Annotated in this window: 40 protein-coding genes and 1 pseudogene; 22 read left to right on the forward strand and 19 right to left on the reverse strand. The window is 42.0% G+C overall.

Going from position 1 to position 49,825, the window contains the following annotated elements; all coding sequences use genetic code 11:
* Positions 1 to 53: 53 nt before the first annotated feature.
* Both VB732_RS09455 and VB732_RS09460 read right to left on the reverse strand, forming a co-directional pair.
* Positions 54 to 389, reverse strand: coding sequence for a type II toxin-antitoxin system RelE/ParE family toxin (locus VB732_RS09455; RefSeq protein WP_323230571.1), 336 nt, complete (start codon positions 387 to 389; stop codon positions 54 to 56).
* Positions 373 to 663, reverse strand: a complete 291-nt coding sequence (locus VB732_RS09460; protein WP_323230572.1) for a type II toxin-antitoxin system Phd/YefM family antitoxin — start codon at positions 661 to 663, stop codon at positions 373 to 375. The genes VB732_RS09455 and VB732_RS09460 overlap by 17 nt, the downstream gene beginning before the upstream one ends.
* Positions 664 to 847: 184 nt before the next feature.
* Between VB732_RS09460 and VB732_RS09465 the strand changes: the two genes are divergently transcribed.
* The 3 genes and pseudogenes from VB732_RS09465 to VB732_RS09475 form a co-directional block, all read left to right on the forward strand.
* A complete protein-coding gene (locus VB732_RS09465) occupies positions 848 to 3,253 on the forward strand; it encodes a GH116 family glycosyl hydrolase (RefSeq protein ID WP_323230573.1) in 2,406 nt (801 codons plus the stop codon).
* A gap of 1,535 nt (positions 3,254 to 4,788) precedes the next feature.
* A complete protein-coding gene (locus tag VB732_RS09470) occupies positions 4,789 to 4,971 on the forward strand; it encodes a hypothetical protein (protein WP_323230574.1) in 183 nt (60 codons plus the stop codon).
* Positions 4,972 to 5,171: 200 nt separating this feature from the next.
* A pseudogene (locus VB732_RS09475) lies at positions 5,172 to 5,504 on the forward strand (HetP family heterocyst commitment protein); the annotation flags it as partial.
* An 861-nt stretch (positions 5,505 to 6,365) separates the two neighbouring features.
* On the opposite strand, the gene rpe reads toward VB732_RS09475, so the two are convergent.
* The gene (gene rpe / locus VB732_RS09480) at positions 6,366 to 7,073 is read right to left on the reverse strand and encodes a ribulose-phosphate 3-epimerase (protein WP_323230577.1); all 708 of its coding nucleotides are present in this window, start codon (positions 7,071 to 7,073) and stop codon (positions 6,366 to 6,368) included.
* Between the two features lie 159 nt (positions 7,074 to 7,232).
* On the opposite strand from rpe, the gene VB732_RS09485 reads away from it, so the two are divergent.
* Positions 7,233 to 8,828 carry a S8 family serine peptidase gene (locus VB732_RS09485; RefSeq protein ID WP_323230578.1) on the forward strand — a complete coding sequence of 532 codons (1,596 nt, stop codon included), beginning with the start codon at positions 7,233 to 7,235 and terminating at the stop codon, positions 8,826 to 8,828.
* Positions 8,829 to 9,467: 639 nt separating this feature from the next.
* Positions 9,468 to 10,799 (forward strand): serpin family protein, encoded by a 1,332-nt coding sequence (locus VB732_RS09490; protein ID WP_323230579.1) that lies wholly within the window; start codon positions 9,468 to 9,470, stop codon positions 10,797 to 10,799.
* Positions 10,800 to 10,823: 24 nt separating this feature from the next.
* Here the strand turns inward: VB732_RS09490 and VB732_RS09495 are convergent, their stop codons facing one another.
* On the reverse strand, positions 10,824 to 11,987 hold the full coding sequence (locus tag VB732_RS09495; RefSeq protein ID WP_323230580.1) for an AI-2E family transporter: 1,164 nt from the start codon (positions 11,985 to 11,987) through the stop codon (positions 10,824 to 10,826).
* 64 nt (positions 11,988 to 12,051) lie between these two features.
* Between VB732_RS09495 and VB732_RS09500 the strand changes: the two genes are divergently transcribed.
* Positions 12,052 to 12,537 carry a hypothetical protein gene (locus VB732_RS09500; RefSeq protein WP_323230581.1) on the forward strand — a complete coding sequence of 162 codons (486 nt, stop codon included), beginning with the start codon at positions 12,052 to 12,054 and terminating at the stop codon, positions 12,535 to 12,537.
* 290 nt (positions 12,538 to 12,827) lie between these two features.
* Complete coding sequence (locus VB732_RS09505) at positions 12,828 to 14,246, forward strand: LCP family protein (RefSeq protein ID WP_323230582.1); 1,419 nt, start codon at positions 12,828 to 12,830, stop codon at positions 14,244 to 14,246.
* A 32-nt stretch (positions 14,247 to 14,278) separates the two neighbouring features.
* Here the strand turns inward: VB732_RS09505 and VB732_RS09510 are convergent, their stop codons facing one another.
* Entirely contained in the window at positions 14,279 to 15,352 is a 1,074-nt protein-coding gene (locus tag VB732_RS09510; RefSeq protein WP_323230700.1) for an anthranilate phosphoribosyltransferase family protein, read from the reverse strand.
* Between the two features lie 57 nt (positions 15,353 to 15,409).
* Positions 15,410 to 16,357: a LysR family transcriptional regulator gene (locus tag VB732_RS09515; protein ID WP_323230583.1), complete on the reverse strand. Its 948-nt coding sequence runs from the start codon at positions 16,355 to 16,357 to the stop codon at positions 15,410 to 15,412.
* A 292-nt stretch (positions 16,358 to 16,649) separates the two neighbouring features.
* Between VB732_RS09515 and VB732_RS09520 the strand changes: the two genes are divergently transcribed.
* Both VB732_RS09520 and VB732_RS09525 read left to right on the forward strand, forming a co-directional pair.
* Entirely contained in the window at positions 16,650 to 16,901 is a 252-nt protein-coding gene (locus VB732_RS09520; protein WP_012408240.1) for a helix-turn-helix domain-containing protein, read from the forward strand.
* The gene (locus VB732_RS09525) at positions 16,879 to 17,628 is read left to right on the forward strand and encodes a hypothetical protein (RefSeq protein ID WP_323230584.1); all 750 of its coding nucleotides are present in this window, start codon (positions 16,879 to 16,881) and stop codon (positions 17,626 to 17,628) included. The genes VB732_RS09520 and VB732_RS09525 overlap by 23 nt, the downstream gene beginning before the upstream one ends.
* On the opposite strand, the gene VB732_RS09530 is transcribed toward VB732_RS09525, so the two are convergent.
* The 3 genes from VB732_RS09530 to VB732_RS09540 form a co-directional block, all read right to left on the reverse strand.
* A complete protein-coding gene (locus VB732_RS09530) occupies positions 17,591 to 18,748 on the reverse strand; it encodes a DNA cytosine methyltransferase (protein WP_323230585.1) in 1,158 nt (385 codons plus the stop codon). The genes VB732_RS09525 and VB732_RS09530 overlap by 38 nt on opposite strands.
* Positions 18,749 to 18,916: 168 nt before the next feature.
* Positions 18,917 to 20,215 (reverse strand): HEAT repeat domain-containing protein, encoded by a 1,299-nt coding sequence (locus VB732_RS09535; RefSeq protein WP_323230701.1) that lies wholly within the window; start codon positions 20,213 to 20,215, stop codon positions 18,917 to 18,919.
* A 17-nt stretch (positions 20,216 to 20,232) separates the two neighbouring features.
* Positions 20,233 to 20,643, reverse strand: coding sequence for a ubiquinol-cytochrome c reductase iron-sulfur subunit (locus VB732_RS09540; RefSeq protein ID WP_323230586.1), 411 nt, complete (start codon positions 20,641 to 20,643; stop codon positions 20,233 to 20,235).
* Between the two features lie 471 nt (positions 20,644 to 21,114).
* Between VB732_RS09540 and VB732_RS09545 the strand changes: the two genes are divergently transcribed.
* Positions 21,115 to 22,719 (forward strand): ferredoxin--nitrite reductase, encoded by a 1,605-nt coding sequence (locus VB732_RS09545; protein ID WP_323230587.1) that lies wholly within the window; start codon positions 21,115 to 21,117, stop codon positions 22,717 to 22,719.
* Between the two features lie 25 nt (positions 22,720 to 22,744).
* Here VB732_RS09545 and VB732_RS09550 read toward each other — a convergent pair whose 3' ends face one another.
* Entirely contained in the window at positions 22,745 to 22,993 is a 249-nt protein-coding gene (locus tag VB732_RS09550) for a hypothetical protein (protein WP_323230588.1), read from the reverse strand.
* Positions 22,994 to 23,038: 45 nt separating this feature from the next.
* Between VB732_RS09550 and VB732_RS09555 the strand changes: the two genes are divergently transcribed.
* The 6 genes from VB732_RS09555 (at position 23,039) to VB732_RS09580 (ending at position 31,053) form a co-directional block, all read left to right on the forward strand.
* Positions 23,039 to 24,595, forward strand: coding sequence for an MFS transporter (locus VB732_RS09555; protein WP_323230589.1), 1,557 nt, complete (start codon positions 23,039 to 23,041; stop codon positions 24,593 to 24,595).
* 271 nt (positions 24,596 to 24,866) lie between these two features.
* Positions 24,867 to 27,080: a nitrate reductase gene (locus VB732_RS09560; protein ID WP_323230591.1), complete on the forward strand. Its 2,214-nt coding sequence runs from the start codon at positions 24,867 to 24,869 to the stop codon at positions 27,078 to 27,080.
* Between the two features lie 279 nt (positions 27,081 to 27,359).
* Positions 27,360 to 27,818 (forward strand): phosphate-starvation-inducible PsiE family protein, encoded by a 459-nt coding sequence (locus VB732_RS09565; protein WP_323230592.1) that lies wholly within the window; start codon positions 27,360 to 27,362, stop codon positions 27,816 to 27,818.
* A gap of 154 nt (positions 27,819 to 27,972) precedes the next feature.
* Positions 27,973 to 28,425: a nitrate reductase associated protein gene (locus VB732_RS09570; RefSeq protein WP_323230593.1), complete on the forward strand. Its 453-nt coding sequence runs from the start codon at positions 27,973 to 27,975 to the stop codon at positions 28,423 to 28,425.
* 116 nt (positions 28,426 to 28,541) lie between these two features.
* A complete protein-coding gene (locus VB732_RS09575; protein WP_323230594.1) occupies positions 28,542 to 29,144 on the forward strand; it encodes a DJ-1/PfpI family protein in 603 nt (200 codons plus the stop codon).
* A 526-nt stretch (positions 29,145 to 29,670) separates the two neighbouring features.
* Positions 29,671 to 31,053 (forward strand): PrsW family glutamic-type intramembrane protease, encoded by a 1,383-nt coding sequence (locus VB732_RS09580; RefSeq protein ID WP_323230595.1) that lies wholly within the window; start codon positions 29,671 to 29,673, stop codon positions 31,051 to 31,053.
* Between the two features lie 218 nt (positions 31,054 to 31,271).
* Here VB732_RS09580 and VB732_RS09585 read toward each other — a convergent pair whose 3' ends face one another.
* The 4 genes from VB732_RS09585 to VB732_RS09600 all read right to left on the reverse strand — a co-directional run bounded on the left by VB732_RS09585 (position 31,272) and on the right by VB732_RS09600 (position 36,984).
* Positions 31,272 to 31,919: a hypothetical protein gene (locus VB732_RS09585; protein WP_323230596.1), complete on the reverse strand. Its 648-nt coding sequence runs from the start codon at positions 31,917 to 31,919 to the stop codon at positions 31,272 to 31,274.
* Positions 31,920 to 32,072: 153 nt separating this feature from the next.
* Positions 32,073 to 33,653 carry a CHAT domain-containing protein gene (locus tag VB732_RS09590; RefSeq protein ID WP_323230597.1) on the reverse strand — a complete coding sequence of 527 codons (1,581 nt, stop codon included), beginning with the start codon at positions 33,651 to 33,653 and terminating at the stop codon, positions 32,073 to 32,075.
* A 133-nt stretch (positions 33,654 to 33,786) separates the two neighbouring features.
* Complete coding sequence (locus tag VB732_RS09595; protein ID WP_323230598.1) at positions 33,787 to 36,075, reverse strand: protein phosphatase 2C domain-containing protein; 2,289 nt, start codon at positions 36,073 to 36,075, stop codon at positions 33,787 to 33,789.
* Positions 36,076 to 36,618: 543 nt separating this feature from the next.
* Positions 36,619 to 36,984 carry an NAD(P)H-quinone oxidoreductase subunit M gene (locus VB732_RS09600; protein ID WP_323230599.1) on the reverse strand — a complete coding sequence of 122 codons (366 nt, stop codon included), beginning with the start codon at positions 36,982 to 36,984 and terminating at the stop codon, positions 36,619 to 36,621.
* Positions 36,985 to 37,878: 894 nt separating this feature from the next.
* On the opposite strand from VB732_RS09600, the gene VB732_RS09605 reads away from it, so the two are divergent.
* Positions 37,879 to 38,163: an Npun_R1517 family heterocyst differentiation transcriptional regulator gene (locus tag VB732_RS09605; RefSeq protein ID WP_323230600.1), complete on the forward strand. Its 285-nt coding sequence runs from the start codon at positions 37,879 to 37,881 to the stop codon at positions 38,161 to 38,163.
* 543 nt (positions 38,164 to 38,706) lie between these two features.
* Here the strand turns inward: VB732_RS09605 and VB732_RS09610 are convergent.
* The 3 genes from VB732_RS09610 to VB732_RS09620 form a co-directional block, all read right to left on the reverse strand.
* Positions 38,707 to 39,402 carry a response regulator transcription factor gene (locus VB732_RS09610; RefSeq protein WP_323230601.1) on the reverse strand — a complete coding sequence of 232 codons (696 nt, stop codon included), beginning with the start codon at positions 39,400 to 39,402 and terminating at the stop codon, positions 38,707 to 38,709.
* A gap of 247 nt (positions 39,403 to 39,649) precedes the next feature.
* Positions 39,650 to 40,357 carry a phosphatidate cytidylyltransferase gene (locus tag VB732_RS09615; RefSeq protein WP_323230602.1) on the reverse strand — a complete coding sequence of 236 codons (708 nt, stop codon included), beginning with the start codon at positions 40,355 to 40,357 and terminating at the stop codon, positions 39,650 to 39,652.
* Between the two features lie 65 nt (positions 40,358 to 40,422).
* Positions 40,423 to 42,180 carry a DUF3685 domain-containing protein gene (locus tag VB732_RS09620; RefSeq protein WP_323230603.1) on the reverse strand — a complete coding sequence of 586 codons (1,758 nt, stop codon included), beginning with the start codon at positions 42,178 to 42,180 and terminating at the stop codon, positions 40,423 to 40,425.
* 143 nt (positions 42,181 to 42,323) lie between these two features.
* On the opposite strand from VB732_RS09620, the gene VB732_RS09625 reads away from it, so the two are divergent.
* Positions 42,324 to 45,359: a pentapeptide repeat-containing protein gene (locus tag VB732_RS09625; RefSeq protein ID WP_323230604.1), complete on the forward strand. Its 3,036-nt coding sequence runs from the start codon at positions 42,324 to 42,326 to the stop codon at positions 45,357 to 45,359.
* Positions 45,360 to 45,413: 54 nt separating this feature from the next.
* Here the strand turns inward: VB732_RS09625 and VB732_RS09630 are convergent, their stop codons facing one another.
* Positions 45,414 to 45,860 carry a Fur family transcriptional regulator gene (locus VB732_RS09630; RefSeq protein ID WP_323230605.1) on the reverse strand — a complete coding sequence of 149 codons (447 nt, stop codon included), beginning with the start codon at positions 45,858 to 45,860 and terminating at the stop codon, positions 45,414 to 45,416.
* Positions 45,861 to 46,162: 302 nt separating this feature from the next.
* On the opposite strand from VB732_RS09630, the gene VB732_RS09635 reads away from it, so the two are divergent.
* Positions 46,163 to 46,339: a hypothetical protein gene (locus tag VB732_RS09635; protein ID WP_323230606.1), complete on the forward strand. Its 177-nt coding sequence runs from the start codon at positions 46,163 to 46,165 to the stop codon at positions 46,337 to 46,339.
* Positions 46,340 to 46,659: 320 nt separating this feature from the next.
* The gene (locus tag VB732_RS09640) at positions 46,660 to 47,145 is read left to right on the forward strand and encodes a CRR6 family NdhI maturation factor (RefSeq protein WP_323230607.1); all 486 of its coding nucleotides are present in this window, start codon (positions 46,660 to 46,662) and stop codon (positions 47,143 to 47,145) included.
* A 225-nt stretch (positions 47,146 to 47,370) separates the two neighbouring features.
* On the opposite strand, the gene VB732_RS09645 is transcribed toward VB732_RS09640, so the two are convergent.
* Positions 47,371 to 48,330 (reverse strand): glycosyltransferase family 9 protein, encoded by a 960-nt coding sequence (locus tag VB732_RS09645; RefSeq protein WP_323230608.1) that lies wholly within the window; start codon positions 48,328 to 48,330, stop codon positions 47,371 to 47,373.
* Positions 48,331 to 48,399: 69 nt separating this feature from the next.
* Between VB732_RS09645 and ispD the strand changes: the two genes are divergently transcribed.
* Together ispD and scpB are read left to right on the forward strand one after the other, a co-directional pair.
* Positions 48,400 to 49,083 carry a 2-C-methyl-D-erythritol 4-phosphate cytidylyltransferase gene (ispD, locus tag VB732_RS09650; protein ID WP_323230609.1) on the forward strand — a complete coding sequence of 228 codons (684 nt, stop codon included), beginning with the start codon at positions 48,400 to 48,402 and terminating at the stop codon, positions 49,081 to 49,083.
* 137 nt (positions 49,084 to 49,220) lie between these two features.
* Entirely contained in the window at positions 49,221 to 49,757 is a 537-nt protein-coding gene (scpB, locus tag VB732_RS09655; RefSeq protein ID WP_323230610.1) for an SMC-Scp complex subunit ScpB, read from the forward strand.
* Positions 49,758 to 49,825: the final 68 nt, after the last annotated feature.

The following is a 49,825-nucleotide window of genomic DNA, read 5'->3' on the forward strand; positions in this document are numbered from 1 at the left end:
TCTAATAAAGATTACCAAGTTCAGAGAGTGAGCGATAGCCACCCTTTTAACAATCACAATCCTTCTTCTTCGTCAGCTTCCTCGCCTATCAGTGGAGCCTGCGAACTATGACGTACATGAAGCACAAAAACAGTATCTTCTCGAATAGCAAACAAAATTCGGTACTTATTTCTGGACTTACCATAAATAAGTTGACGGATTTCTTCAGAAAGTGCATCATTTTCTGTAGCTAAAGCGCAACGTAGAGGCTTTTCTTGCAGAGTCGCAATAGTATCCATCAACTCCCGAAACCATTTATCTGCATAAACTGGGTTACGCTGTCTCAACCAAGAGTAAGCAGTATCAATTTCAGCCTTTGCAGTCTGAGTTACCCTAACTTGAAATGCCATACTTTTGTTGCATTTCTTGCTCAAATTCGCTAAGGGTAGTGGTTCTACCAGCCTCTACATCTTCAAGTCCCTGTTTAATTCCGGCGATTGCTTCTAATCTTTCCAATGCATCCAGCAATTTTTGGTAAGATTCTGCATCTTGAACCACAAGTTCGGCTTTACCATTAACTGTCAGCACTACAGGTTTGCCTGTCTGCTTCATCTGCTGTAGGAATTCCAAGGTATTGCGCTTAAAACTAGAGAGTGAATGGATGTCTCGACTGATATTTAGCATAGATTTGATTATGCATTAAACTTGCACTCAATTTAATGCTATATCGAAAGCTTCCGTCCAGTAGAAATTTGTATTGCAGGATAACAACATTGTTTATTGTTACGCCCCTACTGCGTTTTACTTGAGAAAAATCGCACATCGCGCTAGTCTTCATGGACGTAACTGCACGCTGTAACATTAAGCGATGACAAATCAACTCTCTGTGAAAATTCCCTCTTGTACTTGGAGCCGTCCTATCGGTTTAGGCTGGGACAAACCTTATACCGTCCGCTACGCAAGTAATATCGATGATGGCCCTTGGCATGGTATGCCTTTAGGTGGCTTTGGTGCAGGTTGCATCGGTCGTTCTTCACGGGGCGATTTTAACTTGTGGCACATCGATGGCGGTGAGCATACCTTCAAAAACGTTCCCGCTTGTCAATTCAGTGTGTTTGAGTCCAATAGCATATCTTCCCAAGCCTACGCTTTATCTACCCAAGCGCCCGATGATGACACTCTCAAAGCGTGGCAGTGGTATCCGACAACTCTCGCCACAGAGGGAACGGGCAATTATCACGCGCTATATCCATGTAGCTGGTTTGTGTATGAAAATGTATTTCAAGCACAGTTGACTTGTGAGCAGTTTTCCCCGATTTGGGCAGGTAATTACCAAGAAACTAGCTATCCTGTGGCAATATTCCTCTGGAATGCCTACAACCCCACAGATGCACCGATTACTCTCAGCATCATGCTCACTTGGCAAAATATGGTGGGCTGGTTTACAAACGCTCTCAAATCTCCCGAAGTGCGGGTGCGCGATGATGGTAGTCCGGTTTACGAATACCAACCGCGCTGGGGCGAAAGTCAAGGAAACTATAACCAGATAGTTGAAACTACACAACAGTTTGGTTGTGTTTTAGGTCGGGTTGGTAGTGATGCTTTGCAAGAAGGTGATGGAACTTGGTGTATTGCTACAGTTAAGCATCCCCAGGTGGAAGTATTTCACCACACTCGCTGGAATCCTGAAGGTACGGGTGATGAGGTGTGGCAAAGCTTTGCAAAAGATGGTTCTTTGCCCAATTATATAGATGCAAATCCAGTAGGAGAAGGTGAACAATTAGGGGCTGCGATCGCAATCCGCTTTACTCTCCAACCAGGTGAAACTCTCGAAATCCCCTTTGTCCTCGCTTGGGATTTGCCAATCACAGAATTTGCCGCCGGGGTTAATTATTACCGCAGATATACAGACTTTTTTGGTAAAAATGGAAACAACGCCTGGGCGATCGCATCGACTGCGCTACAAGAATACCAAAGCTGGCGATCGCAAATTCAAACTTGGCAAAAACCGATTCTCGACCGGGAAGATTTACCCAACTGGTTTAAAATGGCTCTATTTAATGAGCTTTATGACCTCACTAGCGGCGGTACTCTCTGGAGTGCAGCATCAGAACTTGACCCCATCGGTCAGTTTGCGGTGCTGGAGTGCTTAGATTACCGTTGGTATGAAAGTCTAGATGTGCGATTATACGGCTCTTTTGCCCTACTGATGCTGTTTCCAGAACTGGAAAAGTCGGTAATGCGGGCATTTGCAAGGGCGATTCCTCAAGGTGATGATACACCTCGAATAATTGGCTATTACATGACAATTAAGGCAGAAAGCCCGATCGCAGTTCGCAAAGTCGCAGGTGCAACACCCCACGATTTAGGCGCACCAAATGAACACGTTTGGGAGAAAACCAACTACACCAGCTATCAAGACTGCAATTTGTGGAAAGATTTGGGTAGCGATTTTGTCTTGCAAGTATACCGTGATTTTCTGCTCACGGGTGCTGACGATGTAGAATTCCTGGCAGATTGCTGGAGTGCGATCGTTCAAACCCTCAACTACCTGAAAACCTTTGACATTGATGGCGATGGAATTCCCGAAAATTCTGGTGCGCCTGATCAAACCTTTGATGATTGGCGGTTACAGGGTGTCAGTGCCTATTGTGGTGGGTTGTGGTTAGCGGCGCTAGAGGCTGCGATCGCAATTAGCGATCTTTTATTAACTCACAAACTTGGCGACCTTGGCGGCTTGGCGGTTCAAAAATCCATCTATGAAGCTTGGTTAAAACAATCTCGCCCCATCTACAATGAAAAACTTTGGAATGGGCAATATTACAAACTTGATAGTGAAAGTGGTTCCGATGTAGTCATGGCAGACCAATTGTGCGGACAGTTTTATGCTCGTCTGCTGGACTTACCAGATATTGTACCGAGCGATCGCGCCCTTTCTGCCCTGAAAACTGTTTATGATGCCTGCTTTTTAAAATTTTGCAATGGAGAATTTGGTGCTGCTAATGGTGTTCGTCCTGACGGTTCACCAGAAAACCCTAAAGCTACTCATCCCCTAGAAGTTTGGACGGGGATAAACTTTGGGCTAGCGGCTTTTCTTGTGCAAATGGGAATGAAAGATGAAGCCTTGAGGTTAACACAGGCTGTAGTGCAGCAAATTTATGACAATGGTCTGCAATTTCGTACCCCTGAAGCTATCACCGCAACTGGTACTTTCCGCGCTAGCACTTACTTACGGGCAATGGCAATCTGGGGAATTTACTTAGTTATTAATTGATTAGCTATCAAAATGGTTCTCGTTTTGATCAAATACACTTTGCTCTCTCTCCAAACCTTTTCTTAAAAGGAGAGAGGCTTTAAATCTTACTCACCTTCCATTGCAGAGAAGGGGCTGTTCATGTTAGGTCTGTATTCCATACAATTCAAAACCCCTGTAGTACAGCGTTTTTCAGGTAAATGAAGTACATGGGTAGGGGCACAACATTGTTGTGCCCTTATGATCATCTGTACCTCACCAAGTTTCAATCTGCCGTATATGCATTGCCAAAAGTAGCCTATCTTTATCTGAAAAAGCAGAGTCTAGATTTGTGATTTTTCGCGTGTTTCCGGAAGCGAAGGAAAATTTCAGTAATGGTAAGAGTTAAAGCATTGAGAATTTCAGACTACTCTATGCCGACTATATCTTTGTTTTAGACCGAGGTATTCTTGTTGAGCAAGGCACTCATTACAAACTCATAGCAATTGGTGGTTTTTACTAGCATTTAGCGCAACGCCATAGTATCTGTAATCTCAGCTTAAGAAATTTTTTAAATATTAAGATACATAGAAGTTACTGCTGAAGAAAATTAAAAGTATTATGTATTAATTAAATTTATATATGTTAACAGGTTTATTAATATTTTATAGACTAAAACTGCTGTGTATTTTTTATCAAAGCCACCCTACTACAATTTTAATTTAAATTGATAAAGATTAAAGCTAGTTACTTATAGTAGTTTTTGAAAATTTTAGGCTATATGTCATTACTAGCTAATGCTCATGAAGTATTCATGAGCAGTTTACAATGAATTTATTTATATACGCTGAAGTTGTAGTTCTTGTAAATCAAGAAACATCGGGATGATAAATATCGTTATTCCATTGAACCGATTAAAAAATATGTTCAATGCTATGGCTGTGAACGTTTTTAGTCTTTAGATTTTACTATTTTTAGAAGTTGTTTTACATCATAGTTAATGGTAATATTTTCTAGTGACTCGACAATAATAAAGTGTTTAAATTGAGATTGTGTGGGGGGTCAGACCCCTCATGAATTGGCAAAGGAGGACAAAAGTTAAAGTTGCACAATACGGAAGTGTATATCAAAATCGATTCAGTAAATTTAACTTATAAATCTGCTAAGTTAGTAGATGACATTAACGGCAAAAAATAGTATATATACGAATGGCGTTGTTAAAGCTCAAAGATAAATAAATTTTCTGAACTGCTCAAAAAAATAAGGAAACTTGCCGGAAATTGCTTAATTAAACAGTAATAAGAAATACAGGCGTTTTGACAGAGAAGATTTATTGAATTAGGAGTCGATAAAGTTTCAGAGAACAAAACTGCATCTATCAAGAGCTACGCCAAGACTTTTGTCCTACCATTCAAATGAGAAGACAAAAGATAAATTTTTAACTTTCACTTACTAACAGGACTGAGCAGCCAATAAATTTGATTAAAAACAATCAAGTTTTTAATCAAAGGTTAGTTCATGAAAAAATCATCAGGTCAAATGCAGTCGAAACCTCAAGCCAAGGGGACAGTTCAGCAATGAATCTACATAATTTATATCCCTATTACAAGCTAGCTTTTGCCAAAACTAGTTTACTAGGGGAGTTATCAGCCAAAATTACTAAAACTCTGCTCAACAACGCCAAGGTAAAGCTTAAACAGCAGAGAGTTTTTAGCTTGTATCTTTACCATTCACAGCTGCGGGAGCAAATCAGAGTTTAGGAAAGTTATGTACGCATCTGTTGATTGATGAATTTTGAAGCATCGTCAACATCCAACACTGCCAAATTAATTGCTGATAATTTCCCGAAAGCGATTCAACGGCTGCAAAAAAGTTAGCGCAGTTTGTATACCTCAATTGAAGCGCCAACAATCGCAGAAACTGAACTAGTTTACTTCATCCAAGATAACTAAACACTATGATGAATCAAGACATTGCTGGTATTAGTAGTAACTTAGATACAACGGTAAAGGCTCAACAATTTGACAAAGTAGTTGAAGCAATTATTGCTGGAAAGTATTCCTGGGCATGTGTTTTAATGCTGCGTTTTGCTGGTTATAATCCTCTCCATTACATTCCGTACCGTACCTACAATCGATTGCTGAAAGAAAACTCTCAAACCAGCAGAACAAAACAACAGCAAGGTGAGAATTTAAAAATGTTGAAACATGCTAATGATTCAAGACCTGCCTATCTTGAAGTAGTTGGAAAAAAAACAGAAATCCGTAATGGTAGTTTAGAACAAAAATTGGGATAGCCAATTAACGGATATCAATCAAGGAAATGGTTATTAACTCAAGATTATATCCTTGAAATGCTGTGGAGTCGATTAAAAACAATTTGGAATCAATAGATTCTGCCCTAGACTTGATTAAATATCTGAAAGCCTACCATGCTAATTTAAAATTTATAGCATGGTAGGTTTTCTATAGCAGTGATTAATGTAATATTTTTTTCGCAAATCTGCCAAAATGGCAAATATATACTGACGATATTGGTAAACTAGTAACAACTACAACTTCAAGCAAAATAGAGGTGATTAGTGGCAATCAAGTTAATTTAAAAAATAAAATCAATGATTAGTTCTAACTATGAAATGAATTAAAGTGATTACAAAAGTAGTCAGCATTTCAGGGAGTAAATAACTCCCATAACAAGACCAATGACGCAACCGTTACTACTGGTGGTTCTTTTTCCGAGGAAGTCTCAGCAAATAAAATTTGAGGAGGTGGATTCCCCCAATCCAAATTTTATACAGCTTTCATCGACTGCAGACGATGCGAGTAATACTTATAAAACTTTCTATCCTGTGGTTGGTGTTGCTTTAGTTAATAAAGCAAACGCTTAACACCAATAACAGGAACGGAAACAGAAAAGTTACGGTGAAATCGTTGTGTTGGCTGGTAGAACTAATAGGTAATACGCTTCTCTTTCAATTATTATAATCCTAGTCCTCCCAACCTGGATTATGTCTGCTTTTTAAGTTTTCAATTTATATAGCAATTACTGGAAGTTCAAAAATTGAAGAGCTTCCAGTTTTTTATACGTAAATAAAAATAGGGTGAGCAATTTGCTCACCCTATTTCTTGTAAAGAATGGTTAATCCAAAAATGAATTAAACTTTGGCTAACTCTGGGGCGGGACGCTTGCTGTTGCGAATTGATGTAATAGCTTCAGCATAATCCTTAGCGTTAAATACAGCTGAACCAGCGACAATTGCATTCGCTCCTGCTTCCAAAACTTGCCAGGTATTATTTGCCTTCAGTCCTCCATCGACTTCAATCCAAGGGTCAAGACCGCGTTCGTCACACATTTGGCGCAGCTTGCGGATTTTGGGTAATACACCAGGGATAAAGCTTTGACCACCAAAACCAGGGTTGACGCTCATAATTAGTACTAAATCGCACAAATCTAGAACATATTCAATTAGTTCTAGAGGGCTACCAGGATTAAGTACAACTCCAGCCTTCTTACCAAGCTCTTTAATTTGCCCCAAGGTACGGTGCAGATGTGGAGAAGCATTATGTTCGCAGTGTACGGTAATAATATCAGCACCTGCCTTAGCAAATCCCTCTACATACTTTTCTGGCTCCACAATCATCAAGTGGACATCCAGGGGCTTGGTTGTAACCGGACGAATCGCCTCCACAATCAGAGGGCCTATTGTAATATTAGGTACAAAACGACCGTCCATTACATCAACATGAATCCAATCTGCTCCGGCTGCGTCTACAGCGCGAATTTCGTCACCCAGACGGCTAAAATCGGCTGATAGGATAGATGGAGAAATTACAATGGGCTTTTGAGATGGGTTTTGGGTCATGGCTAGTGGGTTTTTAAGCGTCCTCGTCTGTAAGCATTGTAACAAAACATTGAGCAAGACTCATAACTTTGGATTTGGGATTTTAGATTTTAGATTTTTCCTTGAATCCCAAATCCAAAATTCAAAATTTAAAATTGAATGACCAATGACACATAACAAATGACTAAAAAACTAACCTGGATAATTTGGGGATTAAGTGCTTCTTGTCTGAGTGCGCCAGTGATTGCTTCAGCTTTAGAATCTGCTTTGGGAACTAACGGTATTGATGCTTTGAAGCTACACCAAGCTCCTTATAATTTAATCGGTCGTAAGATTGCTATTGGTCAAGTAGAGATTGGTCGGCCGGGTATGTTTGGGTGGGATAAGGCGGTGTCTAAAAATCGCGCTATATCTTTAGCGGGAATATTCTTACGCAATGGGCCAGCTAAGTCTAATACCGGTGTTGACCCTCACGCCTACAATGTTGCTGGTGTGATGGTAAGTCAAGACAAAGCTCTGCCGGGAATTGCTCCGGGAGCGAGATTGTATTCGTCTGCGGTGGGTTCCACTAAAAGCATGGGCCAGCCAGAAGAGTGTTTATCGGCGCAACACATAGCCCTACAAAATGGTGGAGATGTCCGCGCCATTAATTTTAGCTTTGGTGAACCTCTAAGCCGCGACCCTAGACCAGAGGCTGTTTTGGACGGCAATGCTTTACTAACTATGTGTATTGACTGGTCTAGCCGTGTTCATGATGTTTTGTATGCGATCGCAGGCAATCAAGGTAAAGGTGGTATTCCTATCCCTACAGATAATTTTAACGGAATGAACGTGGCTTTTTCATCCCGCAGAGGGGGAGTTTTTAATAAAGTAGACGTGGCTAATCTGGCGGGTGTTAATCAAGGAGCGACTCAAAGGCTAGCTGGCAAGGAATTTAATCTTGATGGTCGTCCCGCTATCAGTTTAGTTGCTCCTGGGAATAATATTCCTTTGCTCAATCCAGATGGCAAATTGAACAAGGTTACAGGTACTAGTTTTGCCGCCCCTCAAGTTACGGCTACCGTTGCTCTATTACAAGAATTCGCTGACCGACAAATACGGACAAAACAACCCAACTGGAGCATCGATTCTCGGCATCATCAAGTAATGAAAACTGTATTGTTAAATTCAGCAGACAAAATCCAAGATAGCGGTGATGGCTTGCGCTTGGGAATGAGCCGGACGCTAATTGATAAACAAAATCAAAGCTGGCTAGATTCTAATGCTTATAAAGATCCTAAAATTCCCTTAGATGCCCAAATGGGAGCAGGTCACTTAAATACATTTCGCGCTTATCAGCAATTGAGTGGTGGTCAATGGCAGCCATCATCTGTGGTTCCGGCTATTGGTTGGGATTATCGCCAAGTTGATGTTGGAGCGTCTGTTGATTATGTGTTAGCAAAACCTTTAAAGCAGGGAAGTTCTGTTGCTGTCACCCTGAGTTGGGATCGATTAGTGGAACTCAACGATAAAAATAAAAACCAACAATATGATGTGGGCGAAAATTTCCGCGATCGCGGTTTAAATAATCTCGACCTATACTTAGTAAAAGCTGATGCTCAAAATTCAGACACTGGCGCTGTTTGCTCCTCAACCAGCCAAATTGATAGTGTAGAACATATTTTCTGTCCTGTTCCTGCTAATGGCAATTACAAAATCCGCGTCCAGTTTCGTCAAAAGCTCAATGAAGCAACTCAACCTTATAGTTTAGCTTGGTGGAGTGTACCCGTTAATTAAAATAGGACAGCACAACTTTTATCTATTTCAACTTACAGCGTTTTCATCTATTTGAACAACGCTATTTTATCGGGACGCATAGGTATGCGTCCCTAAAAAAGTTTGGTATTTTTTGAACTGACGAACGTGATTTTATCGAAACAGAATTCAGGAGTCAGGAGCCAGAATTCAGAATGAATTTTGTGCGACTGGCGAACGAATCAAGGGGTTTAAGATCCCCACTAAACCGTTCGCGCAGCGTCTCTGAAAGAGAAGATTTAGTGGTCTTCAATCAGTGGCGGGTCTGAATCCCCCACTGATTGATTCTGACTCCTGAATTCTGACTTCTGAATTCTTCTTCAACTTTAAAAACTAATAGCAGTGGTTATTTTATGATTAGGTAGTCTACAATACTGTTATTGATAAATAGAAAATTTCCTCAAAATTGAGATTTTTCATCATTTGTCTGCATAGCCGCCTCAATTAAGAATTACCAGCTTTAATAAGTCGCCTTCAACTCCTCTGAGCGATTAACTTGCTGTTACAAAAACTGTAACAGTCCAATTTTCTATTGGAGTAGATGCAATAGTTAATCATTGACACAGTGCCTGCGTCAATCATGAGCACAGATCGGGAATCTTTGGCAAGTGAGGTAGCAGAATGAATCGGCAAAAATTTAGTGATGCAAAAGAGAATTTTCTGCAAAGACGTTATGGTGTGAGTCTAGGCAGACGTTATGCTTTGGCAGCTGCAAGCGTTGTTTTATTCAGTGTATTGGGCTGTTCTCAAGTCGAGAGTAGCAAAAATGCCCTTGCCCAATCTAGTTTACCTCAATCAGAAACTCCATTGCAAAAAAAAACAGTCAACACTGATACAAGAATAGTTGAGTCTAGCAATAAGTTTGGCTTCAAACTATTTTCAGAAGTTCTGAAAGATGATAAAGGTGAGAAGAATGTTTTTATCTCACCTTCGAGTGTAGCGATCGCTCTCGCTATGACCTACAACGGTGCTAGCGGCTCGACTCAACAAGCAATGGCAAAAACCCTGGAATTACAGGGAATGAGTCTACCAGAAATCAACTCTTCTTACGCGGCGGCATTAAAGCAGCTTTTAGAAAATCCAGATGCGAAAGTACAACTGAGTATTGCTAACTCACTTTGGGCAAATCAAGATGTTAGCTTTGCGCCAGACTTTCTCAAGAGAACCCAGGATTTTTATCAAGCTAAAGTCAGCAATTTAAACTTTAAAGATGCCGCCGCATCTAATACTATAAATAACTGGGTAAAAGAAAATACTAAAGGTAAAATTACTAAAATAGTTGAAACGATTGAGCCAAATCAAGTGTTGTTTCTGCTTAATGCCATATATTTTAAAGGTAATTGGAGTAACGAGTTTGATAAAAGTCAAACCGCTCAATACCCTTTTTACATTACCTCTAGCAGACGAAAACAACACCCAATGATGTCACAAGAAGGTGACTATAGATATTATGAAAACGAACAATTTCAGGCAGTTAGTTTACCTTACGGTAAAGATGGGAAAATAAGTTTTTATATCTTCCTGCCCAAACAAAACTCTAATCTAAAAGGCTTCTATCAAGACTTGAATATTGGGAACTGGGAAAAATGGATGACTCAGTTCAATGAACAAAAAGGCTTTATTAGACTACCCCGTTTCAAAACAGATTACGACGTTACCCTAAATGATGCTTTGAAAACTTTAGGCATGGAAGAGGCTTTCAGCAACAAAGCTAATTTTTCTGGCATGGGTAAAAATTTTGCCATTAGCCAAGTTAAGCATAAAACTTTTGTCGAGGTTAACGAAGAAGGGACTGAAGCGGCTGCGGCTACTTCAGTGGGAATAGTAACAACATCTTTTAGAGAAGAACCAGAACCATTCCGAATGATTGTTGATCGTCCCTTCTTCTGTGCTATTAGGGATAACCAGACGGGAAACGTTTTGTTTATGGGTTCCATTATTGAACCACAATGAGGAAGCAGGAAACCTCCTGCCTCCTTAAGGTAATGTTGCTTCAGAAATGCTGAGAGTGTTTTTAGGGTCACTTTTCGGGGATTCGTTGGTTGCAACTGGTGGATTTATTTCCCCAGTGGCGCTGTCACTTGTCTCGCCAGGACGCAAGGCAGTTAAAGCGGTTTTAATCACAACAGCTGTAGGTACTGCCACAATTACACCCAATAGTCCGCCAATTCTTGCTCCTGTTAAAACTGAAATTAAAATCCAAACTGGATTTAAACCCGTAAAACTGCCTAAAATCCGTGGGGCAATTAAGTTTTCAAGAATTTGCTGTACAATCACTGCTGCTATCAAGACTCTCACACCCATTGAGAAATCTTGCAATGCTACCAATAGTGTAGTTAGAGCGATGCCCACAGAACCACCAAAGGGGACGAGAGCCATTAGACCAATAGTTAAGCCGAATAATAGACCAAATGGGACTTTCAGCCACAAAAAGGTAGGAATGAGGGCCGAGGCCATGCAGGTAGATAAAATCAACTGGGTGATGAAGAAATTTTGAAAGCTCAGGCGGACTGTTTTCGAGAAAGGATCGCGAAATTTATTAGGTAGCCACTTTACTAAACTCTCCCAAAGTTCACTTCCGTGCTGTAAAAGGTAGAAAGTCAAAACCATCGTCAAGAGGATATCTAGAAGACTAGTGACTGTAACTACCGCCAGATTTAAAACTTGTCCAGCGATCGCTTGCAGTTGTCCCTTGACGCGATCGTTGATTTGTACTACCAAAGCATCGAGGTTAATTGGTAAGCCAAAAGTCTCAGCTTTTTCGTTTAATATCATTAGCTGAGAGCGTCCAGAGTCGATCAACTCTGGTAAACGAGCCACCAGTTGTTGAGCTTGGGTAAGGGCTAAAGGAACAAGCGTAACACCCAACGCCAATAAAACTGACAAAGCCAAGAGAAATACAAGGATAGCAACTTGCTCTCGCCTAGCACCTTGATCTTCCATCCAACTCACAGGGTAGTTGAGCAGAAATGCTAAAACTGAGGCTCCGACTAAAATGACTATGAGAGAATGGAAATAATTAAAAAATACCGAAAGTGCCCAACCATTTAGAACTAGCAGTGGAACGAATAACGCGATCGCCACGATTCGCGCTATTGGTGTGAATGTTTGCCACCAGTCGAGTAGCTTGCGTGTCTGCATTTTGAGCTAATTGCGGGATAGAACTAAGTTAAATCTTTCTTTACAGCTTATTATCTCTAACTATATGAGTCTTATTCATCCTTCTAGTTTAGGAGTTAGACTAACCTTAATGAATAATTTTAAACCAAAGGCGACTGGGGACTTGGGAGAAGAGGGACAAGGGGACAAGGGGACAAGGAGAATAACCATACCCGATTCCCAATCCCCAATCCCCAAAACCCAGTTGCTTTTATATTTGATTCCGGTCATTGGGTTTTTTCCATCTTTGTGGACTCTCTATCGGGGCCAGGGTAGCCGGGAACAACTTTCTGTTAGTCGTCTGTCTATCACTTTGGCATTTACTTGGCTGTTGGGATATTTATTATTAAATACCGGAGCCGCAACTTCAGATTTTTTTTCGCTACGTTTATTTATCCTGAATAGCTTTCTCACATCGGGTTACTTTTTAGTAAGTGTTTGGTTGATTTTGCGCCTGATGCAGGGCAAATCTGGACGTTTATCAGGCTTTAGTACAATAGCCGAACGAGTGTTGGGTAAGTACTTATCTTAATTTTTTAGAATGATAATTTTTCAGTAGTTTTACCTATTTTCTAAAAAATTACGACTGATTTATCTATATATCTAGTCAAATCCAGTTTATTATTGCCATACTTCAGTAAAACATCTCTAGGTTGGCCCAAAAGAAGGAAAATTGCTGCTATAAGTGTTGTGGTTGACACTACATTAAAAAAGTTAGCACTGATAATTAAGAGTTAGTTATTATGGGTTGATTTGTCTGGATGTTTTGAGTCTGCAAATTTACCGAATTTGATTATTTATTGAGTAAGTGTGAGGAAGTCTGTGACCATTCAAAGAAGTTCGGCAGAAGAAAACCAATCGGGAAGAGCGTCAAAGCCCAATAAAAAAATTTCCCTAAACTCGAAATCTGGACGTTGGCTGTGGTTTTGGGTAGGGATGAGCGGGATTGCAATGGTGTCAGCAACAGCAGGGGCACTTTTGGCGGTATCTTTAACCAGTACGCCTTTGCAACAAGCCCAGCTCAGTCCACAAGAAGAGGCAGCATTTGATGGCGATCGCATTTCTGGAGGTGTAATGCGATTTTCAGAATTAACTCGCCCAGTCAATCTCTTAGTTATGGGGATGAGCGTACTTCCCCCAGATGTCCAAAACCCCCCTGAAGAAAGTAAAAACCTCAGATATCTGCCCCAAGTAAACTCCTTTGATGGTCTTGCCGATGTGATGCTCTTGGTCAAATTTGATCCAGAGACGAAAAAAATAGTTATGCTTTCTGTTCCCAGAGATACCCGTACAGAAATAGAGGGGTATGGGGTGAGAAAAATTAATGCCGCCAATATGGAAGGTGGGCCAGCTTTAACTGCTAGAACCGTCAGTAATCTCTTAGGTGGGGCGGGAATTGATCGCTATGTGCGAATTAACGTTTTGGGAGTTGGCAAGCTGATCGATGCTTTAGGAGGCGTAACAGTCTACGTCCCCAAAGATATGAAGTATCAAGATGATTCTCAGCATTTGTACATCAATTTGAAGGCGGGTAAGCAGCATCTCAACGGCGAACAAACACTTCAATTGTTGCGGTTTCGTCATGACGAACTCGGTGATATTGGTCGGATTCAACGCCAGCAAATGGTCATGCGGGCTTTGATGGATCAAACACTCAACCCAGCTACTGTTGCTCAATTACCTAAAGTTTTGGATGTAGTTAAAGACCACATTGATACCAATTTGACGGTTGAAGAATTAGTGGCGTTAACGGGTTTTGGGGTGCGGACAAATCGCTCTAATATGCAAATGTTAATGCTGCCAGGCCGCTTTAGCGAGAAGAGTGAGTATGATGCTAGCTATTGGTTGCCAAACAAAAATGGTATCGCTAAATTGATGGCTCAACACTTTGGTTTGGAATCAGAACAGGAACAGGAGGCGACTAATCCCCGTTCTTTGCGTGTAGCAATTCAAGATAGTACAGGTGGCGATCGCTCTAATCTCCAACCATTGATTCAAGCCTTAGAAAAATCTGGATATCGCAATATTTATATAGCTAAATCATGGGGTGAACCTTTAGATGTAACTCACATTGTCGCCCAGCAAGGAGATGGTGACAGTGCCGAATCAATTCGTGAAACTTTGGGATTTGGCGAAGTGCGTGTGGAAAGTACTGGCAACCTTGGCTCAGATATCAGTATTCAAGTAGGCCAGGATTGGTTGCAACAAAAATCTGTTTTGGAGGAGTTGCTGACCAAATAATTACTAATTCGTAATTCGTAATTCGTAATTAATTACACTGGGACAAATGCTGCTGAAAGGGAATTTACTGATTGACTGAGTTCTTGGAGTTTAGCTGCTACCACACCATTGGTTAATAATTCTTTTGCCTTAGCTAAACCCTCTGGCATATCTGAACAAATACCACTGCGCCATAGATAAAATCCACCATTCCACAAGGCTGTTTGCATTAGTTCACTTGGTTTACCTGCTAAAATATCCTGAATATCTGCCACCAATTCTTCAGTAGTTCCAAGGGGTACGTTTTTGGTAGTAAAGCCGTAATCACGCGGTACAAGGTGCAATCTTTCTACCTCTTGGGATGCTACGGATGAAGATAAGCTGATAATTGCAGTGCGATCGCGCGGTAAGTCACAACTACCTTCTAACCCTTTCACTAATGTAAATTTTGTTACTCCCCGCAGTCCCAGAGCTATCTTAAACATCCCTTCTGTTGGCGGATGAACAAACCCAGAAATTACGTGAGCATCTCCAGCATAAGGACACCAAATTAGCTCCATTGTTGCCAATGGCGGACGTTTGCCAAGTTGGTCGCGGTACTCCCAAATACTGTTAGTTAGGGGAAAATGCTGAGGGAGATAAATAAAGCCGATTCCCGTTTGCTCAAAAACTTGTTGGGTTTTTGCTAGTGGTAGGTTAGTCCAATCGACTCCTAAACCTTGCCAAATATCGATTAGGGGTAAGCCGTACTTGGTTGGAAGGCGATCGCCACCGTGCATTATCACTGGTTGTCCAACTGCGGCCAGTAGTAAAGCTGTTACCGGACTAATGGGTGCTGTGCGGGTTCTGCCATCATAAGGGATACCAAGAGCGATCGCAGTTCGCCCAGAATCGAATGGTTGCAATTTTGGCCCCAATTCATCATAAGCATCCAACATTCCTGCTAACTCTTCCCCCGTAGGACGCTTGATTCGATGAGCAATCAAAAATGCTCCGATTTGGGCTGGTGTCGCTTCACCCAGCAGTATCATTTTAGTAGCGCTGGCTGCTTCGGCGCGAGTTAAATTTTCGCCTGTGTGGTTTCCGCTACCTACTTTTTTCAGTAATTCCCTAAATATATTACTCATTTGTGTTTTGTCCTTTGTCATTTGTCCATTGTCCTTTGTGAAAATGACTAATGACACTCATGAAGCCGATCGCTGCTGGTCAATTTTTAATGGAATATTTTCGCGCACTAGTTGCCAAAAGTGCTTGATGGGGGGAATTTGTAATCGGTCTTGAGTTGTTACCATAACTACCCGCCGAGTCAAACTAGAACCATCCACTAAACCGCTAGTATTATTGTTCTCTAAGGAACGAATCGCTAGGGTAGGGTCAAGACGTGCTTCCAGTAATGCTGATTGAGGTAGTAAAGCGATTAGTTCTCCTTGGCGCACCACTCCCCGAAAGGCATCCAAGGTATTTACCTCTAAAACCGCCTGGAGTGTTGCTTCCATTCGTTCAAATCTATCTTGTATTAAGCGCTGCATCCCATAACCATCTTTAAAAACCACTTGGGGATAACGAATTAGCTCCGACCAAGGGACGAATTCATATTTTGCCAGGGGATGATTGGCTGCGGTTAAAATTTCTATTGGTTCATCATAAAGTACTTCTACTAACATTTCTCTGCCAGTGGTCAAAAAGCGATTATTCATCACAATTGCTAAATCCACCAATCCATCTTTGAGGACTTTCAGGGCGCGATCGCTTCCTAATGAAGTCACCCGCAATTGCACATCTGGATAAGCATGACAGAATTTTTGCAACACTGGCGGTAAGTAAGATCCACATAATGAGTGAATCACAGCAATGCAAAGTTCTGGTTGCTTTCCGGCGATTAAATCAGCTAATTCTTGTGTAGCTGTCTCCCATTCTTGGCAAATTTTACGGACACGGGGTAGTAAACATTCACCTCCCAGCGTTAATTTTGCATGAGTAGTTCTATGAAAAAGTTCTACACCCAAATCTGCTTCCAATGCTTGGATTTGGCGGCTAATCGTTGATTGGGTAACACCAGATGTTCGCGCTGCTTGTTGAAAGCTGCCGGTTTGTGCGATCGCTAGAAAGGCTTGCAACTGCTCTAGGCGCATTTTTATGTAGCCTGAATTACATTTATAGCTTTCACTAAGTTAACGGTTTATTCTCCGCAATTTAGTATAGTTAGTTACAGTAATTTTCCTGTGATTTACATTTGTATAAATCGGGTTTTACCTGTCACATCATAAACTATCCGCTTTGCATAAGTCTTTTTTGGTGAATTCCGCCAAAAAAACTTATGCAATATATGAAATTTTAAATTCATCACATTATGAGGTTTGAGCAAATATTTTGAATACTTTAGTCTGTAGAACTTTTGTATTCAAAATACTAATCTTTTTCTTCATGCAGCCCAGTAAACTAGACCAAATTTTAGGACTAGAACTACAGCGTCGTCGTACAGAAAAAGGTTGGTCACAGGAGTATCTTGCAGAAGTCACAGGTCTGCACAGGACTTATATCAGCCAGCTTGAACGAGGGCTAAAAAGTCCATCTGTTAGGGTTCTTAGCCATATCACCAAGGCTTTGGGTATGACAATGAGTGAATTTTTACAACCTGTAGAGGAATCCCTGAGTGTTGACGGACAGCGAGATTGAAAGATTAAGGCAAGCCATTATTGCGACTATTGCATCTCCAGTCATAGGGTCGATAGAAGATTACACATGGGAAGCAATTTTTCATTATGTTAAAGATATTCCTCTGTCAGACCCTGCTCTGGGACGCAGCAAGCTTCTCTATGATGCTGTTGACTTGGTGACTAAAACTGGTTGGTCACTTAAATCTCTCCAATTAAATAGCTTTAACTTCGGAAGTTCATTTTTGTTTGTCATTCAGAGAGCAGATATCATCAAGAAGTCTATCCAATTGGGTTTTCCTGGTTTAACAGAGCAATCCTCGCCTAATGAGCTTGGAGCAGCCATTATCCAACATTGGAACGAAAAGATTATTTTGAGTCAGGCAGCACAGGGCGTTGTAAATAGTTATGAAAGCATATTACTCAAAACTATCAAAGGTTATGAGTATATTTACTGCGAGTTTCCACTTAATCCTCTTGACCCAAATATATTTTCTTGGGCTTGGACAGTAGATAAAATTACTGGGAGATCAGGGGCAGGACTACAAGGAAGCATTGCAGGCAAAATAGAACTGGTTTGGTACAAAAATCAGAAACAACTTTTCAGAGCTAGAACTATTCCTGAACAGGCAGTTCGTATTACAGTTGAAAGAGTTCGTCTTACACTTGAGCGATATGTAATGACAGTTCTCTCTGCTTTGGAAGATCAAATCAATACTCAGTTTTCTGAGGATGAGCCTGAAGAATAGATGAAGCTATCACTTTACCTAGTAATGGAGGTACAGATTCACCAATTTGAGAAGCCATATCATTATATGTTCCTAAAAAGTGAAAATTATCTGGATAAGAATGTAATCTTGCAGCTTCGCGTATTGTAATTGTTCGATCTTGATTAGGATGGAAAAACCTACCTGATCCAGGATGAAAAACCCATCTCGTGATTGTTCTGGCTGGCTTATCCCAGTAAAGTCTCCCGTATGCGCCACTGTAGTGTTTCTTGGGAGCTAATTCACAAGGTAAGTCCCTAGCATCTTGTCCTTCACGAAGTGCGCGTGCCCTCGACAATTGAATTGGAGTCAAAGCACGAGCAACATGATTAACAATTTTCGTGCTTTGATTTCGCATCATCGCTTGATATGTAGTTTGTGGAGCATCAGGATAAACTTCAGCGTTATAGTCTTGTCCTGCATCAAGTGGTGGCAAGTCTCCAATTGCATCTTTGACTGTGACAATTGGAGAAATATTTGCTTCTAACAAATTAAGCTGAGTACAAGACTTCGGAGTTCTATAGTCACTCCTAGTATCACCAAAATGTGTTGCTTCAGGAAAATGAAGAGAACGATCCAAACTAGCTAGAAAAAAAGCTCTGGATCTTGTTTGTGGTATTCCATAATGTGCAGCATTTAATGATGAAGAGACAACTTTATAGCCTAATGATTCAAGCTTTTCTGTTATTTCTTCCCTAATTACGCCATTGTAAGCTTTCAAAATTTCGGGGACGTTCTCCATTACGGCGTAAAGGGGCCTAAACTCCTCTACGAATTCTAAAAAGGTTTGGTATAGCTTGTTACGGGAATCGTTGAGGTAGCGATCGCCAGCAGGAATATTTCTTGAAAATCCCTGACATGGAGGGCCACCAATCAAGGCTGTTAGTTTTTCTCGCTGTAAGCCCAACGCTAATCGTAAGTCACAAGGGCTAATTTTACATATATCCTGATGAATGATTTTAGTGTCTTGGTAATTGTGCTTGTAGGTTGCCAAGGCTTTTGCATTTACATCTATTGCACATAGAGATTCAAAGCCTACCATGTGAAATCCTGTAGTCAAACCACCTGCACCAGCAAATAAATCAATAATCTTGTGTGTCATTATCGAATACTATAGTCTTCATAAAATATCGTCAAGCAACTTCCTAACTTCTGCTGCATTTAATCTTGGAAATTTCAGCAATTGCGATCCTTGTGTTCTCACCAGCCTGGTAAATTTAACAGAAATGTGGGTTCACTCCCTCTAACTCTCCATCATCTTTGAGAGAATTTACCACTCAGCCAAAGCGATCGCTATTCCTTGTTGCAAATCTGGTGTGAGTGCAGCATTATTTACTAATTGCTGCAATTTTTGATGTGCAACTTCCCCATCCAGATTTTTGAGTGCAGCGATCGCATGTAGTCTCACCGACGCATTAGAATCAGCTAGCAGCGAAATCAATGGTTCAATAGCCTGTATCTCACCTAACTGTCCTAAAGATAAAGCGATCGCACTTTTTACATTAGCAATCTCTGTAGCTGGATGTTGCAATCGCTGTATTTGCAATAATATTTCTGCGGCTTGCGTAGTTTGCGGCTTTTGGACTCGCCCCAAAACAGTGACAATTTCTTGCCAAAGTGTCTCTGAAGTGATTTGATTAAAGGCTATTTGCAAATATTCTAAACTAGATGTTGTACCCACCCAACTTAAAGCGCGGATAGTTTCTAATTGCAGCTTTGTTGGTGTCTGAGGTGAAATCAACAAATTAAATAAATGTTTTGCAGCGTCATTACAACCCATCCGAGAAAGGGAAACTGCGGCTGCACAACAAACATCAAGGTTAAAGTCGTAAAGCTTGGGTTGCAATCTCGTCAACAAATCTAATGCTTCGCGTAAGTCGGGGCGAAAACCTAAACCAAGGACTGCTGCACGCCTAACTGTAGCAGCAATATCATCCAAGGCGTTTAACAAGATTGGTGGTATACGTTCGTCATGAAAACTGCTGAGGGCTTCAATTGCAGCAGTGCGGATTGTTGCTTGTGGATCTTGCACTACACTCAACAACGGTGTGATGGTTTCTGTTTGGGGAATACAGGAAAGCGATCGCACTGCTAAAAGTCGTGTATCTTCATCTAATAAAAGTTCAGAAAGTGCAGCGATCGCAACAGTACCCATTTGCCCTATTGCTGTAGCTGCGATCGCTTTGAGTTCTTCATCCTCATCAGTTTTCAACAATTCAACCAAGGGTGCGATCGCTTCTGGCTGCTGGAATTCGCCTAAAGTCCGTGCTGCATACCAACGTAATTCTTCTTCTGCATCTTCATCTTCTAAGATGTCGATGAGTGGTGGGATGGCAATATTTCCCAAGTGAGTCAACACCTTGGTGATTTCCCAGCGTTGCTGAAAATCTCCCATTTCTAAAATTGAAAGTGCTAACGTCAGCAGATATTCTCGATTTTTAACTATCTCTGGATGCTCAGAATCTGTCGCTAAAATTAATTGTTGTAAATATTGAATTAATGATGACCAATCAGCTGCATTGTATGCTGTCTGGGCTTTCACCAAAAGCTGGTTGATATTATTCACGATACCCTGAATTATATTGTTTAAGTTGGCTTGACTACAACTGAATTACTTTCAATTTTAACGGCGTAAGTTTTAAGCGCTTCTGTCGCTGGCCCTTTTAGCAGTTTCCCGTCAACACCAAATTCCGAACCATGACAGGGACAAGCGAATTTTTTTGCCTCAGCTTTCCATTCTACGGTGCAACCTGCGTGAGTACAGGTTGGGTTAACGGCTGTCATTGCGGCTTTAGATGTGCCGACTACCAACACAGGCCCAGCAGGTGAGTCTTTAGCCAGTAATTGACCAGTTTTATCTAATTCTGCCGAAGTTCCTACTGTTTGCCAATCTCCAGTTGCGGAAGTTGTTTGAGAAGAACAAGCTGCGATCGCTACAGGTAGAGAACTCGCTATTAAACCTAAACCTACCCAATTAATAAAATCACGACGTTTCATAAGTGCCACTCAATTTTTGATTTTAGATTTTGGATTTTGGATTAATCTATGGCAATCCAAAACCCTTAGATCATGTCAAACACTCTTTATCAAGTGCTTTAAGTGGCTCATTAGCCGCCCATGATGCAAAAAATGCATATTATGTATCCATTTTCAGCAATTTTACCAAAAAATCGTAGCAATTTATACGATTTTAACAGAAATCTCGTCTTAAGTTATGAGTATCGAAATTGTTACATGAACATTATCTAAACCTGCTTGACAATTTCCAAGATGTATATGGAGACAAGTTTTCCTTAACTAAACACGGATTTGAAATTCCACGTCGGAATACTTTTGAGTAACAATAATCAGCCGTAATCGAATATTAAATTTTTATTCCCTAACCCTCGTAGATACACCACCTAATGGAACTACGGGTTGATTGATATTGAGCAATTAGCAGCAAAAATTCTCACGAGAGTCAGCCTCATGACAGACACAACAACTAACACTACTAGCCTCAATAAATTCGAGAAATTCAAGGCGCAAAAAGATGGACTCGCTATCAGGGATGAGATAGAGAAATTTGCCGCCTTGGGTTGGGAAGCAATGGACGAAACAGACCGCGATCATCGACTCAAGTGGGTAGGCGTGTTTTTTCGCCCAGTTACCCCAGGTAAGTTTATGATGCGGTTACGGATGCCTAACGGTATTCTTAACAGCAGTCAGATGAGTGTTTTAGCCCAAGTGGTGCAACGTTACGGAGATGATGGCTGCGCCGATATTACCACCAGACAGAATATCCAATTACGGGGAATCAGAATTGAAGATTTACCAGATATCTTTAATAGATTTCACGCAGTTGGTTTAACCAGTGTCCAGTCAGGGATGGATAACATCCGCAACATTACAGGCGATCCGGTGGCGGGGTTAGATGCAGATGAGTTGTACGACACACGAGAGTTAGTACAGCAAATTCAAGATATGCTGACCAACAAAGGCGAAGGGAACCCAGAGTTTAGCAACTTACCACGGAAGTTTAATATTGCGATCGCAGGTGGAAGAGACAATTCAGTTCACGCTGAAATTAACGATTTGGCTTTTGTTCCAGCATTTAAGGAAGGGACTGGGGAAAAATCTTCCCAATTCCCAATCCCCAATCCCCAGTCACCAATCTTCGGCTTCAACATCATTGTGGGTGGCTTTTTCTCAGCTAAACGTTGCGAAGCGGCGATTCCTTTGAATGCTTGGGTACTTCCCGAAGATGTGGTAAGTGTATGTAGAGCGGTTTTAGAAGTCTTTCGTGACCACGGGCCGCGTGCTAATCGGCAAAAATCCCGCTTGATGTGGCTAATTGATGAATGGGGTGTAGATAAGTTTCGAGCAGAAGTAGAAAGCCGTTTGGGTAAATCATTATTACCCGCAGCCGCAAAAGACGAGATCGACTGGGAAAAACGCGATCACATTGGGGTATATAAACAAAAGCAAGCGGGATTAAATTACGCAGGTTTAAATATTCCCGTCGGTCGGCTGTATGCCGAAGATATGTTTGAAATTGCGCGTCTAGCGGAAGTTTTCGGTAGTGGCGAAATCCGCTTTACCGTTGAGCAAAACATCGTTATCCCTAATATTGCTGACTCGCGTTTAGCAACATTTTTAACAGAGCCTATCCTAGAAAGGTTTTCTATTGATCCAGGTTTGCTGACGCGATCGCTAGTATCCTGCACAGGCGCACAATTTTGCAACTTTGCCCTCATCGAAACCAAAAACCGCGCCCTAGCAATGATTAAAGCCTTAGAAGAAGAGTTAACTTTCACCAATCCAGTCCGAATTCACTGGACAGGTTGCCCCAACTCTTGCGGACAACCCCAAGTTGCAGACATCGGCTTGATGGGAACTAAAACTCGCAAAAATGGCAAAACCTTGGAAGGTGTTGACATATATATGGGCGGCAAAGTCGGCAAAGATGCCCATTTAGGAACTTGCGTTATCAAAGGCATACCCTGCGAAGACTTGCAACCACTATTGCAAAATTTACTAATCGAAAACTTTGGGGCAAAACTCAAGCAAGAAGCTTTAGTAGTTAGTAACTGATTGGGGATTGGGGATTGGGGATTGGTTAAAACTCATACTTCAACCTTAAAGGCTCAACGTTCGAGATAAAAGCCTCAACTTCCGAGATAAAAGCCTCAACTTCCGAGATAAAAGCCTCAACGTTCGAGATAAAAGGTTCAACATTCGAGTTCAAAGGCTCAACGTTCGAGATAAAAGGTTCAACGTTCGAGTTCAAAGGCTCAACTTCCGAGTTCAAAGGCTCAACGTTCGAGATAAAAGCCTCAACTTCCGAGATAAAAGCCTCAACTTCCAAGATAAAAGGCTCAATTGTCCGTTTTATTCAATTAGAAAGATTAGAATGCTTCAAAAATTATTTTCTTTAAACGGTCGCTACCGCATCTTGCATCTGACTTGGTTCGCTTTCTTTCTATCATTTGTAGTCTGGTTTAACTTCGCCCCGTTTCAAACAGCCATTAAAGAAGCTTTTAGCTTAAGTGAAGGACAAGTTAGAACCATTGCTATTTGTAACGTAGCCCTGACTGTGCCAGCCCGCATCATCATCGGCATGGTTTTAGACAAATATGGGCCAAGAATTACTTACTCAATCTTGCTGATGTATGCTGCTATTCCCTGTCTGGCTTTTGCATTCGCGCAGAACTTCAGCCAGTTAATCATCAGTCGGTTGGCATTAAGTATAGTAGGTGCTGGTTTTGTAATTGGTATTCGGATGGTTGCTGAATGGTTTCCTCCGAAAGAAATTGGTATCGCAGAGGGGATTTATGGTGGCTGGGGCAATTTTGGTTCAGCAGGTGCGGCTTTTACCTTACCTTCAATAGCGGCATTAACAGCTTTTTTTGCTGCTGGTCAACTTAATTGGCGACTAGCGATCGCTTTAACTGGGATAATAGCCGCTATCTATGGAGTAATCTATTTCTTCAACGTTCAAGATACTCCCTCTGGCAAAGTTTATCAGCGTCCCTCTCGTCACGGTGGCATAGAAGTTACCAGCAAGAAAAGCTTTTGGCTACTGATGTTGACTAATATTCCCTTAGTTGGCATCTTAGCCCTGCTAGCTTGGCGCATCTCTCAAATTGGTTTACTCTCTCCAACTCAGTTAGTTATTGTCTATCTATTGTTAATTGGTCTGTACGTCTTCCAAGCCTATAAATGCTGGTACGTAAATCAAGACTTGATGATTGGTAAAAAACAATATGCCCCTAAAGACCGCTATGAATTTTCTCAGGTAGCAATCCTAGAACTAACTTACTTCGTCAACTTTGGTTCAGAATTAGCAGTTGTTTCCATGCTACCGGCATTTTTTGAGTCAACTTTCACTCTCAGCAAAGTGTTGGCAGGAATGATTGCTGCTAGTTACGCATTCATGAACTTATTTGCACGTCCCGGCGGTGGTTGGGTATCTGATACAGTAGGTAGCCGCAAATGGACAATGACCATACTAACTGGTGGCATGGGTCTTGCTTATTTAATGATGAGCGGTGTTAGTAGTAATTGGTGGTTGCCTATAGCGATTATGTTGACTATGGCTTGTTCATTTTTTGTCCAAGCTGGGGAAGGTTCTACTTTTGCAATTGTGCCTTTGGTGAAGCGGCGGATTACTGGTCAGATTGCTGGCAACGTTGGTGCTTATGGCAACGTAGGAGCCGTAGCTTACCTGACTTTATATAGTTTTTTACCACCGGGTGACATTGGTAATCAAATCTTTTTTCAAACTCTCGGTGTTACTGCGTTGATTGTTACTTTCCTTTGTGCCTTCTTGCTTAAAGAACCTAAAGGCTCATTTGCAGAACACCATGAGGGCGATGAACCAGAACTGACAGTAGAAAAAAGCTTCACCGTTTTCACTGGCGAAGAGAAGTATTCATTGAGCATTGAGCCTGGAGAAGAAACAAGATAAGGGACTTCCAAATAAATAAATATCCCATCGCTTTTAAGGCAGGGGGCAGGGGGCAGGGGGCAGGGGGCAGGGAGCAGGGGGAGAGAAAGTCGTTTTGATGGGCGTGAAATTGGATAATTTGTTTCTTGGAGTTCCCTAAACAAAGCAACGAAGAGGCAGAGGGAAAAACTCTTCTCCCTTGCTCCCTCCCCTGCCTCCCCTGCCTCCCCTGCCCCCTGCCCCCTGCCCTCTTCTCCCCATCTCCCACACTTCCCACTCGAAGCAAATTGCTATGACTGAATTTACCAAAACTCTTTGTCCCTACTGTGGTGTTGGATGTGGATTGGAAGTTTCGCCCCCAGCCCAACATAACAAAGCAACTAATCGAGATAGCCAAGGTAATCCCACTTGGCGGGTGCGGGGTGACAAAGCCCATCCATCAAGCCAGGGAATGGTTTGTGTCAAAGGTGCAACGATCGCAGAATCTTTAGATAAAAATAGATTACATTACCCAATGGTACGAGACTCTTTAGATCAAGAGTTTCGGCGCGTTAGTTGGGATGAAGCTTTTAATCTCATCACGCAGCGCATTCAAACAGTCCGCTTCACCCAAGGGCCAGAAGCCTTATGTATGTATGGTTCCGGTCAGTTTCAAACCGAAGACTACTACATAGCCCAGAAGCTTATGAAAGGCTGTCTGGGTACTAATAATTTTGATGCCAATTCGCGTTTATGTATGTCTAGTGCTGTGTCTGGCTACATTCAAAGCTTTGGCGCAGATGGCCCACCCTGTTGTTACGAAGACCTAGAGTTAACCGACTGTGCATTTTTAATTGGTACTAATACAGCCGAATGTCACCCCATTGTTTTTAATCGGCTGGCAAAATATCACAAAAAGAACCGCAAGGTCAAAATGATTGTGGTAGACCCTCGTACCACACCAACCGCAGAAGCCGCCGACTTACATTTAGCCATTCGTCCCGGTACAGATATCGATTTGTTAAACGGCATCGCCCACTTATTGATGCGCTGGAATTACATCGATACGATGTTTATGGATGACTGCACCAGTAACTTTCCGGCTTATGCTGAGGTGATTCGGCATTATCCGCCAGAAGTGGTGGCTCGTCAATGTGGAATCAGTATTCAAGATTTAGAAACAGCAGCACGCTACTGGGGTGAATCTGGGCGGGTACTGTCTTTATGGTCAATGGGTGTGAATCAATCGTCAGAAGGGACAGCCAAGGTAAGAACTATTATCAACCTGCATTTGATGACTGGACAAATCGGTAAACCTGGGGCTGGCCCTTTTTCCCTTACCGGACAACCGAACGCAATGGGAGGAAGGGAAGCCGGAGGTTTGGCGCATTTATTACCGGGTTATCGGGTTGTGAAAAATCCTCAGCACCGGGCAGAAGTTGAGGAGGTTTGGGGACTCAAGCCAGGACAGATTTCACCCAATCCGGGTTTGACTGCTTGGGACATGATTACTGGTTTGGAAAATGATGCTGTCGGATTATTGTGGATTGCAGCTACTAATCCAGCTGTAAGTATGCCAGATTTGGAGCGCACGAAAAAGGCATTGTTGCGATCGCCTTTCACTATTTACCAAGACGCGTATTATCCTACAGAAACCTCTGCTTACGCTCATGTTCTGTTACCAGCAGCCCAGTGGGGTGAAAAAACTGGTGTAATGACAAACTCCGAACGGGTGGTAACTTTGTGTCAAGCATTTCGCCAACCGCCAAGAGAAGCTAAAGCCGATTGGGAAATTTTCGCCGAAGTTGGACGGAGATTAGGTTTTGAAAAAGAGTTTGCCTTTGCTAACTCCGCCGAAGTTTATGCTGAGTTTGTCAAACTAACTAAAACTCGTCCTTGCGATATGACGGGTATCAGTCACGCGCAATTACAAGCCGAAGGCCCGACTCAATGGCCTCATCCAGAAGAGGGGATTAGTGAGTGGGGAGTGGGGAGTGGTGAATCCCCTACTCACTCCAAAAGACTTTACACCAATCTCCGCTTCCACACCTCTGACGGACGCGCTCGATTTGGGGCATATTACTCAAAAGGATTGGCAGAACCACCAGACCCAGATTATCCTTTTGTGCTAACTAACGGGCGACTTTACGGACATTGGCATACGCAGACACGCACCGGGCGAATTGAAAAGATTTGCAAAATGCATCCCGAACCGTTCATCGAAATTCATCCCCGTGATGCTGCTCGGTTAGGTATTGTAGATAGTATGTATGTAGAAGTGCGATCGCGTCGGGGTAAAGCTCAGTTTCCTGCTAAAGTGACAAAAGCGATCGCGCCTGGTACAGTTTTTGTCCCCATGCACTGGGGTTCACTGTGGGCAGACAATGCCGAAGCCAACGCCCTCACCCATCCAGAATCTTGCCCCGATTCGCTGCAACCAGAATTAAAAGCCTGTGCTGTGCAACTGATACCAATCTCTGTGGAAGTTACAGTCAAAGATTATCAACTCCAGTCCTCACAATGGTAAGCTACAAAATGTGGCTCTATGGTAATTAATCACCAATAGGTAATTTAGTCAATAAGCAATAGCCAATAGTTATTATCATTTTTTATGGTTCTCTACTCTTGACTCATACCAATTACTATATCTAAAGAGGCTAAGTTTCTACTAAGCAAAGGTTGTACCAGCGCCGAGTTGAGCTATAGTAAAGAGTAAAAATCAGATAGTAAACTTACAAATCATCTTTTTTTAATCCTCTAGATTTATCTATAGGATTTTATTTTATTTTAAAATCGGGTGCATTACATGAAAAGGTTATTTAGGGGAATTTTAAGAGCTAGCAAAGATGAGAACTTCATGCACTTTATTGAAAACATAGAAGTGCTAGTTTCTAAAGCTCTATCTCTGTTTATGGTAGTTGTGATTTTTGTAGCGATCGGAGATTTAGGAGTATTTATTTTTAAAGAGTTATTTACAGCACCCTATGGGAAGTTTAACACAACATTGTATAAAATTTTTGGTTTATTTTTAAATATTTTAATCGCTTTAGAAATATTAGAAAACATTACAGCCTATTTGCGAAAACACGTTTTTCAGGTTGAATTAGTTATTGTTACATCTTTGATTGCTGTTGCCAGAAAAATTATTATTCTTGACTTAGAAAAAGTTAGAGGCATTGATATAATTGGTTTAGGAATTGCTATTCTCGCCTTATCAATTAGTTATTTAATAATTCGTCTTAGTAATGCTAGAGACGCAAGATAAAATAATTTGTAATTCGTAATAGAGCCTCCGGCACGCTACGCGGTTTTCATGCCCAAAGGGCTGTACGTAATTCGTAATGGAGATTTAGACCCTGCCACAAAACTTACTGCTTTTCCTATTCCCTATTCCCCATCAACTTTAGGTTTGCCGAACAATGACAGATTTCTTTCAATTTGAAGCAGATTTTGTTGATTCCCTGCGTTGTATCCCTATGCAGGTGCGTTGCAAATTAGATACCTGTGGTATCAAGTTAAAATTGTCTGATTGGAATCAAATGACTACAGACGAGCGTCAGGCTTTAGTCGAATTGCCTTGCACTACAGAAACGGAAATTCAGTCTTACCGCGAGCATATCCAGCAATTAATTTTACAACGCACGGGTATACAAGCTACAAAATTGCCCATTGAGCCTCATCCCGCATGGCTAGACTCTGCCACTGTACCATCTAGCCTCCAGGAAAAAGCTCAAGAAATAGGTGTAACGTTGACAGAGCAACATTGGGCAGGTTTAACGCCCTTACAGCGTTTTGCCTTGATTAAACTCAGCCGCCCAGGACATGAAAGCAAAAACTTTAAAAGAGCGATCGCAGAATTTAATCTGCTTTAATTACAGAATAAATCAAGACTAATGTAACCAACTCTAAATTAATATTTATTTTATCAACAACTGATAAATATTGACTCTAGACTACTGGTATTAACTAATAGGTGGAGGTCAAAAATATGGCTGCCAAGAAACTTTTAATGCTTGTTGGGGACTATGTAGAAGACTATGAAGTGATGGTTCCTTTCCAGGCGTTGCAAATGGTGGGGCACACCGTCCATGCAGTTTGCCCAGACAAAAAAGCTGGCGACAAGGTGCGGACAGCAGTTCATGACTTTGAAGGAGATCAAACTTATAGCGAAAAGCCCGGTCACAATTTTACTTTAAATGCTACCTTCGCAGAAGTAGAGACTGCAACCTACGATGCCTTAATCATTCCCGGAGGACGGGCACCAGAATATATCCGCCTGAATCAGCAGGTGTTAGAAATCACTCGTCACTTTGCCCAAACGAATAAACCTATTGCTGCCATCTGCCACGGCTTACAGTTATTAGCAACTGCTGATGTACTGCAAGGAAAGAGATGTACTGGATACCCCGCTTGTAGCCCAGATGTCAGGAGTGCTGGAGGATTTTATGTCGATATCCCTGTTGATGAGGCAATAGTTGATGGTAATTTGGTGACAGCACCAGCTTGGCCTGCTCACCCTCGTTGGCTAGCAGAATTCCTTATAGTACTTGGAACTAAGATTGAACACCCAGAACTGGCTACAGTTATTTGAAGCAAGACACCAAAAATCTTTTGTGGGGAGTTTCTTTCCCTACTCCCTACTTCAAATAGACTATGGCAAAACAACTGATCTTCCAGGTGACGCTCCTATGTCACTACCGCCAGTTACTCATGGGGGAAACCCTCTAGACGCTAGCCTCTCCCTTTGGGAGAAGACCCTACTAGCTCACAACAGACCAGCAGAAATTATATATTTTCTGAATGGAACTAAATGCAGTAAAAACTACTGTTTTTTGATAAATTGCCGTGGGTTAAATTTGCAGCTAGGATGTCACAAGTACACAAACCATATAGTCTGATTCATTCGCCTGCCAAAGCTGTTTATGACAAATTCTCAGTACATGGAATACTTATTACATTAGGTAAAACGATTTGAAATTTCCCATTTAGAATTTTAAATTTCTTAGCAGTAAGTGAAGCTATAGTGGATTTAGCAATGCTGCTGTTAATGTGGCTAAGGTTAGTCCTGCTGCCAAATTATATGAAGAAGAATTAGTTTAGAAACGCACACTAACTCGATGACAGGCAAAAACGCAAGACATAATGCATTTCTGCGGCTAGTGTCTGGTAATGGGACAGCTTCTGGCTCAGAATCGCGCTATTCGCTGCCCCCCAGTAAAGAGATGGTCATTGGACGCGACCCTAGCTGCCAAGTTGTCTTGGATGCCATGATGTACCGGATGGTATCTCGTCGTCATGCGGTGGTTCGTCCCCTCTCTTTATCCCCAGATAGCAAATTCAGCTGGGTGCTTTGTGATTTAAATAGTGCTAATGGTACTTATTTAAATGGACAACGCTTATATGAATGTCAGGAATTGCACCCAGGCGATCGCATTTCTCTAGGTGCTGATGGCCCGCAATACGTTTTTGAGTACGAGTTTACTTCCCCAACTCCGGCCACAACAGTTAACCAAATTACACCATTACCTTCGGCGACAAATTACCACAGCCACACGCAATTAAAGCAGCCAGATTCTGTTAGCTTCACCCAGCTTTTTCCCATTATTTCTACTGGTAAAGATTTAACTCGCAAAGCTTACCTTGTACCGGGCATACTGACTGTAATCTTTGTAGTGTTAATGTTTGCTACAGTCGGTCAACCCCAAGCTAATCAAGTCATTGTTGCAACTTATATCGCTTTCGCTGCCTACTATTTTGTTTACCAGCTTTGCGGTAAACAGAAGCCTTGGTGGGTACTAATGGGTGCGGCATTAAGTACAACATTGATTTTACTCAGTCCACTGTTGGATGTATTTATTTTCGTGTTTCGCGGTATCCTTCCTGGAAACTTACCCTCACCCCAGGAATCTACTACTTTCACAGAGTTGCTGGTACGAATGTTTTTTGGTGCTGGGTTAATGGAGGAGTTGCTCAAAGCATTACCTATATTGGGAGCGTTTGCCCTCGGCAGAATGTTGCCTTCACCTTGGCGGGAAAAGATCGGTGTCTGGGAACCTTTAGATGGCATTCTCCTGGGAACGGCTTCTGCTGTAGGCTTCACTCTATTGGAAACTCTCGGACAATATGTGCCAGATATTACTCAAAATGTTACGCAACAGGTAGGTATAGGCGCTGCTGGTCAATTAGCGGGTTTACAACTGCTAATTCCACGAATTTTAGGCTCTGTAGCGGGACACATGGCTTATAGTGGCTACCTGGGCTATTTTATCGGGTTGGCTGTTCTCAAGCCTAGTAGAAGTTGGCAAATTCTTTCTATTGGTTATCTGAGTGCCTCTGCGCTGCACGCTCTGTGGAATGCTACAGGATCGATCAATGCCTTGCTGTTAGTAGTTGTTGGGGTGTTATCTTACGCCTTTTTGATGGCGGCAATTCTCAAGGCACGGGCACTGTCACCAACACGATCGCAAAATTTTGCTACCCGATTTCTGGGCCCAAAATAAGAAATGCTGGAGGAGCAAAGAAGAACTATTGATTGTTGACCGATTCCCAATGTTTAATAACTCTTGATATTTATTTCTTGGGATAGATGGCCGATTTTGAAAATAAGCGTACCTTAAATTTAATTTGGGGTGATAATAACTAAAATAAAGAAGTGATGTTTACTTTTTTTATTTACTGTCACCTGTCACCTCTGACCCATCTATCAAGTATTTCCTCCTTACAATTCCGGCTGAGACTCGTTGAGTTGAGTAAATGCATAAGAAGCGATCGCTAAACTAACCTTTGCTTTCTCGACTTCTGATAAAGCTGTCCAGTCGCTATTGTTAAGATTGTTGATGGCAGATGCCACATTTTTCGATTCGCTACTCCGCATAGCGTAAGTATAAGGACGAGCTAAAACTAAAAGATCCTCGGTTCCCCAAGTGGGTAATACTGCCTGAACGCACTCAACTAATGGTTCACCTATTGATTGTCGGGCAGCGAAAATCTCAGCAGCTTTGGTGGCAATGGTGTTGAGCAATGTTTGGGGGACACAGGCGGCAAAAGTATTACGTAGTGTTTCTTGAAGATTCAGCACTAACGCCTGTTGGGGATTGTGATGATAGCTTGACGCAAGGGAGACATTAGACCAAAGTGTGTCTAAATTATCGTAAAAATCTTGCGATCGCGTTGTCAGTTCTTCCTCAAGTAAATCTTGCATTCCGAACTGTTGTTCGAGTTCTTGAAAATAAGCTTCTGACTCTTCGTCAGCTGGATTCCAGGGATAAGTACCATCATCTGGTTCTAGTAGCGCTTCTAATAACTCTAAATCTACTTGAGACGGTAAAGAAGAGAAAGTGTCTGAGCCGTTAATTTTATTAGCCATTTTTCATTTCCTCACGATTATTTGGTGGTATTGACAGCTACAATTTCCTAAAAGAGATTTCCGCAAAAATAGCTGATTTTTTCTCTAGTAAAAACAGATTTTAAAAGCTGATACTTAACACCAAAATTAAAATCCATTTATGCAATAGCTCCGCTAAGAGTCTTCAAGAGTAAACTCCCAAGTCTCGCCTCTAGCACTTCCAAACTTTAGCTGCATTCCTGATTTCAAGGGGACTTCCTCTCGGAGGATTTGTTGCCAGCCATTAGGCCCTAAAAACCAGGTTGTCCCGTAGGTAGAAAAATCTTGCAAATAATAAGTTCGCACCAATGTAGCACCAGTCAGAGTATTACGGCAAAAGATTTCCGCGTGGCGTTTAGATACAGATGGTTCGGGAATAACAATATCATTATCTTTTGTGCGGCCGATGCGAGTGACTCCATAACGCAATAGCCAGGTTTTACCTTTTGGAGTGAGCGATCGCAACGAAGCTGTGGGAAGCGCGGAACCTACATCAGGAATGGCTGTATCTGGTAGTTCAGTAATACCTTCATCTAGATTCTTAATAAGTTCACCATTAAAATCTGGATGCAGGTAGAGGACAGGTAAAGTCCAAGCAGGTTGATTAAACTTATACAGTGTTAATAACTCTTGCCTAGCCAGTGCTACGGCTTCATCAATTGGTTTATGCGATCGCAAGGCTTCGGTAAAGGCTTGAATAAAACTGTGGCTTTCATGATCGGCGATTTCATCGCGCATTCCCAAAACCGCAGGTACGCCATGACGAATTAGTACTTCTGCTAAACTGCTGGCGGGTATAGCCTGATGATTGATAGCAGCTGGTTGTGCGCCCCAACAGGCATTGAAAAGTGCTAGTTTCACACCTGTACGGGTCAAGACTTGGGCCAACTCTATCCCATTCAGGGGCATGTCTGGTCGCAAGAACAGTAACCCTCCGTCTGCTCCTGGTAAACCATGTCCAGCGTAAAAGAAAATATTGTATGCTTTGGTTTCTAATTCTTGAATCAATTCCTGTGGAGTTGGTTGTATGAGTTGATTTACTATACAAGGTGCATATCTTTGGGAATTACCATCAACAGGTGTATCTATAAGAGTTTGCTGTAAAATAGCAGCTTCTTGTTCTAGTTGCAGCTTGTCATCATGACCTAAAACCAGCAGGATACTTAAAGCCTGATCAGTTCGCAAATACGGTAAAGGGTCAACTTCGCTGCTGGTACGACTAAATAGCAAATCTTGGGAGAGAGACATCGCCGATTGACCAGGCTCACGCTGCATAATTTCCCAAGGGAGAGCGATCAGATCCGGGTCACGGATTTCTAACCGAAAGCGCAAACGTGTATGCTGACCCATAGCAATCCCACGACTACGTTCTAGACTACCAAGAATTTGTCCGTCAAATACCCAGCGCCATAAATTCATTCCCAAGTATTGCATCAGACGACTGCTGTAGGGGCCAGTAGTTTGACTTGAAGGGGGTGAAATAAAATCTATGGGGAATGGGTTCGACTTTTGAGATGTTGAGTTTGGGGAAATATCTAGACGACCGTGGCCAGCAAACATCTGCTGCCATTCTTGCCAGACTTGATTGAGTTCAACAGGCCATACACAGTCACGCAAAACGTAGCCACTGGGATAGGGAGCTTTGACCACCCAAATGGCGAAGTTGTCAGTGCCAGTATTTAGGAGACGGGCGATCGCCAAATTCAGGGATGGCATGGATTCATAAAACTAAAAGCTAAAAACAAATAATTCCAAATCAAAATTTTAAAGGTAGAAATTGGATACTTTTTTTACCTTGTAAGTTTTTTACTTTGGTTGTTACTTGTTATTATTCCAGGTCTTTACCAGTTTATCGAGTATTTGACGAAGTTGGGCTGGTGCGGGGTGATTGATTAGCCGGCGGTTGCGGCAAAGTATTACACGAGGGCGACTTATTTGGTTCCAACACCTCAGAGTTTTGAAGTTGAGAAAATTTAATCCATATTTTTTTATTCGCTTCCTGCAAAGGCTTATTAATATCTAGAGGGTTTGGGGGATTGGCTGAAATTGTGGTGGCTGGATTTGAGCAACGCTGCAAATGTACCTCGAAGTCCCCAGAAGCAGGTTTGGGATTTGGTTTGGTTTCGATAACTTGTAAAAAAGCGCCAGGGGGAAGCGATTGGTTGTTTCCCAAAGAAATTTGATTATTAGTTTTAATTACCCAGCCAGCAGAAAGATTATCAAGCGATCGCGTTGCGGGTGTCGCTTCGATGCTATCGTTGGGACTTTGTGTAGGATTGGGAAAAAATGGAAGTAAACCTGATGGCGATCGCAATTCCTTTATAAATAATCCTAAAGAGCCTGCTATTACCACAAATATTAAAGGAACAATCCACTGTAGCGGTAATTGGGCAGGTTTAGCAGGCTCAGTGTCTGGAATCACCTGAGTTTTCTGGTTTGGGCCACCTAAAACTGTCGCATTTGCCCCCTTGGATGCCAAATCAACAGTTTTGGCAGAATAACTCTCAGGAATGAAAGCTTTGATCGTAATTTCTGGTTCCCAGTATTGGACTTGATAATGGACTAAAGCGATGGTGACATTATCGTGTCCATTTTTAGTATTAGCGATTTCGATTAATCTATCTGCAACAGTGGCAATATTTGCTTCCCCAAGTAGAATCGGCAAGATTTCTGTTTCCCAGTATTCCTCCACCCGATCAAAATCACTCAAACCATCGGATGTGAGCAGAAAAATCGCATCTTCGTCGAGCATAAACCGTGCTGATGTGGGGTGTAATGAAGTGCTAGGCCCCATACCCAAAGCCTGGACGAGAGAGCCAGCAGAACTTTGTTGTACAGCATCGCGGTAAATGGCATATCCTAGCCGCACCTCACGGGAAGCGACATCATCATCAAGGGTAACTTGATAACAGCCTTGGCGGGTAATCCAGTAAGCACGACTATCACCCACGTGGGTAATGTACATTTCGTGTGCAACAGGCAATGCCATCACTAAAGTCGTACCCATGCGCTGCCGCCCTTGGCGGTTTTCACTATCATTGCGCTGACTGATTTTGTCATTGGCCATTGCCACTGCTTTATCTAGGTCATTAAGCAGTAGTGAAGGTTCTATGTGGTCGTAGGGAACTTTTGTTAATTGCTGTACCTGCTGCTGGATGGTTTCAATGGCTAAATTTGAGGCGACATTACCACCTTCGTGTCCACCGATGCCATCACAGACAATTGCTAAAGCAGTTGGCTGGGGTGGTTTGCTGATCAGAGTTCCACTAGGGGGGCTACAGGCATCTTCGTTGCGTTGGCGACTTGGCCCAGTGTCGGTTTTGGTGATAATTTTGATTGTGGGAGTTTGCGATCGCCCTAATTGTGCCAGTCCCCCATCTAAAACTCCGATTAATTGGTCAGTTGAATTAATCTCTCCCTGAATTAAAGAAAGGCTGACGTGATTCACAAATTCCGTTATGGCTGGTTTGGCTTCACTAACTAACTGCTGCCAAAATTCACCTAATTGCGGCAATTCTGGTGAAATTTCGCCCTCAAAACGCAAATCCAATAAACGAACTAATGATCCTTCTACGCGTAATACAGATGAGTCAAGGAGGCTAGAAGCGACACCTTCACTTGCAAGAGGTTGCCACAGATGAGCTATTTGCCATAACCAATTGAGTTGGCGCATCGATGTTGCATCACGCCAAGCGGTGGTTAACTCGCTGCCCAAGTACACTTCTTGGATTGTGTCGTCTGCTAATAGCGGCGGTTTTAATAGTGGTGGTTTTTCTAAAAGTAATATTTCTTTTTCATGGGAGGGCCCGTCAGCGATAAAAATTACTCCATATACCTGTGGTACATGCAAGCGGTAGGGAATGAGTCTCAGGTAAGCTCTTAGGGGCTGTAAGTTCTCTAACTCAGGCGTTAGTGCTAATAAACCAGGCTTTGTATCTAAAAGAACAAATTTATCAAGGACTAAATAGCGATCGGCTAATATTTCTCCAGGGCTACCCACACTTGGGCCATCTACCACAGCCCAGAGGTAATTTTTGGGCAAGGGCGTGGAACATCGCTGGCAAAACTTGTGAGTCAGGGGGTTAGCAGCCTGACAATTTTCGTTTGGACAGTAGAGCGTTGCCGCGTCATTTTCCATAGTTTTCGCACCGATCAGCGATTGGCAATTTCTTTAACAGCATTAGTGGGGACAATCTAGACCGCTCATATTTCTTAAACTTGACATATCCAGACTTTAGATGATGATTTTAGCTGGCGGATATCAGCAGGTGCTAATACTTAAACTTATCCAAAAAACCCGCTCCTGAGTCAACCCTACAGCCTCATCATAGCTTTTATTGCTCTGCAACTATCCATCGCCAAAGCAACTAGCTCTAACCCTGTTACCAAAGCATAACCTAAGCATAACTGCACCCCAAGCTTTTGCTGAATTATCCCATCATCAACAGGCAGATAATGTTGGCATTTATTTAGTTTATAAGTAGGATAGCAACAATTAACTTTAATTAAGAATTAAGAATAACAAATATACTTTTGGCAAAAGTATCTGGTGAATGAAGAAAACCTTTCTCTAAATATCTCTCCTTACAGGAGAGATATTTTAAAATTTTCCCCTTCCTTGTAAAGAAGGGGGTTAGGTTTTTCGCAGGCTTTTCCAGATGGTCTGGATTGTCAGAAGGCTTTAGGTTGTTTGCTTGTCGTCAATTGCAACTTGAGGAACTCCCATGCTGTAGTTGGTGACGCGAGCAGAGAGATTGTAGCTGATTTCGCCGTGTTGGAGGAGCGATCGCAAATAATGCTCTAAGTCTGACCCCACACGGCGCAAATTATAGTCCGTGAGGTCTGCGCCGCTAGATGCTTCGACTAGCTCATCAAATTTTCGATAAACTTTTTGCAGCGCGTCTTCATTCCAGTTAAATTCGTTATCTGGGTCAATATCTAACGTTAAGACCTGTTGACTTGGAATCAGTTCGCCATCCCGGTCAATTTCGCCTGCAAAAATGCGAACATGCCGGGTTGTGGACTTGAGCAGCATCGGGTTATCCATAAGAGGGTGTAAGATTTGGGTGGATTACACTGAAATTATTGTAAACGCTATATTGAAGCTATGAATGCTCTCAATTTACAAGGTTTGAAGGCAGCTTCAAAAGGGTATATTGAATGGGCATAAGTAAAAATATCACCTGTACTGATTAACTTACTACTACTGTTAAGAGTTGAAGACATAATTAGCAGCTAGTACTGACAGTAGTCCAATTATTTTTTTGTAAAAATTGCTGGGAGAAATATTTTTATTTGGGGTATAGAAATAAATCAAAGCGGTGTGTGAATCTTACCTCCTGCTAGGTTTTTCAGACTTATGAAGCCGAAAAACCAGTAAGAGGAAGCACTCACCAGGAATAATTTGATCTGTGTACATTTTTTTATGGAGAACAAAAGTTTTTACTTTAATAATTCTGCTCATCAATTTCTTCAGAATTTCCTATTGCAAAAAACGTACATCAAGTAATTTCACTGAACAGTGCTACATCTACCTCTGGCTTTAAGAATTTCAAAAAAATTAAGCGATTTTACTTACGTATAAACACCAAAATTAGAGTAGCAAGTCAAACTGTTATTGACGTTCACATAAAGTTGATGTAAAAACCTTTAAAAAGGTTGCACAACTTCTTACAGAAACTTTATTGTGTAGAATCTTAAAAACTGAATAATAGTTATGGCTCACCATAAGCTACATCTAGTAGTAGAGGAATATCAAAATCTAGACGGTGAAAATTTAGCTTATAAACAAAACACAGGAGAGGGAAATGGAATACAAGAGTGATTGATGAAGAAAAATTCTTAATTCAAGCACTTTGGATTCAAAAGAGATATAACGAATTTTTGCTGGACATCTACCTCCTCGCCCTCAAGACAACCAAGTAAAGGAATCTCAATAGTTATGAACTCCAAAGCATTACCACGCCAGATAAATAATCTCGAAGTAGGTGTTTATGAGTGCGAAATCCATCTCAAATTCCGGTTGATTGAGGAAAAGAGTTTATTGAGCGATCGCGAACAACTCTTACAAGTGCTACTTGATGCTTTAACTGAAGGTTCTGATGACTTTCTAGAGACGCTACAAGCGTCCGTTAAAGCGCAGGAAGTATCTGAGTTTAAAGCTTCACCTCAAATGCGTCGTCAGCTTATGCGCTTACGTAATGCTGCCGAAAATCCCCAGTCTTAAAGGTATAATTTAAGCGGTTGAAAAACATAAATTGAGCATCAAATCAAATGTTGATCCTATAGCCCCGTTGCAATAAAAACTAATCAGCGAGTAGAATTCATCAAATATTGTGATTTCTACTTTGTGAAAGTCTTATTGAGCAACACAAAGTCCCAGGAACAGTTTCCTTTATTAAAAACTTTGTAGCAAAGGGTACTGGTAGAATCTGAGAGCAAACTCAGCCGGGTGCATTTTACCGAGTTTTTATGAAAACATTGCAGGAAGAAAATCCTGTGTCTTTACAGATGGGGAAGTGGACAACAGGCGCAAATCCCATGAAAACCTAAAAGACCAAAGTAAATATAAACAACCTTTCTTTTAGCTTTTGACTTTAACTAAGTGCCTGATTTGCTGAAATACTTAGGGGAATGGGGAATGGGGAATGGGGAAGAAGCAGGGGGAGCAGGGGGCAGGGGGCAGGGAGCAGGGGACAAGAGGTGAGAACTTGAAACAAGTCTTTCCCCAATTCCCAATTCCCAATTCCCAATTCCCAATCCCCAATCCCTATTTAGCCAGCCCGTGTTCTAGAGCAAAACGAACTAACTCTGTACGGCTATTGGTTCCAGTTTTACTAAATAAACGGCTAACATACTTTTCTACATTGCGGACGCTGGTTTCTAAGCGACGGGCGATTTCTTTATTCATCAACCCTTCAGCGACCAAATTTAAGACACTTTGTTCTCTGGGAGTCAAATCAATTTTAAAAGGGGCTGGCGATTGGGAAATGGCATTTCTTTGAGTTAACAACGCCTTAATTTGGGCAATCTGATTGGCTAGTTCAGCAAGATCGGGGGTTTCAGCATCATCTCCCGTATTTGCGGACTTAGCAATGCGGCGGGCTAGCAAATTTTCGACTATCGCCACTAACTCGTCTGGATCGAAGGGTTTGGGAAGATAGGCATCAACACCAGCATGATATCCTTGGATGCGATCGCCTGTCATACCCTTAGCAGTTAAAAATACTACCGGCAGTGCCTGGAAGCGGGGGTCTTCTCGCAGTTGCTTCAAGAACTGGTAGCCATCCACCTGGGGCATCATGACATCAGAAATCACTAAATCAGGTGTATTCATCTGCATCCATTCCCAACCCTCAAGGGCGTTACTGGCGACTTGAACGCTGAAACCGCTCTCTTGCAAATAGTCTTTCACGGCTTCCCGTATCCCTGGTTCATCATCCACCAGTAACAATTGTGCTGACATTTAAAATTTCCTTGAATTTTCCTTTTTCCAATTTAGCGAAACTTGACGGTGATTTAACAAGAGGATTGTTGTAATGCCCTGTGAAGGAGGCAAGAAGCAGGGGGCAGGGGGCAGGGAGCAGGGGGCAGGGGGCAGGGGGCAGGGGCCAGGGAGCAGGGGCAGGGGGCAGGGGGCAGGGAGCAGGGGGCAGGGAGCAGAGGGCAGGGAGCAGGGAGCAAGAGGTAGGAATTTAGAACTCACTTTATTGTTAAAATCCCTGCATGATAATCCAAATTACCCCCGCAGCTACTAGAGGTACGCTGATGTTATCTGTGCCGTGGGGTGAGACTGCTTCTACTAGGGTGGCGAAAATAGCAGTTATTACCGTAGTGAACAAAGCCCATTCTAAAGTGAAAGGTTTTGCCAGGGGACTTAGTGACGAACCTGGTAGCAGCAACAGCACTAAGAAAATTGCCACTGCACTCGCCACAAACATTGCTGCCGAACCCTCCCAGGAACGCACAGAATTTCCTACTTGGTACTTATGCTGTCCGAAGCGTCTACCAATTAATGCTGCCAATGCATCACCCCAAGTCATGGCCATTATCCCAGCTACAGCGATTGGGGCACTATCTACCGGCCCGTCTGGCCGCCATAATAGTCCGAAAAGCAGTGTCACTGAGATAGCAAAATAAACTGTACCGGGTGAGCTATCTTCGCTATCCATTGCGCCAATAATTCGGTAGCGGTAAAACAGGTAGTTAAGTCCAATAAAGGTAGCAAAGGGTATAATTCCAATTTCCCATCGGTTAAACAGCAACAGGACACCGAAAACCCACATCCCTGCACCAATATGAATTACTTTACGGGTCAAATCCGGTTTTACATCAAACAGCCTACGCAGTCCCTCGCCAATAACTAGCAGACTAATCGCGTAAATATAAGAAATAGCTAGCCCGATAAAATCATTTGTCATTTGTCATTTGTCATGGGTTATTTATTCTCCTTGTCCCCTTGTCCCCCTCATCTCCCCCTGCTTGTTCATTTAGTACGATCGCTATTTCGTCTCAGGTTCTTTTCTAGTAATGAAACGCTACCAATACCTTGAAGAATACCACGACCGATTAAACCTAAACCCCTACCAATTATTTGGGTAAGGACGAAGACTATACCACTACCTACAAAAGATAAGAGTGATTTTAAACGCGGTGCGATCGCATCACTAAATTCTAAAAATAACGTCACTACTAGAGGAATATTAGAAAGTTTTACCAACTCCTGATTTCGAGGAGCATAAATTGAAGTGCTGGCAATACCACGAGGCGCAATTACCAACAGATCGTAGCGGCTCTCAAAAACTGCTTTCGGCTCATTTATATAATTTTTTAACCGATATTTCCACGACAAATCATTTCTAAAACGTTCAATCTCTCTTGTAGAGATAAATTGCCGCCCGTATAAGTTTTGTTTAATCACTTCCACATCTGCTAAAGAATTTAACAGTGGTTGCACTACCCCATTCGCTACCTGAATCAGCAAGTTCTCTAAAATCATTAATGTTTGGGACTTAGCCTCTTCGCTCACCACTGGATATGAGGTATTATCAATGTTCAATTCTATTTGAAAGAGCAGATAAGAATATAACTCACAAACTAGCGGAATACCATTGAGAATATCTCTTTGTACAACTTCTGTATTTTGTAGCAACAAATTAACAATTTCTATGTTCTGATCTCCTATTTTTATTCGAGAAAATCTGCCAAAAAAATCTGTAATGCCTGCTTGCAATAAATCGTACAATAAGGTAGTTCTTACCTCATATAATTGATTAATCTCGATTTGAGAAGCACGCAGTTCATCCAACTGCTCAGTCAATTTTTGCAGGAGCAGATAAAGTAGTTCTCGCTTTTTATCTTCACGAAAAATGTCAATTTCTAAAGGTACATCTGTGACATTTTGTAAAGGAAATTGAAGTTTGGTGATGCAAGACGCAAATAAGGCAGATTGTAGCGCTCCCGGACTAAGTAAAGGTGATATATGCCTTTGCTGAATCGTACTACTTAATGAAGGAGCCAGAGGTGGCTCATCAGCAATTGGAATATGTTCCTCTTGCCTTTCTTGTGATGAAACCAACAACCGATTTAGCAACCAACGAGCCGCTAAGAGTTCTCGCCTCTGTCCAGCTAGAATTGCTCGATCTAGTACTGGTAATCCGGGAACTTGTAATTGTGCTATGACTGCGGCTAGGGTAGCATCAATGTAAGTAATCCCTGACAAACGTAAATTATTTCGTAGTTTAGAAAAAGGGAGTGGGGAGCGAGGAGAGAGGCGATTAATCGCGTCTGTACTAGGAATTGCGATTGCTTCTGTGTCTCGAAACCAATAGGAACCTCCCTCTGCAACTTCTTGCATAGCGGCAACTAACTCAGCAAGTGGTGTACCTTTAGGGCAGTAGCCATTTACACCAATAGATTTTGCAGCTAATAGCAGTCCTTGTTCTCGAACAGAACTAAGAAGCAAAATTGGCAGGTTGGGATATAAGGCTTTGAGTTGCCGACAGAATTGTAAACCTAGCTGCTGGCTGGTGGTAGAACGACTATTACCGAATTCCAAAACCACCAAATTTACCTGTTTAGGGTCTTCTTGGGCAATTTCTGCTAGAATCTGCAAGGCAGTGGTATCAGTTTCTACTACTCCTGTTACTTCCAGGTTAGGAATTGCTTCCAGAGCTACCCTTAATCCCAAACGAAAAATCGGGTCTTGGTCGATTAACAATAATCTTAGATGGCGATCGCTCATAGTTTACTCAATTAGACAAGCACTGTTTTTTACCAATTAGAAAACAGCTTTGATACAGAACTTTGTCTTCCCCATTGTCACCTGTTTTCGCCAACTAATAAATCGATCATAATTGGCTTATGCAGCCGTCACTGTGTAATTAAATGAACTTGAGTATTCGGCACTGGTTGGCAGAACGCTATATCGCAATCAATCAAATTAGCGGATTTTCGGCGGGGCAATTGGCAGGTATTGCCTACCGGATTGTTCAGGATATGGAAGTCAAAAGCCTGATGCCTTTTGATATCTGTACTTTGGTAGAAGTTTTAGAACTGCCTTTAGGGATTGTTTGGGAAGAAATTAGTGTCATTTCCCAGTTAACAGAAAACTTGTTGCGTAGTCTCAGCCAAAAGAAGCCGTTAAAACGTAACGAGGGCACGTGGTTAGCGTTTCAAATTGCCTATCTCCACGCTTTACAAGCAATTTTAGAGCAGGAAGCAAGCCTACGAAGACCGTGGCTGGATCGGGCAAGTATACCAATCCAAGCACAAATACTTAAAGAGGATGTGGGTAAACTCACCCTCCAAGATTCACAACTACAAGGATTGCTGAAAACTCTCAGCCCAGGTAAATTAACTGATACCCAAGCGGAACAAGCATTGTCTCTGGTTGCAGATTCATTACTGGTGCAACAAATAAACCATGCTGTCATCGCTTGGTTTATTGCCAATGGTGCAGAAGAATATGAAGCAAAACTCTTAACACAGCGTTTGGTCAACTCACTTCCTGGTGACATACTAGTAGTCGTTACTGAAAATGCTGCCCCTTTAGCTCAACTGCAAAAATTCTTCCGTTTGGGGATTTCATTATCTCCCAATTTGATCGCTCCAGAAGTTGGTTCTCCAATTGGTGAGAAAATTGACTTGTATCGAGAACATTACCGTGCAAGTTTGATTAAAAATCTCAGTATGCCTTTACTTGTAGAATCCTTTGCTCTTAAGGATATCTATGTACCGCAAAAAGGTTTACCAATAGAGGAAAGTATTTTTAATTTGGATCAAAAAGCTGTTAAACCAGTTGATTTAAAGACATGGGCAGAGCAACAACTAGCTGATTTAGAAACGATCGCTATTATTGAGTCGGAACCTGGCTACGGAAAAACTAGTTTTTGCCAACTTTGGGCAGCACAAATAGCACAAGAAGTTTACCCGATTTGGATGCCTGTAATAATTAGGTTACGGGATATAACTTATGGCAAAACTTTAATCGAAACCCTAAATTCTGCTTTTGATGTTAATCTTTCAACTTGGTTAGAGCAAGAAAATCTTCCTTGTCTGTTGCTCCTAGATGGTTTAGATGAATTGCCCCCTTCTGCTCATGGTATCAGGGCAAAAGCAATTTTTATTCAGCAATTACTAAATTTTCAATCTCAGCATAGACACAAAATTGTGTTAACGAGCCGATCAAAAACATTGCAGGAAATCGCCCCAGAAATACCTTTACCATTGAGGCGAATTATCATTCAGCCGTTGGATGCGGACGAACTCAAACAATGGTTTCAGCAGTGGGCAAAAGTGCAATCGTTGGCGATCGCTCAAAATTTCTTTACATTCTTAAAACAATCTGGCTTATTTACCAGCCAGTCAAGGTTTCCAGAATTATCTATCCTTGTCCGTCAGCCCCTAATGTTGCATTTATTGGGCATCTTACACCGTGACGGACTGCTAAATGATGAAGTATTGCAATTAGCTGCTAACACCCCAAAGTCTTCTCTATTATGGGAAATCTATCATCGCCTGAGCCGATGGTTGTTGGGCTATCCGCTAACTGGTGGAATCAAAACCATGCTACTGCGCTCAGGAACGGCTCATATTAACCGGACTCCAGAAGCGATCGCTAATTTACTTGCTAATCGTCATCCCCAAGATTTGCTTGAGCAGATGCAAGCGATCGCTCTTAAAATTTTACACTCGCAACGTCACCAAATTAATTTGGCTGAAAAATCTCCAACTTTGCCAAGGTTTTACTTTCAAGTTCCAGATTCGGATATTTCACGTAGAAGCACGGAAGCACAAAGTAGTTTAATTGAGTTTTCGCATATTAAGTTAGGAGAATTTCTTTGTGCTAAGGCTGTGACTGCTGAGTTGAAATTACTGACTCAGTGCCAAAATGAGGCTCATAGCCCGCTCACTTTTGTGCTTGATTCTCCCAGTAGCGCTGCCCAGCATATTTACAATTTACTGGGTTACGGGATACTTAGCCAAGAAATTGAAGAACTAGCGATCGCAATTTTACGCCGCGAACAAAAGCATAAGTTTTCTTTTGAAGTTTTGTTTCAACGGCTTTTGTCTTTCTGGCGTGCTTACTGTCAAGGCTGTTGGTTAGACGAAGGGATAGCTCACAAAGCTTTGACTCATTTCCATGCACTGCAAAACCCGTTGAATGTTGAGCAAGTGAATGCGGCGGTGGGACTGAATGTGTTTTTATTGCTTTGTGCTTGCTATCGAGAAACAAAAATTCCTTTTTGGCCTTGTGGAAATCCGCTCAATTTCACAGAATTCAATCCAGAGGCTTTAAATGTACTAATTGCGAGGACAACTGTTTTGCACAAAAATGCCTTCGCAACCCGAATCAAGTCTTTGGCTGGACTCAATTTATCGGGAGCCTCTTTACTACAAGTAATGTTAACTGGAATAAATCTTGAGCAGACAAACTTATCTAATGCCGAATTGATAGGGGCGAATTTGGCTGGAGTCAATTTGCAACAGGCGAATCTCGCAGGCGCAAACCTCCAACAGGCGAATCTCGCAGGCGCAAATCTTCAACAGGCGAATCTTGCAGGCGCAAACCTCCAACAAGCTAACCTGATGGGGACAAATCTTAATTCAGCCGATCTTACCAACGCCTGCTTATTTGATGCTATCCTCACAGAGTCTGACAAAAAATTAGCTGCTGTTAATGGTGCTTTGTTTTCCAATGAGTCGTTCCAAAGACTGAAAAACTTGCGAGCGCAGCAACCCTTTTTAAACACTGTCCAAGTTACGACTAACCCAGATAATAATTGGAACAAACCCCCTGCGATCGGAATAATTGAAAGCTCTGAAGGCACAATTTTACCAGTAGGCTTATATGATGATGATGTCGATGATGAAACAGTCTTTGGCAACCACTCCATTGATGTGACTGATGATGATTATTAGATTTTATTAGCTAGGGAAGCTAGAATCCAAACTAGAAAAGACTCCTAACTTTCATCACCCTTCTTCCGGGTTGCGGTAGCCAATAAAGTTAATACTGTACTCAGTAATCCGCACTCCTGTTTCTTCTTCAATTTTACGAATCAAATCTTCTGGTAGTTCCACATGAACATCAAGAATTTGATTTGTATCCACACAGTTTATGTGACTGTGAGAGTCACTGATATTGCCGTACAAACGCCCATCACAGCGTTCAATACATTCAATAATGCCCTGACTGGATAATGCTTCTAGATTTTGATAGACAGAAGTATGACCGATCTCTTTACCCTCTTGGTTCAAGCGATCGTAAATCTCTCTAGCAGAAAGATGTTCATTTGCTTGCCAAAGTAATTCCAGAATAAAGCGACGTTGACGACTAACGCGCATACCGAGTATTTGACACCGATCTAGCGCATCTTCTAGAGAACGAATTGGTTTTGTAGAAATTGTTTGTTTTTGCATATTACAGCTTGTTAACTGTTAAGGGAATTTTCCCATTGAAATTTTTATTGTTTATTTAATGTATCGCGGAAGTTCCCATCTTCTCTACGATAAGCTGCTCGATTTCAACTTTTAGTAGGTGAAGATAGGGAGCGGTGAGGAGCAAAACAAATACGTTAATGTATGATGAAGCACTAATTTTTCGGGTATTTTAGATTAGTATTTTGACCATCAATGCTATAGGCGAGAACCAAGCCAATAGGTATATGTTTCAAGAACAAAATTTAGGTCTTGGGAATCAGGAATTCTGACAAGAATAGGGAATGTCAGACCAATGCAACTACGGACTTCTAATGGCTATTCCCGATGGATTGGGAGAGCTACGTCCGTTTATAGGTCGGGATAGTTCACTATCTGCAATAGTATTGGACACCTTTGTTATACCTACACTTTTGTTCTGGCTTTTTGATGCTGCAAAAGTAATAGGTGAGGATAAATAACAACGATCTATTTTTTGCTTCTTGATGGCTACTTTGTCAGACCTTAATCTAAAACAAACTCATTACAACTTTAACTTAAAATTGCTGTAAATGTCCACTTTGGGGCAGGCGTTGCCTTTCCTGAGTAGGTTGATTCTAATGGCATACTATGTAAATTAGATAAAAAGTAAGTATAAAATGCAAGCTTAGGAACGATTAGTATCACTAAATACTAATTGCTTTGTAAAGAAGACTTTGTGCTAGTAGTAAGCGTCAAGCTAGCGTCAATCCCTGAAAGCTGCTACTGTATATTCTCGATCCTACAATTGAGCAAAAAGAAAGTGGCTGCTGAGTCAAAGACAATTGCGATCGCACTCAATAATGATTTCATTAACAATCTGGATCTGTCGCCTGCCTCAACGGTGATTGAACAAATGCTGCAAGATGGGGTTGCATCCCATGAGCAGCAACTACGCTTCGATATCAATTACGATCTCGAACCTGGCGATCCACGGGAACTATCAGAAATTCCAGAAATCCGGCTGTGGTTTGTGCGCCTAGATGCCAAATACCCCTGGTTAGTATTTTTACTAGATTGGAAAGCTGGGGAATTTGCTCGTTATGCCGCCATGCTAGTACCACACCAATTCAGTTCCAAAGATGGTATTCAGTATAATCCTGAAGCCTTAGAGATATTTTTGATGCACAAAATCTTTGTTTTAGGTGATTGGCTTAAACAGCAGGATATTCCCAGCCTCTCGCGGTTGAAATCCATGGCCCAAATGCTGGGTTATGAATTAGACGATGCTTTTTTTGAGATATTTTAATAAGAAAGAATTCAGGAGTCAGGAGTCAGAATTCAGAAAAAGGTTAAACGACTGGTGGATAGCCCAGCGTCTCATAGAGAACGTCTTGATTCTGACTTCTGTATTCTTCTTCTGAATAACCGCAAAATCTAGCTGTCACAACCAGGTTTTGCGGTCATTCAGCAAACGCATAGCTACATTGGATATGCAATAAACTAATTGTAGAAATTGGGACAAACTACTGGTTTAGCCACCCCAGATTTTCTCTAAAACTGCGTTTGGTGAAATATCTGCTGTTTCTCCCGTAGGGGATTTAATGGGCAGAAATTTATCGTTTTTCGGCAACAACTTAGCTGGATCGGTGGGGCCAAATAGGGCGATAGTATAGGTTTGAACTGCAACGCTCAGTTGTAGTGCCGGATTATCAGTAGACAACATCAAATTTGCACCGGCAATCATAGCAGTTAACTTGCCAATATCATCTGGGGCTGTCACCTTGATATCTGGAGAAGACCCCAGAAGCGATCGCACAAACTGCTCATCGTCAATTCCCTTAACAACCACCACAGGCAGATCCGGCTGCTTGTCTTGGAAGCCTTGAATAATTTGATGCCAACTTTGGACAGGATAGATTTTATCCAGTTCTTTAGCCTGGGTTAACTGCCCAGAACCGCCATGAATCAAGATATAGCCTGTTTCATGCACGCCTAAGCGTTTTTGTTCATTTTGTGCCCACTCAATATCTGCTTTTGGCACATTTACAGCTAACTCTGGGACAGGGCTATTTATTTCCAACGGTTGCAGCAAATCGTGATATACTGCCGCCGCATACTGGGATGCTTTAAATGGCACAGCATGGGTCAGAAAAACCGAACCTTTGCCTTGGTAGCCAATACGTATGGTAATTCCCGTCAACCAGAGTAAAAGACCCAGCAACCAAATTTGCTTAACAGCAATGACAACATCGTATTCACGATCGCGAATTATCCCGACCAAGTTACCCCAATCTGCCAGACTATTGCGGTCTTGAAAATCAAAGTTCAGCACCTCGTGAACTGACTTGCTCACTCGATAGGCAGCCTTTGACCGGGGTTCAACAATGACATCTATCTGAGCGTCAGGATAATTGCGCTTCAGGTCATCTAGAGTCGGGAAGAAGAGAATTTGGTCGCCAATTCCGCCAGGTACAAGGGCTACTACTCGCATAATATTTATTGACGCTTACTCGCTCCCTATTTTAGGGGAAAATATATAGCTTAAAGATTGAGGAATTCTGTGTATTTACTAATTCCAGCTGCGGGAATCGGAAAAAGAATGGGGAGTAACCGCAATAAACTCCTGCTGAAAGTGCGATCGCAACCAATTATTGCCTGGACTCTATTAGCCGCAGAAGCCGCCAATACAATCAGTTGGATCGGGATTATTTCTCAACCCACTGATTGGCCAGACTTCAAAGCAATTCTCGCCGACCTCAAGCTCACGAAACCAGTGGAATTGATTCAAGGTGGTTCCACCCGTCAAGAATCTGTTTACAATGGCTTGCAGGCTTTGCCAGTAGCCGCAGAACAAGTGTTGATTCATGATGGGGCCAGATGTCTGGCCACGCCAGATTTATTTAACTCTTGTGCCGAAGCCATTCGCCACTGTCCCGGTCTAATTGCTGGTGTAGCCGTTAAAGACACCATCAAAGTTGTCGATGAACAAGGTGTAATTCAAGAAACACCCGACAGACAAAAATTATGGGCAGCACAAACTCCCCAAGGATTTGATGTGAAATTATTGAAACAATGCCACGCTGAAGGTGTCCGGCAAGGTTGGGAAGTAACTGACGATGCCGCTTTATTTGAGAAGTGCGGTATCGAAGTCCGAATTGTTGAGGGAGAGGAGACAAATTTAAAAGTGACAACTCCTCAAGATTTAGCGATCGCAGAATTTATTCTTACAACTAGAGGTTTTTGAGGGAATGAGGAATTGGAAATTTGAGGGCTAACAATATTTTGACAATTTACGATATAATGCCACACACTTGTTGATTGTTAGTTGTCATGTACTAATGACCAATGACTAATGACCAATGACCAATGATTAATGACTAAATGATTACAGCCACAGCGACGAAGATAGAAGCAATTCTCTATTTAAAGGGTAAACCCTTGTCGCTCGGCGAAATCGCCGAGTATGCCGCGTGCGATCGCGCCACTGTCAAAGAAGGCATAATTGAACTTATGGACAACTATGCCCACCGAGATAGCGCTTTAGAGGTAGTAGAAACCCCAGATGGTTACAGTTTGCAACTAAGGTCTGACTTTCATGATTTAGTGCAAACAATGATACCAGTAGAATTGGGTGTAGGTGCATTACGGACTTTGGCAGCGATCGCTCTTAATAGTCCCATACTCCAGAGCGACTTAATTAACCTGCGCGGTTCAGGAGTATATCAACACGTTCCAGAACTCGTAGAACTTGGTTTCATTCGCAAACGCCGAGACAGCGATTCTCGCTCCTACTCACTCCAAGTAACCCCAAAATTTCATCAGTATTTCCAAATCGAACAACTCCCGCAAATACTTTCCACCACTCAAAAGGAAGAACAACTAGAACTAGAACTAGAAGGAGTGGGAACTGGGGAGTAGGGAGCAGGGGGCAGGGGGCAGGGAGCAGGGAGCAGGGGGCAGGGAGCAGGGAGCAGGGAGCAGGGAGC

This window comes from Nostoc sp. UHCC 0252 (assembly GCF_034931145.1).
Classification (GTDB): Bacteria; Cyanobacteriota; Cyanobacteriia; order Cyanobacteriales; family Nostocaceae; genus Nostoc.

What these genes read in the sequence shown, in the direction of transcription:
- VB732_RS09615 (WP_323230602.1), bottom strand. Translation starts at nt 40,357, where the DNA reads ATGACAAATGATTTTATCGGGCTAGCTATTTCTTATATTTACGCGATT.
- VB732_RS09565 (WP_323230592.1), top strand. Translation starts at nt 27,360, where the DNA reads ATGAAAAGGTTATTTAGGGGAATTTTAAGAGCTAGCAAAGATGAGAAC.
- VB732_RS09490 (WP_323230579.1), top strand. Translation starts at nt 9,468, where the DNA reads ATGAATCGGCAAAAATTTAGTGATGCAAAAGAGAATTTTCTGCAAAGA.
- VB732_RS09590 (WP_323230597.1), bottom strand. Translation starts at nt 33,653, where the DNA reads ATGCCATCCCTGAATTTGGCGATCGCCCGTCTCCTAAATACTGGCACT.
- VB732_RS09585 (WP_323230596.1), bottom strand. Translation starts at nt 31,919, where the DNA reads ATGGCTAATAAAATTAACGGCTCAGACACTTTCTCTTCTTTACCGTCT.
- VB732_RS09530 (WP_323230585.1), bottom strand. Translation starts at nt 18,748, where the DNA reads ATGACACACAAGATTATTGATTTATTTGCTGGTGCAGGTGGTTTGACT.
- VB732_RS09470 (WP_323230574.1), top strand. Translation starts at nt 4,789, where the DNA reads ATGAATCTACATAATTTATATCCCTATTACAAGCTAGCTTTTGCCAAA.
- VB732_RS09570 (WP_323230593.1), top strand. Translation starts at nt 27,973, where the DNA reads ATGACAGATTTCTTTCAATTTGAAGCAGATTTTGTTGATTCCCTGCGT.
- VB732_RS09555 (WP_323230589.1), top strand. Translation starts at nt 23,039, where the DNA reads ATGCTTCAAAAATTATTTTCTTTAAACGGTCGCTACCGCATCTTGCAT.
- VB732_RS09600 (WP_323230599.1), bottom strand. Translation starts at nt 36,984, where the DNA reads ATGGATAACCCGATGCTGCTCAAGTCCACAACCCGGCATGTTCGCATT.
- VB732_RS09625 (WP_323230604.1), top strand. Translation starts at nt 42,324, where the DNA reads ATGAACTTGAGTATTCGGCACTGGTTGGCAGAACGCTATATCGCAATC.
- VB732_RS09575 (WP_323230594.1), top strand. Translation starts at nt 28,542, where the DNA reads ATGGCTGCCAAGAAACTTTTAATGCTTGTTGGGGACTATGTAGAAGAC.
- VB732_RS09520 (WP_012408240.1), top strand. Translation starts at nt 16,650, where the DNA reads ATGCAGCCCAGTAAACTAGACCAAATTTTAGGACTAGAACTACAGCGT.
- scpB (WP_323230610.1), top strand. Translation starts at nt 49,221, where the DNA reads ATGATTACAGCCACAGCGACGAAGATAGAAGCAATTCTCTATTTAAAG.
- VB732_RS09630 (WP_323230605.1), bottom strand. Translation starts at nt 45,860, where the DNA reads ATGCAAAAACAAACAATTTCTACAAAACCAATTCGTTCTCTAGAAGAT.
- VB732_RS09485 (WP_323230578.1), top strand. Translation starts at nt 7,233, where the DNA reads ATGACTAAAAAACTAACCTGGATAATTTGGGGATTAAGTGCTTCTTGT.
- VB732_RS09540 (WP_323230586.1), bottom strand. Translation starts at nt 20,643, where the DNA reads ATGAAACGTCGTGATTTTATTAATTGGGTAGGTTTAGGTTTAATAGCG.
- VB732_RS09515 (WP_323230583.1), bottom strand. Translation starts at nt 16,357, where the DNA reads ATGCGCCTAGAGCAGTTGCAAGCCTTTCTAGCGATCGCACAAACCGGC.
- VB732_RS09595 (WP_323230598.1), bottom strand. Translation starts at nt 36,075, where the DNA reads ATGGAAAATGACGCGGCAACGCTCTACTGTCCAAACGAAAATTGTCAG.
- VB732_RS09635 (WP_323230606.1), top strand. Translation starts at nt 46,163, where the DNA reads ATGTCAGACCAATGCAACTACGGACTTCTAATGGCTATTCCCGATGGA.
- VB732_RS09455 (WP_323230571.1), bottom strand. Translation starts at nt 389, where the DNA reads ATGGCATTTCAAGTTAGGGTAACTCAGACTGCAAAGGCTGAAATTGAT.
- VB732_RS09645 (WP_323230608.1), bottom strand. Translation starts at nt 48,330, where the DNA reads ATGCGAGTAGTAGCCCTTGTACCTGGCGGAATTGGCGACCAAATTCTC.
- VB732_RS09605 (WP_323230600.1), top strand. Translation starts at nt 37,879, where the DNA reads ATGAACTCCAAAGCATTACCACGCCAGATAAATAATCTCGAAGTAGGT.
- VB732_RS09495 (WP_323230580.1), bottom strand. Translation starts at nt 11,987, where the DNA reads ATGCAGACACGCAAGCTACTCGACTGGTGGCAAACATTCACACCAATA.
- VB732_RS09560 (WP_323230591.1), top strand. Translation starts at nt 24,867, where the DNA reads ATGACTGAATTTACCAAAACTCTTTGTCCCTACTGTGGTGTTGGATGT.
- VB732_RS09610 (WP_323230601.1), bottom strand. Translation starts at nt 39,402, where the DNA reads ATGTCAGCACAATTGTTACTGGTGGATGATGAACCAGGGATACGGGAA.
- VB732_RS09510 (WP_323230700.1), bottom strand. Translation starts at nt 15,352, where the DNA reads ATGAGTAATATATTTAGGGAATTACTGAAAAAAGTAGGTAGCGGAAAC.
- rpe (WP_323230577.1), bottom strand. Translation starts at nt 7,073, where the DNA reads ATGACCCAAAACCCATCTCAAAAGCCCATTGTAATTTCTCCATCTATC.
- VB732_RS09460 (WP_323230572.1), bottom strand. Translation starts at nt 663, where the DNA reads ATGCTAAATATCAGTCGAGACATCCATTCACTCTCTAGTTTTAAGCGC.
- VB732_RS09545 (WP_323230587.1), top strand. Translation starts at nt 21,115, where the DNA reads ATGACAGACACAACAACTAACACTACTAGCCTCAATAAATTCGAGAAA.
- VB732_RS09620 (WP_323230603.1), bottom strand. Translation starts at nt 42,180, where the DNA reads ATGAGCGATCGCCATCTAAGATTATTGTTAATCGACCAAGACCCGATT.
- VB732_RS09465 (WP_323230573.1), top strand. Translation starts at nt 848, where the DNA reads ATGACAAATCAACTCTCTGTGAAAATTCCCTCTTGTACTTGGAGCCGT.
- VB732_RS09500 (WP_323230581.1), top strand. Translation starts at nt 12,052, where the DNA reads ATGAGTCTTATTCATCCTTCTAGTTTAGGAGTTAGACTAACCTTAATG.
- VB732_RS09580 (WP_323230595.1), top strand. Translation starts at nt 29,671, where the DNA reads ATGACAGGCAAAAACGCAAGACATAATGCATTTCTGCGGCTAGTGTCT.